Raw genomic sequence first — 50,213 nt, forward strand, 5'->3', positions numbered from 1 at the left:
CCGCCTCTGTCGTCGTGGCGCTCCCATGAAGAACCTGGCCCATAGCGCATCCCTTGATTCGGAGGACAAGGATGCCCATCAAAATCTGGGATCAAACATCTAGTACTACAGTTGCGGATATGCGCGCCGTTTGTAGTGGGAGACGGTGGCGGCAGCCTGATGTCGTCGTCGCCATAGCGACCAGGCGATGATGAAGGGCTTTTGTGTTGGCGGGTAGATGAGGATCCGGGCGAGGAGATAGCGGATCTCGGGGACGCTTGGCACCAGCGCAGCCATCCGGATCAGGCGGCGATTGGCTCCTTTGGACTCGTTTCGTTCGGTTTGCTCCATGCGCTGCGGCGAAGATCAGCCGATAGTTTGGAGAGGAACGCCAGGGCGGCCATGCACAGGCTCATGTGGCGATGCCATCCGTGCCAGGACCGGGCCTCGCAATGGTCAAGTCCGAGATCATCCTTGGCTCGCTCAAAGCACTCCTCGACCGCCCAGCGCAGGCCGGCCACTGCCGCCAATTCGGCCAAGGAGGAACCGGGCGGGGCGAAGACCAGATAGTAGGCCTTTTCTGCGGATGTCGAACGCTTGCGGCGGACCAGAAGCCAATGCTCGAAGCCGCCTTTCGACGTCCAAGGGCGGCGGATGCGCGCCCAGTCGTAGAGCCGAGGCCCTTTGGCGCCTTCCCTTGCCGCATGACAGACCCAGTCCTCGGGCGCGAGTTCGCTGGCCAGTTCCTCGGGCGAGGTTCCCTCAAACCGATGATCCCCTCCACGGCGCATGAAGTGAGCGCCTCGAACCGCCAGGACATAGGGCTGCTCGCGAGCTTCCAGCACCCGACGAAGGCTACTGTCGGCTCCGTAGACAGCGTCGCCCAGAACGTAAGCGCACGGGACGCCGGCATCGAGCGCTGCCTCGACCATGGCGCGCGCCATCTTTGGCTTGGTCGCAAACTCGACCGTCTCCGGGATCGAGGCCTTGGCACATCGCGCCCGATCCTTTGTCCAACTCTCTGGCAGGTAAAGCCGGCGATCGACCAGCGCCTGGCCGTAGCGGCTCGCGTAAGCCAAGAACACACCGATCTGGCCGTTCTCGATCCGCCCCGCCGTTCCCGAGTACTGACGCGCGACACCGGCGGAGCGATCGCCCTTCTTCACAAATCCGGTCTCGTCGACGATCAGGACGCCATCCTCGTCGCCCAACGCCTCCACAACATAATCGCGAACCTCGTCTCGGAGCCGATCAGCGTCCCACTGGCTGCGTCCCAACAGCGACTGCATCCGATAGGGCCGCCCCGCTCCGGAGGTAGGGAGCGGCACTCGATGACGTGCTGCTCCGGCTACTGCCCATCCAAATGGAACGCGATTCCTTTTGTCGCATCAGACCCCCCGACTGGCCAAACCAATGCCTATGAACCGAATTCAGGCTGCCGTTGGCTGTTCCCGAATGCCTGATCGACGGGGCTGTAGCCAAAGCAGTGGCGGCCACGGGGCGAGCACTGCACAATTTCTCAGCTGTCGAACAATTCCTTGTACCCGCTTGTCATAACCCAGTTTGCACGGTCGAGATAACTGCGAACAGCCTTCCTCGCACGCTCCGGTTCTCGTCTCGGATCAATGCCGAGGATCAGATGTGCCATTTCCTCTTCAGTAGCATTGTCGCCGGATGCATCGAGGAGCCTCATATAGGTTGTAAAGTGCTCCTTGTCGTAGGCTGTGATGCCGTCTGACCAGGGCACTTCGTCGGCAATCGCCAAGTCCGATTTAGGCTGTAACATTGCTGATCCTAGCTTCAGATGATCGCCTCCGCGAACCCCTCTCCCGGCAAAATGTGGATTACATATTATAGTTGATAAACTCAAGTCGCCTGATCCGGTGGCTTGCGTGCATGGATATGCGCAAGTTGATCGGACGAAATGTGCAGCGGACCAGGCAAAGGAAGCGTCTGACCCAAGAGCAGCTTGCCGACATTTCCGGCTTCAGCCAGCAGTACATCAGCGGGTTGGAGAAGGGCCGAAGAAATCCGACGATCATCACGATCTATGAACTGGCGTTGGCGCTCGGCGTCAGCCACATGGATCTCGTACGGCCCGACAAACAGGCGTGAAGTGGCCGCTCATGTAATTACTAGGCGCCAGCGCCTGACGGCGCTCACTGGCTCTCACTGGGAGTCCGGTCTTCCCCGGGCCGACCGCCTATTGTCGCCATCCCTTTGCCGATGAGTGTTCGGCGGGGCTCGCGGGCGAGGTAGCTGAGAGAACCAGCGCTACGAGGTTGCAGTCGAGGCTACGACGTTCTGATCAAAGGCGGGCGCAACGCAGCTGATCGCGTACCTTGACAGGGGGCCTTGTGCTGGGCGTTCTTACAGAAGTCGTCATGGGAAACTGAAACTAGCCCGAGGAAGGGCGAACGCTAACGGGCGTCCGAGGGCGCCCGCTAGCTCAAAGCGCGCTCACGAAGCCGCGGTATCAGAATCGGTACGTGACACCTGCGCCGATCAGCCACGGATCAAGCTCGGCTTTCCCGGTCAGCTTCGCGCCGGCCACCGTGACGTCGAAGTCTGGCTTGAGGAATAGCTTCTTCACGTCGAAATTGACGCCCCAGTGTTGGTCCACCATGTAGTCGAACCCGACCTGCAGCGCGGTGCCGAACGTGTTCTTCACCTTGAGAGCGTCGGCGCTGCCGGCGTCCTGGTTATAGAAGACCGTGTAGTTCACGCCCGCGCCGACATAGGGCTTGAAGGCCCCGAAATCGGTAAAATGGTACTGCAATGTCAGCGTCGGCGGCAGCAACCAAACCTTGCCGATATTGCCCAGCCCACCAATCGAACCCTGGCCCGTGATATTGGCATAAGTGGTGCCGAGGATAAGCTCGGCGGCGACGTTGTCCGTGAAGAAGTACGAGATGTCGAGCTCCGGCGTCACGGTGTTCGAATAAGAAAGACCAGAGCCGGGCACCGCATCAACGTAGCCCGAATCCTCAGTGATGACCCCCAAGGCGCGCAGGCGGATCTGCCAAGGGCTAGCCCACTCCGGCACCCAGGCACCCTCGTGGGGGTCGCACGGGACCTCTGGAACGTCAGCCGCAGCCGCCTGCTCTCCGACCAGGATCAGCGTGATGGCCGCTATTAGCCCCCGCGCAATGTTCAATTGCCTTGTTGCCATCGTATTCTCTCCTTGCTCTTCAGAAATGTGGACTGAACGTATGGTCAGGCTGTATTGACCGAGAGCGACAGAGCGATGGCGCATTTTGCGCAAGCAGTGCTCGCATTTGTAGATTTGCCGCAGCCGTGAACCTGCACTCACTCGCTCACTGTAGTTTGCTCTTATTTGGCTCCCCGCCGTTTACGACGCTGTCAGCGTGCCAGCCGATCGCGCTGCGAAGAAAATTGATGCCAAGACTGATGAACGCTGCTCGCTCGCGATTGTCCTTGCCGTAGCCGTGCCCACCGGCGCTGGGCTCGTAAAAGTAAGCGGGATAGCCAAGCGCTTGCAGTTTTGCGGCCATCTTACGCGCATGGCCCGGGTGGACGCGGTCGTCGCGTTTCATACTGGCGAGCAGGATAGGCGGATACGGCTGTCCCGGAGTGGAAGTGTGATAGGCGGAGATTTCCTTCAGGAAAGCCCAATCGTCAGCCTTGTCGGGATCGCCATATTCGTCGATCCAGCTCGCGCCTGCCAGGAGCTTGCTGTACCGTCGCATGTCGATAAAGGGAACTGTGCAGAACAGCGCGCCGAATTGCTCGGGATAGCGGGTTAGCATGTTGGCGATCAGAAGGCCGCCGTTCGAGCCGCCCTGCGCGGCGATGCGCCTCGACAGTGTAATGCCTCTTCGTACCAAGTCGGCGGCAACGGCGGCGAAATCGTCATGGGCGAGACGTCTGCCCTGCCTGCGCCCGGCATCGTGCCAGCGGGTGCCGAACTCGCCGCCCCCGCGGATGTTCGCCACCACACAGGTGCCGCCGCGTTCGAGCCACAGCTTGCCGAGCGAGGAGTTGTAGGAGGGCAGGAGCGATACGCCGAATCCACCATAGGCGGAAAGGTGAACCGGGGCATCACCCTTCGCGTTCCGTGGACCGACCTGCGTGTAGGGGATCATCTCGCCATCGATCGACACTGCCTCATGGCGCGTGACCACCAGTCCGGATGCGTCGAAATTCTCCGGGCTGCGCTTTAGGATTACCTGAGCGCCGAGAGGCGGCGCGGCTTCGAGATCTAATAGGGAAAGCTGGGGCGGAGTGGTCGGGTCCTGGGCCAAAACCAGAAGCTCTCCATTGCTCTCGTGAACTGCGGCATCGAGTGACCAGAGGTGAACAGTCCCTTGCGCTGGCACGGTGTCCAGCACTCGGCGCGTCCATTCCTGCGGGCCTGGGACAAACATCTCAAATTTTCGGGCGAGGTTCGCCAGGTAGGTGATGATGAGCTTTCCATCAGTCCAGAAGAATGATTGCAGGCAGCGCCGCTCGGCCGGTTCAAACAGGGTACGAAAACGTCGCTCGCCGGCGATGAAAGAGGAAAGCGACATGCCGATCAGTGCGTCGGCGCAATAGGTCGTCCCTGCAACCGTCCATGCTTTGCGCGGCTTTACCGCGAGCCAATCGCCAAAGTTAACCCACCTAGCGTCCTTGGGAAGGTCGATCTCAATCTTCGGGCCGCTTCTGTCGCCAATGCGTACCAGCTTCTCGAAGCAGCCCAGTTGCTCGACGAACCATAGGCGCTCGGTCGCGGCGGTGCGGTCCAGATGGCCAGACACACCGAGGTTTTCGTAACCGGTCTTGAAGATTACCGCCGCGGTGAGGGGATCCGCGCCACGCTTCCACAGCCGCACGGTGCGCGCATAGCCGGAGCGAGTTGCTATACCCTGACCAAGCGCACTGGAAAGCAGAAGGGTGTTGGGGTCGAGCCAATGAACGCCGCCCTTGGCTTCGGGAAGATTGAAGCCGTCGGCGACAAAGCTCAGAGAGCTCAGGTCGAATTCACGATGCACAACTGCGTCGCCGCCGCCGCGCGACAGGCGCAAAATGGCTCTTTCCCGTTCCTCCGGCTCGATTGACGCGCCGCCCCAGATCCAGTCCTCTGCGTCGGTAGTAGCGAGGGCGTCAAGGTCGAGGAGCAGCTCCCATCGGGGATCCGCCTCCATGTAGACAGAAAGGGTGGTCCGGCGCCACAGCCCGCGCGGATTTCCGGCATCCTGCCAAAAATTGTACAGGTACTGACCGCGGCGCGTGACCAGGGGCATCCGATCTGGGTGGTCGAAAATCGCTGTCAGCGCCGCCCGGTCGCGCTCAAACTGCCCTCCACTGAAGTGCTTCAGGGTCTTTGCCGACTGGCCCGCCGTCCACGCAAGTGCCCGTTCGCCTTCTACATCTTCAAGCCAAAGGTGGGGGTCATCGTCGGGTGCATTCACAGTTGGTCGGAAATCGAACTCGGTCATGTCCCGATAACCGGGCGAGTGAAAGCGCAATGGTTTCGGTCTGCTCGGGAATGCTCAGTGTTGGCGGGCGCGCCAGCATCTTCGAAAAGCGTGATCATCAGAGGGTTCTTCTCAGTTAAGACGCCAGAGTGCTCTTGCGGACAGGGACTGCATCTGTCGTGCCAACTGTGAAATCGTTCAAAACAATGGGATGACTCTAGTAGCGCTGTGTCACATGGCCGACATAGTCAACAATCCGACAGGGAGCGCACCCGTAGTCGCCGGATCAAGCTCCGCCGGCGAGCCGGCGACATAGTCAGAACTCAGGCACCTCAAAATGACTTGGCTGGGCCGCTGCATCTTCGCGCCGGACCGCTTAAACGCTTCCGGATCCAATTGGCGGACGACACCACGACTCGATGGCCGCCATGAAGGAACGAAGCGTCTGTGGGTCTAGACACCAGAGCGGGAAAAAAATCGAAGTCCGAGGGCCGTTCGGCTGGCTTTGATGGTTTGGTCAAGCCCCTGCCACCGCGCGCATCCCCGACCGCGTGCTCCAGGTGCAAGAAGCTCCCAAAGGCCCGGCGTGAGCACCACCGCAAAGGAATTGCCCACCTCGCCGTTCGTGCTTTGAGGTCCGCTAAACAGTCGGCTTACCTGTACACCTATACAGGCTGCCATAGCCCGGAACTTGTCCTCCAATGGCGGGAGCTTCCCCTAGGAGACCTCCCATGACTACGCTTACAACGCCCGCGCTACCACGACCTGCGCACAATCAACGTACCCACCGCCGCAGCATGGGGTCTTCAAGGAACGTTAGGAACGTGGCGAAGGAGCCGACCACTGGCGTCCAACCAACTCACTTGGCCTGCTCGGGCCATGCTGGCTGCGCTGGTTCGATCAAGTCAACGCTATTTGCCTGCGTGATCTGCCCCGAAGGGTGCCGACCCCACACACTTCGACGAAACACATCCATTGGGGGTTGGTTGCTCGGGCGCCGGTGTTTCGCCAACCGGCATGATGTTTCGACCTGCCCGGGGGCGGGCAGGGGAGCACAATAATGCCTGCAGTTCTCGCGAAAGGCGCGGACGAGGCGGATTGGCGCGATGAAAGATCATACCATTACACTGCTGGTCTGACGCCGCGCGAGTGGGCCTGGGAGTTCTTACGTCGCAATCCAGCATTCCAGCGCGACGTGATCGCTGCAAGCCAGCACGCCAGTACTTTGTCCTTTGGACCCTCTCTCGACGTAGTCTCGTCGACCGGTAACCTGTCACGGTGGGGCGTCCTGTTTCGCCGAGTCTTACGGGCGCAATTCGGTCGTATTCTGGTCTCCGCTATGGTGCGCTCATGTGCTGCCGGTGATTGCAGAACAGCTGTCTGCTTGGTCGGCGACAGGGCCGTTCGAGCTCTCGGCATTGCCATGCCGTGCGACGGTCCTGCTGGCGCCAGACAAGGGCCAGCATGTTCTTCTTCGCAAGGCGGAGCATACGCTTCAGCTCGCCGTCTCTGGCGCGGATATCCTGCACCCCGTTGGCCTCCGTACCGAGGCCATTTGGCCCGCGACCCTTTCGAAGCATCGCCTGAGGGCGCTCAAGTGCCTCAATGCCCTAAACTTGGGTCAGCACTTGCCCGCCCGCTTGTTTCCGCCGGAAAAACGCAGTCCCCGTTTGACCTTCGTTCTTCGCGCGCTCGACGGTTCACTTGCTGGGGCGTCACATCGCGAACTCGCCGAAGCGCTGATTGGTCATCGGCGCGTCCATGCCGACTGGAGGGATCCTCGCGATCATCTGCGCGACCGCATTCGCCGCGCTGTCAATCGTGGCCGCGCCCTCATGTATCGGGGGTACGGGGGTTTCCTTCTTTGAAAGGGACAGTGCGACCTGTACATCAGCCGGCGAACAGGTCGGAGCTAGAACCGGTCACCGCCAGTTCGCCCGGTCGACTTGGCGGGGATGGCCTTGCAGGTGCGCTCTGGTTCAGGCGTCAGTCGATGCGGAGAGGCACGTTCGACATTGTCCGATAGGTGACAATGTCGAGTACGCAACAGAGAAAAGAGCTGTCGCGTCGGATGTTGCAACGCTTTTTGCCTTGGCACGGAACATGCACGCTAGCAAAACGCGCGGACTGAGTGGTTCCCCCCTCCACGAAGGTCGCAGACTTACGCCACCTCCCAAGGCGTACCCGGCCCGGCAGCGAGCTCAGTCTCCTGCCGGGCATGCGGGTTCAGCCGTGCTTGCGTTCAGGACTTTAAAATCAGAGACGCAATGTTTCGCTTCCGGCTATGCGGCTTGGTGCCGAAAGTTGAGGTGGCGGAACTTGGCGCTGCGTCTGACATGATTACGTGAATGAAGCGCAAGGCCTAAATAAATTGTCAGACTTCGAGCGCGGTCGTTGTGGCTCCGTGTTCACGGCAGCGACTATTTTGGCCGTTGCCAACCCGAGATCCGCCTTTGAAGTAGATGCGGAAAGGCTCACTCGCAGCGTAGTCTTGGCACCTCATAGCTGATCCTCGTCAGCACATGCGACGGAGCGTGAGCGCGGCAGGCGAACCTGTGGAGAGACAGGTTTCGCGATCGCATCGGTGTCACACCATGGGCTCGTCAAGGAGCACGTATTTGGAAGGCGCGATGCTTGAACCCAATACCTGCGGCAGGCCGATTGCTCAATTGAAAGTGTCTTGAAGCGCTTCGATGCCGCTCACTACCCGCAGCCGCCGAGCCGCCTATTCCTCGGCAGTCCGTCGGCTGCTGCGCTATTCAGCGGCCGCGCTGTTGCCCGTCCTGTTCACCACAAAATCGAGGCGCAACCACTCCCTAATGAGCAACGCGCCCACGCCTTACGGGCTGTGGAATTTATGCGCCAATGGGTGAGCAGATCGACTTCGACAAACTCGTCTGTCTGAGCGATGCGCATACGACCAACAGCCTGCGTGGCGTCCACGTGTAGGATCGCCTCCGGAGTGACGCGGCGATGAAATCGGTCAAAACTCCAGTGGTTGAACGACACTCGTCGCGCAGTTCAAAGCCATGACAGAAACGGTCCGGCGTGAGTGTCACAGCGAACGCATCTGGGCTCGATCGAACCTGACGCATTCGCTGGACGCAGCCTACTTCGGCGCTCGAGAGTCTTTGGCCGAAGACTCTCGCTTCATAGAGGTCAGGACCGGCATGCATTGGACTACATGGGTGTACTTCGACTAAGTTGTCACGCTTATCACTTTCTTTGCGGCCAGCTGTTCCTCCAAAATTGCCTAGGTTCAACGGCCGACATTCGGAATGTTGCGGGAGCGTTCAGTCTTGGTGTAGGGGTCGTTCTGCTTGTTGAGTGACGATGATCTGGCCCAGATCGGCAAGGCACTCGACCACGTAGTCCGGTCTGAATGGAAACCGCTCTATGTCACCGCGTTTGGTCACCCCCGTAAGCACAAGGGCTGTTTTCAGGCCCGATTCCAGCCCTGCCAGCACGTCGGTGTCCATGCGGTCACCGACCATGATCGCATCGACAGCTCGTACTCCCAGCCGATCGAGCGCGTTGCGCATCATGAACGGGTTCGGCTTGCCAACGAAGTAGGGCTGACGGCCGGTGGCCTTCTCGATTAGTGCCGCGACTGCCCCACACGCCGGATGGGAGCCCCGCTCGGTCGGGCCAGTCGCATCCGGATTGGTGGCGAGAAGACGCGCGCCCTTCGCCACAAGCTCGGCGCCAGTTGCGATCTGCTCATAGTGGTACGAAATTGTGTCCCCGAGGACCACGAATTCGGGGGCAACCTCCGTTATCCGGCAGCCTGCCTGCCGCAGGGCCTCGACGAGACCGTGGTCGCCGATGACATAGGCAGATGATCCCTGCTTTTGCAGTTCCATGAACCGCGCCGTGGCGAGCGCCGAGGTGTAGATGTGCTCTGGCTGCACGGCGAAGCCGACCGCTCTTAGACGCTCGGCATGATCTTCGGGCGTGAAGCGCGAGTTATTGGTGAAGATCTGAAACGGCTCACCCCTGGCGATTAGCCCGGCGACATAGCCGACGGAGCCACCAATCGGTTGGCCGCCCCGGACCAGGACCCCGTCCATGTCGAGCAGATGCGCTGTAATCATTGGATCTCAACCCTCAATGTCTTTCGTGCATGCACGGCCTGGGCACGTCTTGTGTCACTGAATCTTCTCCAGGCGAGAATGCCGGCGACTGTACCGATTGAGAGCGATGCGCGAAGGGCGCTCAGTTGGCGGTGCGGCAATAGGGAGGCTGCGGCGTAAACGTGTCGTTGGCATCCGCGGGGCGTGCGGACGCCATGCACCGTCGGCTGACGACATTCGCTGCGTCAGCGCAGCTGATGGACAATCGCGTTCTATTTTCTGTGAACCACTAGCCTGGCGAGACGTGCCGCGCTTGGATAGGATGAGCAACCTGCAGTCTGCTAGCGGCGCCTTGCCTCCTCGCCGTAGAGGCGGTTCAAGGTAGCTGGGCGTCTAGATCTCACTTAAGGCACGCAGGCCGCGGGTTGCGGTGAACGACCCCGACAGAAGGTTCGCCAAAGCGCTCGATCATGCCTTTGGTTCATTCTGCGCCTGAGGTATCCATCCACATAGAGATCAGATGCCGCCCATGCAGAGGTATTTCATTTCGAGGTAGTCTTCGAGCCCATGGCGGGAACCTTCTCGCCCAATGCCGGATTGCTTGATGCCGCCAAAGGGCGCCGCTTCCGAAGACATTCGCCCCGTGTTGATGCCGACCATGCCGTATTCCAATGCCTCGGCAACGCGCCAGACACGCTTCAGGTTCGAGGCATAGAAATAGGCGGCGAGGCCGTAGATCGTGTCGTTGGCCTCACAAACGACCTGATCCGCATCGTGGAAGCGAATGATCGGGGCCAGCGGCCCGAAAGTCTCCTCTTGCGCAGCCGCCATAATGCCGGTGATTTCAGTGAGGACTGTGGGTTTGAAGAAGGTCCCATCCTTGCCGATGCGTTCGCCACCGCATCGAATTGCGCCACCCTTGGCAACGGCATCTGCGATGTGGGACTCGATCTTGGCCAAAGCATGCACGTCGATGAGCGGTCCGACGTCCACTGCCGGAGCGAAGCCGTCGCCAACCGACAAAGACCGGACTTTCTCCACGAATTTTTCAACGAACTCATCGTGAACGCTCGATTGGACGTAAAGACGGTTCGCTGAAACACAGGTCTGCCCGGCGTTGCGGAACTTCGCCTGGATCGCGCCGTCAACCGCAGCGTCGATATCGGCGTCGTCAAAGACGATGAACGGCGCATTGCCGCCGAGCTCGAGGCTGACCTTCTTGATCTGGTCCGAACACTGGCGCATGAGCAGCCTGCCAACCTCGGTCGAGCCTGTAAAGCTGATCTTTCGGACCTTCGGGTTAGAGCAAAGTTCACGTCCGACGCCATCACCTTCAGACGCATAAATTAGGTTCACCACGCCGTCGGGAAAGCCGGCTTGGTGGGCGAGGGCGAACATTGCACCTGCCACGAGCGGCGTCTGTTCAGCAGGCTTAAGTACGATCGTGCAGCCCGCCGCCAGGGCCGGCGAGATCTTGCGCGCCACCATCGAGGCCGGGAAATTCCATGGCGTAATCGTGCCGACCACACCGATGGGCTGCTTGATCACCAGCATGCGACGGTCTGTCGACGGTGCGGAGATCGTCTCGCCATAGATGCGATTGGCTTCTTCGGCGTACCATTGCAGATACGCGGCCGCGTGCGAAACCTCCGACTTGGCTTCGGCAAACGGCTTGCCCATCTCTGCAGTGAGTATCGCGGCAAGATCATTGGCGTGGTCAATGATCAGCTCATGCCATCGCCACAAAACGTCACTGCGTTCTCGGGCGGTCAGCCCCGCCCATCCAGGCTGTGCTACATAGGCCCTGTCGATCGCAGCGCGCGTCTCCTCCACAGCCATGTCGGGAAGCACCGCCAGGACTTCACCGCTCGACGGATTGAGGACCTCGAATGTCCGCTCGCTAATCGGCGTGCCGAGCGCCGGCAGGCGATCAATGGCGCCAAACAGGTCCGGGGATTTCAAGTGGCGGATCATCGGCAGGCACAGGGGCAATACCGTATTCCTCTCAAAGTGCGGCTGATATTTAGGTCGACACGGCGTCTGTGTGTACTGCGCGCCCTGACGGTCCTGATAGGGCCTCGGACAGAGGGCGGGTAGACCATTGTACTCACCCTAAAGCCAGAATTTTGAACTGTTCTGGTCCATCGATTGCGGTTCTCACCAGGTGCAGCCTCAAGGATGGACATCGGCTTTCCCCACCGCGGCTGGTTCTGCGCATCACGACAGGACTCCTCCGCCAAAGCGACGGTGAGGCTGCATTTGATGATCACTCGACAAAACTGAGGCGGAAGGTTCCTGTCCGAAGAAGTTGCTTTTCTTCCGAGCTTCTTTTGGGGCATCTCTCAGCGCGTTTGAGGCTTTGTGTTGAAAGCCGTGATCGTCTTCGAGCCTAAGTAAAGTCGCTGCTCCTAACGGAAGTTGGCGCCATCACGCTTGCGCGAGGAGAGCACTGCCTGCAGTCGCACATGACCTTGAACCGGTGAGGCAAGCGACATTTCCCAATCAATGACTCCAAAAATGCTCAAAGAAACGAACCTGGTCGCGGAGTATGTCGGATACGCTCGCAGGCTCAACCCAACCGCAAGATCCGCTTCGGCCCCCGCAGCTGAGGATCCCTGTTTGGAAAACAGCTTCCTCGTCGGAGGCCTTGGCTCGTGTCCCGCCTTCTGGGTCTATACTGTCACTCTCGCGGCTGCCGTCTTGACGGATCTTGTCTTTGCAGCCGGGCCCGTGTCTCGGCCCTTTGCCTCGGCACAAGCTGCTCCTTGGGGTACTTATTTTCCTTGCGAGGCGCTCTTCGATCTGCCGACCGGCTTGCACGTAAACAGAGATCCCAACTTCGCTTTTTACGGGAAAGTTGGAATCCCTTGCTTGCCAATTGTTAGGATTCAGCATTTACGCCGTTCCGAAGACGATCGACGCGGACCTTGGCAGAGCGTGAGATTGCCGGTCGTCAAGGAACATCGGCAAGCCCGGGGCCAACACCAAAAATGGCTGGCTCGGTCGAAAGCAGATTCTTCGCCGCCGCCCTGACCTGGTCGAGCGTCACTTGTTGGATGAGGGCCGGGCGGCGCTGAACGTAATCTATGCCAAGTTTGTCAAGCTGCAACGCGAGAAGCGTGGCTGAAATGGATCTCGAGGAACCCAGATTCTGGATAGCGTAGGCGCCGATCAGATACTTCTTGCTCGCCTCCAGCTCCGCCGCTGTTGGCCCTGTGTCCACCAGCTCCTTGATTACGTGTCTTATCAGGTCGAGCGTCTCGGTCGCCCTGTCGGCGCGCGTCGAGGTGGTCACCACAAGCGAGTTGGAATGCTGGTAGGTTTCCAAGCTAGAGGAGACACCGTAGGCAAGGCCACGCTTTTCGCGCACTTCCTGGAACAGTCGTGAGGTAAATGGCGAACCACCCAGTATGTCGTTTATCAGCTGCGCGGCATAGAATTCCGGGTCGCTGCGTCCGATGCCGGGAAAAGCCAGGTGGAGCGAAGTCTGGGGTAAGGCGTAGGCGACCAAGGTCGACCAGCCAAGCTTCGGGGTGACATCAGGTACCTTCGCAAGCGTCTGTTTCGGGGGCAAATCTCCGAACAACTCGTCGAGCCTTACACTCAGGGACTTGGCATCTATGTCGCCCACGACCGCGACGTGCAGCCCGCCGCGGGCGAAAGCGGCCTTGTGGAAGGCGCTTAGATCGGCGGGCGTTGTGCGGGCCAGGCTTTCCTTGGTGCCCTCGGGCGGCCTGGAATACGGATGCGTGCCGTAGATCCTGCGCCGCCATGCATCCACGCCGATCGCGTGAGGTTCGCGCTCGTTGGAGATGATGCCGGAGAGAAGCTGAGCGCGGATTCGGTCAAAGGGTTCCTGATCGAAGCGGGGCCTGTTCAACGCGAGCCTGATAAGATCGAAAGCGGCGTCCCGGCGCAGGGAAAGCATGCGCACCGAGCCATAGATGCCATCACGCCACGCTTGGAAGCTCATCTCAGCGCCGGCATCGTCGAGCCGCACCTGAAAGGAGTCGCCGCCGTAATCGCCTGCGCCTTCGTCGAACAAGCGGGTCATCAGATTGGCAAGCCCCTCCTTACTGGCCGGGTCTTGGCTGGTACCGCCGTCAAACACGAACTGGAGCGTGATGATCGGCAGCGTATGGTCTTCCACCAGCCAGGCGGTGATCCCCTTTTCAGATTTCACCTCCTGGATGTTCAGGGCAGCCCGAGCGGTAGGTGCCGGGAGGACGAGGAACAAAATAGCAAGGCAAAGCACAGCCAGAGAGGAGGCGAGGCGCCGGCCCTGTCCAAAAGGAGAGGGCAATGCTTGTGGAATGGCCCTGCGGTAGAGGTTCGTCATCATATCAATTTTCCTTGGGCAGGAGATAGCCGGTGGTCCAATGGTCGGACACGAGGTAGCGGGCGGCAACGGCCTTAACCTGATCGGCCGTAACCTTGCGGATGCGCTCAGGCCATTCCTCGACGTCTTTTACATTGCCGCCTGTGGCAAGCGTTGCGCCATACATGTCGGCGATCGAACTCTGCTCGTCGCGGGCGAAGATCATCGAGCGGACGTAACGATCCTTGGCCTTCTCCAACTCGCCTGATGTGACCCCGTCCTTGGCGATGCGCGCTATCTCGGCGTCGACGGCGGCCTCGACATCCCCAAGCTTGGCGTCGCCGCGCGGCGAGCCGTGGATGCTGAAGTGGCTGGCATCCAGCATGGTGCCCTCGAAATCAGCGCCGACCTCCGCGGCTATGCCCTGCTTGACAACGAGCTCCTGGTTCAGCCGACTGCGGTTGCCGCCGGCGAGAATCTGTGCCAGCAGGTCCAGCGCCTCGGCTTCGCCGGGCTCGGCGGTGCGATAGGACGGCACCACCCAATGTCTGGAGAAGTTGGGGACCGAAACGCGGTCGTCGCTCAGCGTCAATGTGCGCTTGGTGTTCTGCACCGGCTCAGAGGCGCGCTCACGCGGCGGCAGCTCCGGTCCACGTGGGATCTTGCCATAGATCTTCTCGGCCAGCGCCTCTACGGCCTTGGGCTCGATGTCGCCTGCCACCACCAGCACGGCGTTGCTCGGCCAGTAGTATTTGTAATAAAACGTGACGGCGTCGCTGCGATTCAACTTTTCGATCTCGTGCATCCAGCCGATCACCGGGATCCGGTAAGGTTGGCTCTGCCAGAGCGCCGTGACGACCTCCTCATCGAGAAGCGCCTGCGGATTGTTGTCGACCCTCGAGCGACGCTCTTCGCGGACCACGTCCCGCTCGGTTTTGATGACGTTGTCCGTGAGGGTGAGATTGCGCATGCGATCAGCCTCGTAGCCCATCATCTGCTCAAGTGCCGAAGGCGGCACTATTTCGTAGAAGGCGGTAAAATCGTAAGAGGTGAAGGCGTTGAGAGAGCCCCCGATCTCGGACACCGCGCGGTCCAACTCGCCGGCGCCGTGATTGGCCGTCCCTTTGAACATCAGATGCTCGAGGAAATGTGCGATGCCGGACTTGCCAGGGGGCTCGTCGGCGCTGCCGACCTTGTACCAGATCATGTGGGTGACGATGGGCGCGCGGTGATCCGGAATGACAACCACCTCCATGCCGTTCTCGAGCAGGAACTTCGCTGCCTTGATGTCATTGGCGGCCGCGGCAGGTGCGGTCGTCAGAAATGCCATCGCGGTCGCAAAAAGAGCGCCCCGCAGCCAGGCAGACAGTCGCTTCGGTTGCGGTGACCGGGCGATTGACAAGGCCCGAACCGAAGTGAGTTGTCCTTCATTTTGAAGGTTCTGCGTCCCTGTCGCACCCACCTGGAGCAGGTGGATTGGTGGAGAGCGCCGGTTCAGACGAGCGCTCACAATGCTGCCAGGCCCGGTTCGGATGTCAGTTTTGAGTAGGTCGGCGAAAAGTGGGGCAGCATTTTTCTGTGTGGGGATCATGGGACGACTCTCCTGCGCGTTTCCAATGAACCGCGCACGAGCCGTGCCAAATGAGAAAGCCGTTTCGGCGATGCGATCCACCGGAATCTGTGTTGCGTATCTGACATTGTCCGACGTCAGACAATGCCGACGGGGAGCGCTTGCCGGTAAAGAGGTTGCTAGGTGCAATACCCTTCGCAAAGCGGCGCGAACATGGTGACGTTAGCGCGCCCGTGGTTGCTGGTCGTCCGCGTGCTCTTGCTCACATCGGCCGACCGCAGGTCCCGCAACACGACTCCAAACCAGCGATAGGCGCGGTTCTGGAATTTACCGGAGCGTTGCAGGACTTGTGTTTGCCATTCGGAGCGGGCGCGAGACGCTTCCGCGACACGCGGTCATGATGGAGCTCTCGAGCCGATTTGCGATTTGACCGGGGCTTTTGCTATTTTCGCTTTTGCTGCCCCTAAAATCTCGGATATGAAGCGGACCTGGCTTATGGCCTGTCTACATTGAATGGTTACAAAGGAATACGCTATGGCGACTGGAACGGTGAAGTGGTTCAACAGCACCAAGGGATTCGGTTTTATCCAGCCTGACAACGGAGGTCAGGACGTTTTCGTCCACATCTCCGCTGTCGAACGAGCGGGCCTTTCGACCCTTAATGAGGGCCAGAAGATCAACTACGAGGTCGAACAGGACCGCCGTACAGGCAAGTCCTCAGCAGGCAGTCTCAGCAAAGCTGGCTGATCTTTTTCTGCTTCTGCCCGGCAAGAGCCGGGCAGAAGGGCCACTGACCGCGCCATATGAGCGGACAAGGACACGGATCTCCCGCTGACCGGCGGCGGATTGCGGGAAGCTGCTGAGTTCTACTGAAACAGATGTTTGCAAGTGAAGAGGGCCGGTTTCAGCCCTCTTATTATCTGCAGTAGATCTTGCGTAGCAGATGCCGACGGTGACCGCGCGCATCGGAACGAATCTGGACAATGAGATCAAGCTTCGGACTTCTTGTGGGCCCGGTCGCTTCACACCAGATCAATGCTCTATTTTCGGTCATGAACCCCCTGCGTGTGATTTCATGGAGGAGGGCTCCGAGGCATTCTCGATCGATCGTGCCGGGGAAATGAACGAGCAATTCAGCCAGCCTCCAGCCATCGACACCTCCGGAATCAAGAGGGCAGGGTACATTGGCCCAGTGGGGACCTGGACCCATCAAGCCTCGCTGGACCTGTTTGCTGACTAAGTTGAACTCGTCCCGTTCAGCGACGGATTGTTCGAAGCATATGAGAATGGCTGCGTCGACGTTGCATGCGTCCCAGCTATGATCTCTCTGGTCGGAGCCACTCCCTACCTCGACCAAGTTCTGCGGTTGACGTCTCCCAGGATCATAGCCGAGTACCCGAAGGTCCTGAGCTACAGCCTTATGGCCAGCAAGGATGCAAGTTCTCGATGATCACTAAGGTGGTGGGTCACCCCGTGGCCCTACAGGAGGTGGCCGGGTGGCTCGACGAGAACATGCCCAATGTCGAGCGAGAGAGCCGTGGGGGAGCGACATGTTTCGTGGCTGAGCAAAACTCTCCCGACAGCGGCATTCGGTCCTGCGCTTGGTGCTAAGCTCTACAATCTGCAGATTTTGCGAACAGGAATTGAAGAAGGCCTGCATAACGTTACGCGGTGGTGGGTGCTCGGGCGCAGGACCCCTGCGCCGACAGGATGTGACCGGACAACACTTCACCTCCGCGTTTCAGAGCAAAATCTCAGTGTGTCCTGAACAGGTTCTCGAAGGACGACTTGGCCGTTCTCAATGTCTATCAGCTTCCGACATGCGAGCGGCTGGACACTCATCACTATGTCATTGATGTCAGCACGTTTTGACACGCCCGGCTTTGGCCGCGGTGGTGGAGATTGATGGCCTGAGAATTCTCGGATCGTACCCACGTCACTATTAACTATGGCCAACTAGTTTTCGTCCAAAACCCAAGACTGTTGATCTGACGAACAGGGGACCGCCGCATCGAAACTTGATGCGATGTACACGACCGTGCCTCGGGACGTGAATGAGATCATTGCGTCGACGATCTTTCGTGCCTGCGAAACGGTGTTATTCAGAGGCACAGATGTCGACCGGCCAAGCATATTGCAAAACCAGCCATCGTTGTATGACTGTGATGCGTATAGGCGGTACGTTTGCCCATTCGGGAAATCAAACACTTCAAATCCGCGCAGTGGCGCCGTGACCGGTCTTCGGCGCGTTTCGAGCAGGCCGTTTAGCACGAGCTATCGCTTTGGGCCCCTTACGATGCTTGGCTGTGCTATGGGACAGTCCGGTCGACAAAAGCATCGAAAGCGGCAGCAACAGCGCGAACCACAAAGCGATGCTCATGCCGCACCCGGATGAAACCGGTTTCGATGTCCACGATCCCATCCTCGGCCAGCTTAACCAGGCGATCAGCAGCCGGATCGAGAAGGCGAGTTGGATCGAATCCATACGCCGCACAGATTGCCGGCACATCGGCCTGCAAATCGCACATCAGCCGCTCGATGATGGCGGCTCGCACGCGGTCTTCGTCTGTCAGCCGGTAGCCTTTTAAAGTCGCCAGACGGCCAGCTGCTATGTGCCGGCTGTAGGACTCACGTGTCACCTCGTTCTGGACGTAACCCTCGCCGACCCGCCCGATAGAGGACGCGCCGAAACCGATCAGGGTTTTGCAGGTGTCGGCTGAGTAACCCAGCGAGTTACGCCGTAGGCGACCGCTGGCCTGCGCCAGCGAAAGTTCGTCGTCCGGCAAGGCGAAATGGTCCAGGCCGATCTCACGGTAGCCGGCCGCAACCAGCGTCTCTGCCACGGCGGCAGCCTGTTCGGCGCGGGCGACGCTGTCAGGCAGCGCAGTCTTGTCGATCAGACGCTGATTCTTTCTCACCGAGGGAATGTGGGAGTAGGCGAACACCGCAAGCCGGTTGGGACGCATGGCGACAGTCGCCACCGCAGTCTCGACGCAGGACTCTACCGTCTGGTTCGGGAGACCGAAAATGAGATCGAAGTTTACGCTTACGCCATGCCGGCGCAGCTCTTCGACGGCAGCGGCCGTCTGCGCCTCGCTCTGGACCCGGTTGATCGCTTTTTGGACGATCGGGTCGAAGCTCTGCACCCCGAGACTCGCGCGGCTCACCTTCGCTGCTCCCAACGCTTCGACGATCTCGGCGGTGAAGGTGCGCGGATCAATTTCCACGGCAATCGTAGCGGGTTCACCGAACGCGAAGCGGCGGCGCAGGAGTTCTATGGTGGCCAGGAACTCGGCTGCCCCGATCAGGGTCGGGGTTCCACCGCCGAAATGCAGGTCGTTCACGACGAGCCCCTGCTGCACTTTTTCCGAGACCAAACGGATCTCGTTACGCACAACGTCCAGATAGTTGAGGATTGGCCCCTGATTGCGGGCAATCGTGGTCGGGAAGCCGCAAAACCAGCAAATCGATTGGCAGAACGGAATGTGGAGATAGAGCGACACCGAATCGTCAACCGGCAGACCTCTTAGCCATTCCTCATAGCTTTCGGCCCCGACGCTGGCAGTGAATTCCGGCACAGTCGGATAGATGGTGTACCAAGGCAGGAGAGCCTCGCGATATTCTTTCGTGATAGAGGTCCGCAACGGTTTCCGTCCAAGCTGAAAAGTTGGTCCTTTTACCGCTGCGGTCTCCTGTGTCTCTGCGCTATGTCAGTTCCATTGCGCTTTGCGGCGTGTAATCACACCGTGCAAGGAAAAGGCGGGATTTTGATCCCGCCTTTTCGAGTGTTTCGCTCACATCTTGCTGATCGAGCCGCCAGCCCCACAACGGGTCTGGATGGAGGAAGTCACGCTGATACCTTCTTTCTAGACCGCTTCTCGGGCGTCGAGACCTCAGGCTCTTTCGGTTTGCGGCCCAGTCCCATTGTCTTGGCCAACGCAGAGCGCGCAGCCGCGTAGTTCGGCGCGACCATGGGATAGTCTGAAGGCAGACCCCATTTGGCGCGATATTCGTTGGGGGTCAGCCCGTAATGGGTCGCCAGATGACGCTTTAACGATTTGAATTTCTTGCCGTCCTCAAGGGAGACAATGTAATCCGGCGTCACCGATTTTCTGATCGGGACGGCCGGCGTCAACGCCGTCGGCTCTTGTGCCGAGACGCGACCGGCGGCCGTGCGTTTCAAAGCTTCGTGCACCTGGCCGATCAGGGTAGACAGTTCGCCCACCGGAACCGGATTGTTGGAAACATAGGCTGAGACAACATCCGCGGTAAGATCGATGAGGTTGTTGGCTTTTTCAAAGTCTTCTTCTGGCATGAAACTCTCCGGTGGATTGGTTTGCGGAGCGGTCGCTTCTAGGGGTGATTTCCGTTGAAAGCAACAAATCTCGCGACAGCATTGTTCGTTGCTCGTCCAGGATTGAGGTTTATAGCGCCACTCCACGCTGTCGTGACACTAATCTGCGCGGCAATCGCTGTCATAACTGCGACGGTATCCGCGTTCAGCCCCGATCTCGTCGGTCTGAAGTGCAAAAGAAAGACGCAGAAGGCTCGTGAAGCACCAAGAGCCGTGAATGCGCCGGGCGCAGCTTGCGCGTATGGATTGGCCTTGCGGCAGTGGCGACAGACCACGAAACCGACCAAACCCTCAGGCGAACAAACAGCGATTGCGCGCGCCCACCATTGGAATGCGCCGTCAGGCGATGAATCGCAGTCACTGTTCCGCCGCTCGATCGGCTTGGTCGGAGGCACGATTCCCTGGATCCGCTGATCTAGCGCAGGGCGTTCCCGGGCCGCATGTGGACAATGGTTCCCGTGCACATCCTAAGGACTCCACTTATGAAAATTCTATTCCCTGCGGGGGCTGTTGCGTTGGCGGCAGCCACAGCTTTTGCTGCGCGGTCCATTCCGCCAGACCTCAGAGAAACGGCACTGGCCATCTTCAAGCCCTTGCCGTCCATACCGGCGGTTACCACCAACCCGAGCACGCCGGAGAAGATTGCCCTCGGCAAAGCCCTGTTCTTCGATCCGCGCCTCTCGGCCTCAGGCGTTTTCTCCTGCAACTCGTGCCACAACCTGGCCACCGGCGGCGACGACAATCGTGAAACTTCGATTGGCCATGGTTGGCAGAAGGGGCAGCGCAACGCGCCGACGGTGTTTAACTCTGCCTTTAACAAATCACAGTTCTGGGACGGTCGCGCCGAAGACCTGAAAGCTCAGGCCAAAGGGCCGATACAGGCCGGTGCCGAGATGGCCAACACATCGCACCAAGTGGTCGAGACGTTCAAATCGATGCCGCAATATGTGGAGTGGTTCCACTCAGCTTTCCCGGGGGAGGCCGACCCCATCACCTTCGATAACCTAGCCACCGCACTCGCAGATTATGAGGCGACGCTGGTCACGCCGGCCCCCTTCGACGCCTACCTCAATGGCGATGACACCGCCGTCGGCCCCGAAGCGAAACAGGGCCTGGCCCTTTTCATCGAAAAGGGCTGCTCATCCTGCCATTCCGGTGTCAATCTTGGTGGGGACGGTTATTATCCATTCGGCCTCGTTGAGAAGCCTAGCGCCGACATTCTCCCCGAGAATGACAAGGGACGATTTGCCGTCACCAATTTACCAGAGGATTCCTATGTCTTCCGTGTGCCGTCGCTGCGCAATGTAGCAATCACCGCGCCATACTTTCATTCGGGCAAGGTCTGGGACCTGGGCAAGGCGGTCGCGATCATGGGCACCACCCAGCTTGGCGAAGAGCTAACCCAAATCGAAATCGATCGGATCGTTGCCTACCTTCATTCGCTGACCGGAAAGCGACCGGAGATCACATATCCCATCTTACCGCCTGAAACGCCCACAACACCTCGGCCTCGATCCTAGCATTGGAAAGCAGACGATGGGGCCTGTGAGCATTCCTTGACCGATCTGGGCGAATTGCTACGAGCCTCGTCCGATTGGGCCGCCTACGTCGCCGACCATTCGGCTCAGGTTGGAGGGGAGCCATTGCACCAGCCAGCTCCCAGGCGAGGAGATCGCCGACACTCAGGCGGTGTCCCGTCACCACCTTCGCAAAGTGACGCCGGCCATCGCCCTACCAGTCCATCACCACCTTGCCGGAACTACCGCTGCGCATCGCATCGAAGCCGGCCTGAAAATCGTCGATGCCGATGCGGTGGGTGATCAGGCCGGAGACATCCAGCGGGCCCTGCACAAGCGCGATCATCTTGTACCAGGTTTCGAACATCTCGCGGCCGTAGATGCCCTTGAGATGCAGCATCTTGAAGATGACCTTGTTCCAGTCGATCTCGAAGCCGGTTGGAGCGATGCCCAGAATGGCGATCTTGCCGCCATTGTTCATGGTGTCGATCATGTCGCGGAAAGCGGGGGCGGCGCCCGACATTTCGAGGCCGACGTCGAACCCCTCGGTCATGCCAAGCGCCGGCATGACGTCGCGCAGCTTTTCCTTGGATGCATCGACGACATGCTGAACGCCGAGCTTTTTCGCCAGCGCCAGCCGCACCGGGTTGATGTCGGTGATGACGACTTTCCGGGCACCGACGCATTGCGCGACGAGCGCGCCCATGATGCCGATCGGCCCGGCGCCGGTGACCAGCACGTCTTCGCCGACCAGATCGAAGGACAATGCCGTGTGGACGGCATTGCCCAAGGGATCGAAGATAGCGGCGATCTCGTCGGGCACATCATCGGGGATAGGCACGACATTGTGCTGCGGGATCGCCAGATATTCGCCGAAGGCGCCGGGGCGGTTGACGCCGACGCCGAGCGTGTTGCGACAGAGATGCCCCCTGCCCGCACGGCAGTTGCGGCAATGGCCGCAAACGATATGGCCTTCGCCCGACACGCGCTGGCCGACCTTGTATTCGGTGACCGCTGCGCCGAAATCGGCAACGGTGCCGACGAATTCATGGCCGGTCACCATCGGCACCGGCACGGTCTTCTGCGCCCACTGGTCCCAATTGTAGATGTGAACATCGGTGCCGCAGATCGCCGCCTTCTTGATCTTGATCAGCACGTCGTTAGGGCCGATCTCCGGCACCGGCACCTCTTCCATCCAGATGCCCGGTTCGGCCTTGGCCTTCACCAGCGCCTTCATCATATTCGACATCAGATGCTCCTTACACCTTGGTTGGTTCCACTCCTCGCCACTCCTCGGCAGCTACACAACGGAAAGGTAGGCTCGGAGAGCACACCTGAGATCTTTGGGCCGATCGGAATGCCGACGGGGGGCCTTTGTGTCAAAGCAACACTCCACGGCGAGCCGTGCGCGTGAAAAGCTCTGTTCCAGCGAACCTCAGCAAAAGCGGAGCACACGCCGTGCCAGATGCAGCCAGCTTCAATTCAAGCGATGAGGAATGGTCGCAGCTTGCGGCTGGGCGGTATGGCTATTTGTCGATGCCCGCCAAATGCAACGCATATCCTTTGATTAGACACTCTGGATGGTCAACCTCGCCGCCGATTTGTCGATGGTGCCGGTGCACAGGCGGCATCTGCAAGCGTTGATCCCTCGCGTCTGTCGGCCGCTGGCCCTGTGAGGCAGAAGCTCACGGACAAAACCGCCTTCCTTCGTGGTCGAAATCACCCGTCCGGGGACTAAGCGGCTTCCCAGATCCTGCCCCGGCGCTGAGCCGTCGTGCCGACCTTCGGCTGGACGACAAGGGTGGGGACTCGCACGCGTCGACCGATGTCTTCGCGGCTTTCGATGCCGTCCTTTCTGCCTCAAATTATGCGCGAGGCCCGCGGGCCAAATGTTTGGTCACAGTGGCTCGGCGGCCCGCGCCTGCGCTTTCTCCCGTAGCGCGCATGCTGCGGCGACCATGTTGATGAGGGCAGGGCGGACCTCTTCCCAATTCCTTGTTTTGAGGCCGCAGTCCGGATTCACCCACAGTTGGCCGTCCGACAGTCGCTCGCGAGCAAGTTGGGCGAGATGCAAAATCTCGCCGATCTCGGGGACACGTGGCGAGTGAATGTCGTAGACGCCGGGACCGATTTCGTTCGGATATTTCGACTTGGTGAAGGCGTCCAGCAGTTCCATTTTGGAGCGCGACGTCTCGATTGAAATCACGTCCGCGTCCAGTTCAGCGATCGAGTCGATGATCTCATTGAACTCCGAATAGCACATGTGGGTGTGAATTTGGGTCGCGTCCTCTACACCCGTCGAGGCGAGCCGGAAGCATTCGACAGCCCAGCCGAGATAATGTTTCCAATGGGACTTCCGCAGGGGCAAGCCTTCGCGAAACGCGGCCTCATCGATCTGGATCACCCTTGCGCCAGCTTTTTCAAGGTCGGCCACTTCATCGCGGATGGCGAGTGCGATCTGGCGGCAGACCTCGGCGCGGGGTACGTCGTCGCGCACAAAAGACCAGTTAAGAATCGTCACTGGGCCAGTGAGCATGCCCTTCACCGGCTTTTTCGTCAGCGACTGGGCAAATTGCCACCAGATGACCGTCATCGGATTGGGCCGCGATACGTCGCCGAAGATGATGGGAGGGCGCACGAGTCGGGAGCCATAACTTTGCACCCAGCCATGCTGGGTGAAGGCGAGGCCGGACAGCTGCTCGCCGAAATGCTGCACCATGTCGTTGCGTTCGAACTCGCCATGTACCAGCACGTCCAGCCCGATCTCCTCCTGCCAGCGGACCGCCGCCTCGGTCTCCTTCTTCAGAAAGGCCTGGTAGTCGATATAGCTCAGCCGGCCCTTCGCATGAGCGGAGCGCGCCCTGCGCACCTCGGGCGTTTGCGGGAAGGACCCGATGGTCGTCGTCGGGAACAGCGGCAGGGCGAGCGTGTCAGCCTGGACTCTCGAGCGCTTGGCAAATGCGCTCTTTCGTTGCTTCATGGCGCCGTCAATGCTGCTGACGCGCCCGCGGACGAGCGGATCGTGGGCCTTTGTCGACATTGCGCGCGCGGCGGCCGCCTCATCAGAAGCCTTTAGCCCGCCTGTTACGGCCTCCCTGCCTTCGGACAAGGCTTGGGCCAGCACGAGCAGCTCTTCAGTCTTCTGGGCGGCGAATGCCAGCCACGAACGGACGTCTACATCGGGCGCGGTCTCCATCCGCAGGTCCATCGGCACGTGAAGCATCGAGCAGGAAGGCGCAATTTCGACGCGGTCCAGCGGCCAACCGACGATGACCGGCTTGATGCTGTCGAGAATGGCGGTCAGGTTCGCGCGCCAGACATTGCGGCCGTCGATCAGGCCAAGTGAGAGCACCAGATCCTTCGGTGCGAGCCGACCAACCGTCTCCAACTGCTCGGGAGCGCGCACGAGGTCGAGATGCAGCCCCGCCAGGCGCAGCGAAAGCGCGGTCTCGAGATTGTTTCCCAGCGGCCCGAAATAGGTAGCCAGCATAATTTTCACCTTGGGCGCGGCTTTCGACAGCTGCCCGTAGGTGAATTCGAAGGCAGCTCGTTCGTTCGGGTTGAGATCGAGCACAAGCGCCGGCTCGTCAATCTGCACCCAGTCGGCCCCCGAGAGCTCCAGCCTCTGCAGGAGTTGCTCGTAGACCGGCAGCAGGCGCGGTAGCAGCGCTATGGGATTGAAGCCCTGGTCGGGAGACTTCGCCAGCTTGAGGAAGGTCACCGGTCCAAGGATGACCGGGCGTGTATGGATGCCGAGCTCTTTTGCCTCCAGAAAGTGATCGACTGGTTTCGTCGACGAGAGGGCGAAGGTCTGATCGTCCCCAAGCTCCGGCACGAGGTAGTGGTAGTTGGTGTCGAACCATTTGGTCATTTCCATCGCGGTCACGCGCTGCCCCTGAACTGCATGCCCGTGACTGGCGTGTCCGCACCCCGCGCTATCGCCCTGCGTCCCGCGCGCCATCGCGAAGTAGATGTCAAGCGGGATCTCGCCGCCCGTCCAGCCGTAACGAGCTGGGACGGCGCCGACCATTGCTGCGGTGTCGAGCACATGGTCATACAGTGAGAAATCGTTCGACGGGATTTTCGACACGCCGCGGGCGTGCTGCTCGCTCCAGCTGGCGGCACGCAGTGCCTTCGCCGTCGCCAGAAGGTTGGCAGCAGACGATTTTCCGGACCAGTAGCTTTCGAGCGCGAATTTCAGTTCTCGCCGGCGACCGATACGCGGCACGCCAAGCGTTGCTATGGGAACTTGCTGGGAGACATTCATTCCATACCCCGATGGTTGGGGCCGGGACAAGAAGGCGCTAGCAGGCCGGCATCAACGCCGAGCTGCCGCGACCACCAGACACCCCGCCCGCGGACGTTGTTCGTCGTGGCAGGTCTCCTGACTCGCGGGTCACAGCCTCTGCCACGTCTTCCGGGGGAGTTCGCCCCAGTGACATTGGTGGGTTTGGCTCGCCGCTTACAGTTGCGGGGGCAGCGTAGGCATTGCACCGGCTTCCCTCTTAGCTCCGCTACGGCAAAGCCTTGCGGAGGAACCACGACATGCCGGACAATCGCAGTAGCCCACTTTCTTGTCAATGTCGTATAAACAAATGTATATGTGTTTATGTGAATTGTTAGCCTGCGGCGTGTTTCCAAATTCCATGTCGCCGTCGGCTGAGCCTTCTGCGCGACTCTCCGGTGTGTGCAGACTGTGGCTCGCCCTCGGGCAATCTGCCTTTGTACGGTCCCGTCTCAAAACTTCGCCAAAAAGTGCGTATTGGCCAGTCATGAGGGGCGGCAGTACTGACCCGAGGTGGGACAACATTCCTGAGCCTCAACAATCAGAAGTTTGGAGAAAAACCGGCATCCTTCTCGGACTGGTACGTTCGATTTACACGCGCCTGTCTGGACAGCGTGCACAACGGAAGGTGGGCAATACGTGGCCGAAAAGCCGCCTTACAGCAACCCAGTCTGCTCAGCCTCGCGGCGCAGATTCTGCCGTGGCCTGGGGCCGATCTGCTGGATCACCAATCCGGCCGCCAGTGAGCCAAGGTCGCCGCAAGTCTGCAGGTCGCGGCCTTGCGTGTAGCCATGCAGGAAGCCGGCGGCATAGAGATCGCCGGCGCCCGTCGTGTCGACCAGTTCCTTGATGGCGGTCGCCTTGATGACCACGGTCTCGTCGCCGCGCACGATCACCGAGCCTTTTTCCGAGCGGGTCACGGCGGCGATCCGGCAATCCTTGCGGATCTGGGCCAGCGCCTCGTCGAACGACGATGTCTGGTAGAGCGACTTGATCTCGTGGCTGTTGGCAAAGACGATGTCGACCGTGCCCGAACGCATCAGCTCAAGGAATTCGTCGCGGTAGCGGTCGACGCAGAACGAATCCGACAGTGTCATCGACACTTCTCGGCCTGCTGCGTGCGCCAGCTTCGCCGTCTGGCGGATTGCCTCCTTGGCGCGCGGCGGGTCCCACAGATAGCCTTCGAAATAGGTGACCTTGGCGCCAGACGCCTTGTCGGCTTCGACATCCTCAGGGCCAAGCTCGACGCAGGCGCCGAGATAGGTGTTCATCGAGCGCTCGCCGTCGGGCGTGACGAAGATCATCGAGCGCGCCGTCGGCGGCTCACCCTTGAGCGGTATGGTGTCGAAGGCGACGCCCTGCGCATGGATGTCGTGCGCGTAGATTTCGCCAAGCGCATCGTTGGAGACCTTGCCGAAGAAGGCGGCGCGGCCGCCGAAGCTGGCGACGCCGGCCGCCGTGTTGCCGGCGCTGCCGCCGGAGGCTTCAATCGCCGGCCCCATGCGGCTGTAGAGCAGCTCGGCGCGCTGTGTGTCGATGAGGTTCATCGCGCCCTTGATGATGCCGTTGGTCTCGAGGAATTCCTCGTCGCACTGGGCGATGATGTCGACAATGGCATTGCCGATGCAAAGCACGTCATAATCCGGCATCAAAATCTCCGCCAAAACCCGAGCCGGCTTTTTGCCACGCCGGGGCCGGCCTGTTTTGGCCAGTTTGGAATGGGTCGCCCTATGCCGACGCATCCAATACCGGTGCATCACGCAGCTGCCGGTCCTGCCTCTCGCAAAAGGTCGTCAGCTCTGTCCGTCTTTTCCCAGGTGAACTCCGGCTCTTCGCGGCCGAAGTGTCCGTATGTAGCGGTCTTGCGGTAAATCGGCCGTAAGAGATCAAGCGCCTTGATGATGCCTTTCGGCCGGAGATCGAAAAGCTCAAGGACGGCGTGCTCGATCCTCTTTTCATCAATCTTCGCGGTTCCGAATGTATTGACGAGGACTGACACCGGTGCGGCCACACCGATCGCATAAGCAAGCTGAACCTCGCAGACCTCCGCAAGTCCGCTGGCAACGACGTTTTTTGCGACGTACCGCGCCGCATAGGCGGCCGATCGATCGACCTTCGACGGGTCCTTGCCCGAAAAGGCACCGCCGCCGTGACGCCCCATACCGCCGTAGGAATCGACGATGATCTTGCGGCCCGTAAGCCCGCAATCGCCGCGCGGCCCACCGACCACGAACCGGCCTGTTGGATTCACCAGGAACCTTATCCCCTTCGTATCCAGTTCGTCGTGAGGCAAGACCGGCCTTATGATCTCCTCAATGACGCCTTCGCGCACCGTGGCTTGTGAGACCTCCTCGTCATGCTGCGTCGACAGGACTATGGTATCAAGCGCTACCGGGCGCAAACCCTCATAACGGACGGACACTTGAGATTTAACGTCTGGGCGAAGCCAGCCAAGGCGTCCGGTTTGGCGCACCTCTGCCTGTTTTTTTGTCAAATCGTGAGCGAGTTGGATTGGCAACGGCATCAATGTTTCGGTCTCATTGCACGCGTACCCGAACATGAGGCCCTGATCCCCCGCTCCCTGCTCGAGATCCTGCCCTCGTCCCTCGTCGACCCCCTGGCTGATGTCAGGCGACTGCTCGGTCAAGGCCAAGATCACGGCGCAACGCCGGCCGTCAAAGCCGATCGCATCGTCGTCATATCCAATGTCCAAAATGACATTGCGGGCAACTTGGCTGTAGTCGATCTGCGCGTGGCTGGTGATCTCGCCAGCCAGAACGACCATCCCTGACTTCACCAACACTTCACAAGCAACTCGGGCCGTAGGATCCCTGCAAAGGATCGCATCAAGCACGCCATCTGAGATATTGTCGGCCATCTTGTCGGGATGCCCCGCGCCGACGGATTCGGAAGAGAACACGAATTGTCTGGTCATGGAATGTCCTCGCTTCAAACGGTGGAATTGGATGTGACAGTTGATCCGGCCGCCTTACCTGTCGGAGATGCCAGGCACGTCGAACGCAGCGCAGAAGTCGGCAACGTCTCTGCGCACGCGGGCATGGACGTCCGAATCATCGGGCTGGCGGCAAACCAGGTCGATGAAGGCTGCAATCTGCACCATCTCCGCCTCGCGCATCCCCACCGACGTCACTGCTGGCGTGCCTAGCCGAATGCCGCTGGTGAGCGCGGGATGGCGCCGGTCGCCCGGCACCATGTTGAAATTCGTAATGATACCTGCTTGCGACAAGCGCTCGGCATAGGCTTTCCCCGACAGCGGCCGGTCCCTAAGATCAAGGATCAGCATGTGATTGTCAGTGCCCCCCGTGACGAGTTCATAACCTCGCTCCAGAAGGGCCTGGGCCAGAGCCTTGGCGTTGTGGACGATCTGCTGACCGTACACACGGAAGGATGCATTCCCTGCTTCGTGCAGAGCGACAGCTAGCGCGGCAATCGTATTCATGTGAGGTCCGCCCTGGAGGAGAGGGAACACGGCACGGTCTATGCGTTTGGCCAGATTGTGTTTGCTCTGGGAATGGTAGAGCGCCTGATAGCGGTCTTCATTCTTTGACAAGATGAAACCACCGCGGGGGCCCCGGATCGATTTGTGAGAGGTGCTGGTGACAACATCGCAATGGCCAACGGGATTCGGATGCACTCCTGCGACAATGAGGCCGCTGATGTGGGCGATGTCGGCTACCAGATAGGAGTTCACCTCCGAAGCAATGTCGGCCATGGCCTCATAGTCAAAGATGCGCGGATAAGCAGTTCCGCCGACCCAAATGAGCTTCGGTCGTTCCCGTTTGGCTATCTCGCGCAAGCGGTCAAGGTCAATCTGCTGTGTCTTTTCGTGGAGCCCGTACGGAGCTCGCTGATAGTCAGTGCCGGAGAAGTTTACGGCCCAACCGTGCGTCAGATGCCCCCCGCCCGGAAGGGTCAATCCCATCATCTTGTCTCCCGGACACAACAGCGCTCGACAGACAGCCTGATTGGCCGGCGAGCCGGAATAAGGCTGCACGTTGGCGTGTTCACAGCCGAACAGCGCCTTCAATCGCTCGATGGCGAGGTTCTCAAGCTCATCGACTATCTCGTTTCCGGCGTAGTAGCGCGCGCCGGGATATCCCTCGGCATACTTGTTGGTGAAAATCGACCCGGTCGCTTCCAGCACCGCCGAGGACGCGAAGTTCTCGGAGGCGATAAGTTTGAGGGTCGTCCGCTCCTGGCGCTCCTGTCTTAAAAGCAGCTCGTGAACGCGAGAATCTGCTACAGCCAGGTGAGGCCACTCGCAAGTGTCAAGCTCCGCGATGGCGCCGCCAGTCGAATTGTCCATATCAGCTTCGCGCTCCATTGGGACTAAGTTTCAGGACAAGCAGGCGGTCACCTTGGACCGCCCGCCCTGTATCGCCTCCAGGCGCTGTAGGTCTTGTCTGTGATGGCCATCGCCGTGGGGCAGGAGATCAACCAACAATTGAACCAAGCCGCCTTCCGAGCCTCCTGCTTCGAGGTGGTACGAAGGCCAGGGGCGCTGTTCGTTGCCGAGAAGAAAGCCGGCTCTGGCGAGCTGGCGAACGTGTGCAACCACGTGCTCGCGAGACAGGCTCAGAACTTCTGCTAGCTCGCAGACGGTTAGGTCCGCATGCGCACAAAGTCCTAGGATTCGAAGTCGATCAAGATGAGCCGCGGCCTTTAGGCGCCTGACCAGTGTCATCATCCGGCCGGCACTCCTTGTATTGACTTCCTCCATTTGGCGTTCTCCCACGCTTTCAGAGGCAATCTTGCCGTCCCGACGAGGTGAATACGCCCGACCGCATCGCAGATTGCTTCCGATACATCTCCTCGACCAAGGCAAATGCTCCCTCCGGCTCTGCTTTGGTCGGGCCACGGCGCCACGGTCTCGACCCGCGGCCCAAGTGATTGGCTCAAGGTACATATTCTCAGCGGTTTAGAGTGCAAAAAGTCCGCGATTTTCTTTGAAGAATCTGTTGCGTCGCGTGCATTCCGGCGTTGAAAAGGCCTCAGGAGATCTTCACCGAGGTTCTTGCGCAGGCGGCGAGGCGACTCGCTTACTGCTGGACCCGCTTGTGTTGGATCTCGCCGCTATGGGGTGCGACAGCCACCCGAACTGCCGCCCCTAGGATATCACGGCATGTTGATGTCGCGTTCATTTCGAGAGCGGGCTTAGTGATACAAATCTGCGGATAACTATGTCAAACTCCGAGGTGTTGTACCTAGCCTGAAACCCCACCCGGCCGCCATATTGCCCCCCCATCAGCCGGAATCTGGGTCTGTTTGGCTCGAGGCGGCCGCCATTTTGTCCTAAAGGCGCGGCCTTCCCCGGCATATCGAAATCGGTTCCCGGAAGATGAAGGGCGTACCCGCGCCGGTTGGCGTCAACAGCGCGTCCAGGATTGGACTACGCGCCATATGCAGCCCCTGGCGTCTGCAACACTTCGCGAATCCCAGCGTCCTCGATCTCCGAGACGTCGAGGTCGACGGTCGCGCCCGTGACGGGCTGAATGCTGGCGGATCGAAATTGTGCAGGAAGGTCCTCGTCATAGCGCCAGCGCCCGCTTGAGATCGTCATGCTCGAAAGCGCTGGCCATGCGGCTGATCTCCACCGATCGAGCGCCGACCGCCTTGGCTGTATCGCGCCAGGTCGCGGTCACGCTCGCGACCTCTTTGATAATCGCGCGGGCCTGCGGCAGGGTGAGCGCGAAAAACTCGGACGCCGCCTCCAGCAGATCGAGCGAACAGGTGCCCTCGTCGAGATCGATGTTCGTGGTCAGCACCCGCGCCTTGAGATCAGTCGGAATGGGATTTAGGTCGTATGCCGGCGAGAGAGACCACCCCGCCTTTCCCAGCCATAGGAAACCGTGATTGCGGAGGTGGTCGTCGACATTGGAAATCAGCACATTGAAGACGACCCGCCGATAGAGGGCGTGCGCGTCCGCCTTTCCCTGAGCGCCGTGTTGAGCAAGGGCATCGACGATCTCCGGATAGCTGCCGCGCTCGCCGTCCTTGGCGCCCGTCATCGACATCGCCGACAGGAACGGGATGCGGATCGCACCGTTACGATCGAAGCGTCGCGACAACATGACGGGCTTGCCGGCGACCTCGATCAGCTCGTGTTGAGGCGTGGCAATACCTGCCTGGCCGGCTAGCCGCAGCGCGCTCTCTTCCCAGGTCTCCATACTGTAATCATCGGTCTCCCTCGGGAATTTCGCTATGGAGAGGTGACCATGTTGGTCGATGACCGACGCCTTCGGTCGGGCACCGCCAAGGGAGGAGCCTGGGGCAAAGATGAGCTGCAAGTCTTCATCCGTTTCCTCGTCCCGGAGGATACGTTCGGTGATCTGGAGCAACCGGCCAAGTTCGATTAAAGCAGGAATGCCCGTGCGGATCGGCGCTTGGAAAATCTCTTCGCCGACCCAGCGGAAGCGGAGCGCGCCAAGCCGCGTCTCGTCGGCGACGCTGAGCAGGTAGTCGCTTTCTACAAGCGTGCGAACCGCGCGGCCTTCTCGGTCGGCGAGGCGGCGTTCGGCGCGCTGCATGAGGCGACGGCCCCAGGTATCCGGCGCTGAGTCGCCGATGGAGCCGAAAGTCGCAAGACCGGCAGGAGGGGCGAAGGCTCCTCGGGTCAGAGCAAGAGCTGGCTCGAGCGAGAAGCGGTCCGGATCCTCAAGCCATGCGCCGTCATACTCGAAGAGGACGGTCTCGGTGCCCCGGACGCGATTGCTCCTCGACAGTCCTATCGGTCGTGTGCGGCCGCCCAAATCGATATGGACCTCGAAGTCAGCCACCGTGGGACGATCCGGTTGGCCGCTTGAGGTGCACATGCTTGGGCAGGTCCGCACTGGCGAGCGCCTGACCGACGCTGTCGTTGCTGATGTCGGCGACCTGGCTCAGGCCGTCGAGGAGGCCGAGCGCCTGCAGAACGCCCGCGTAAATGCCGACGCTGACGTTGGTGTCGCCGGCTTCGACCCTTTGCAGCGTCGAGCGAGACGTGAAGGCGCGCTCGGCTACGACCGCCATCGGCAGCCGTCGGCGTCGACGGGCATCATGGATGTCCTCCCCAAGCTTGCGCAGCGCGCGCCGCACCGCAGCAGGAGGGTTGTGTGGAGTGGGCATTGTGTCACCTTCGCGCTACAGATTGGCTCATTGTGTAGCACGAAGTTCACAATTTATATAGCCCCTTGAGGGCCTCTTCTCAATAGACAACGAAGGTTCTGTATTACCGCCGTCGTGACGGCATTGACTGGAACCTTCGGACGTCAGCGATCGCGGCGACCGTGGTTTTCACGTCAGCGGAACTCGCTGGGCCGACCGTCGACGTGAGTGAAAGGGCTTGTCCTCCGTCAGTATCCGATCGATGGGCAAGTCGCAGACGAGAGAGCGGCCACGATCCGAACGGTCATCTCGGCCTGACAGAGAAATAGCAGCCGAGCGTTGCCGCACGTCGAGCCTCGATTATGCTTCCGGTGAACCAGTGAAGCACAACTGTTCAGAAAAGTATGGCGAGCGCCCAGACCCCCGTATCACGATTCACCAAGGCTCACGTGTTCAACTCCGCGCTTCCGACGATTAGGCTCTGAAGCCGCACCTCCAAGACAATAGGCTTTCCCTTTGCCGCATGGAGGCGGTCAGAAACCCAACGCTTTGGCCAGCATCGGTTCAAGAACCAGATGCGGCCGACCTCCTTTTTCGCGAAGCTCCATTGCCCTGATGATCTTCGTGCCTTCGTGGCTGTGCTTCCAGTCCCGAGACGCTTCGGCCGCGACGATGAGGTAGTCGGTCTGGCCGCAGACGGTGTCCTTCCAATCACCGCCGCGTTCGCAAATCATCGCAGCGATTGCCTTTCGCGGGCCGATGGCGAACTTTCCCGTGAGGACGAACATCCGGCTCGGAATCACGAACTGGCTTGCATCCTCCAAGGCGCCGTCAATGACACCCACATTGCCGAAGGTAGGCAGCCCCGTGTCTATCGCGCTGTCGCCGACGAGACGGGCAATCCACCCGCATATGTCTTCTGCCTCGTCGGCGGTTATGCGACCGTCAGCAAAAGACCTTCTAGCAGTTTCTCCGAGAGATGCCACGCGGCTGTCTCTGCGCAGGACCACACTCGAGTCCAACCTGGACAGCAGTTTTTCGACCTCTGCTGGCGTGATGGAGTTGTCGCAGGCGATGCCGGCACAGAATCCGTAGAACTCGTTGACTTCGTCCTTGTCGGCAGCGGCGACAAACTCCCGTGAGCGTATGCCGATTATTGTTTCAAGGACGGCGTAGATCTCTTCGGGCGCGTTACCCCAAATATCCAGATCGCGGATGAGCTCGGCAGCATCATCGTCGCGAAGAAGGGACAGGAACTGCTCAGCTTCGACCCTGAGTGGCCGCATCTCCGCCCGCTCGACCCGCTCGCTGGCCATCACGCCCTTCAAGAACCCGAGCCAATACCCCAACGCCTTGCGGTGATTTGCCTGCGCATGCTCTACCGAGCGCGGCCCCTTCGTGTTCGAGTTTACCGCTCCTTCCGCGGAACACTTCAACCATTGTCGCCCCCCTCGACTCTACTTTTCGATTGTAGCAGACATCACAACACTCATCTATCCGCCGACCAGACAACGGGTAGCGAATCCCTTAGCTTCTTGCTTTCGAAATGGCAGGGCCAGGCTGTCGACCCCAGGAACGGCGTTTCGCCCGATCGGCCGACCAAAGAAGACGCTGGACTCACCAAGGATCAGGCCGCCTGAACCCGGTCCGCCTCCGACGCGCTCTGTCCCTCGCGCAGCCGTGCTCGTCCTCAAGGGAACGCTCCGCTCAAGCCCTTGCGGAGTGCGCGCGCCTGCGCTTGACGGGACGCGCGACGGCGGCTCCGGGGATCAGGCTTGGTTCCAGACCGCTTCGTGCGGGAACTAAGCTCGCAGACCGCCTTTCGCCCACTATGCTGTTCTGTCCCTGGCGCTGCCGTGCTTGTCACCTTTGATTGCATCTGCCGAATTCTCGCGTATCCTGCGGCTGCGCATGTGAGCACAAGGTGGCGCCTGGCGCTTTGACGAGCCACCCCAGCAAGAACCAGCGTCGGCATGGGCGACCGAAAATGCTGAGGCAAGAGACCGCCACTCCAGAAGGACACGTTCGTCATGGATTCCCATCCCGTTATTGCGTCCCTGCCAGTCGCCGGGGCCGACCGTACCGTGCTTATCGAGGCCGCCAACGCCGCGTTCGAAAGAGTCATTGACCGGATTGAGCCGGCCAACGAGAAGCTGACTCGCACCCTTTGGGACGCCGAGTCCTATGTCGATAATGAAATCACGGCAGACATGTTGCCTATTTGCCGGGACGAGGCTGCGTACCTCGTCGACGTGTTCCTGGTGCATCATGTCACCGGACTAGCTGTCGCAGCAGACGAGGAGGCCGCTGAATCCCGGCCGTGAACCTCCCAGGAGGCAGCTGGATCTCCTGCTGCAATCTCGCGGGCCGCGCGATCAATGCAGTGACCTGCGCCGCTACCTCTTCAAGGGTGGCGGTGAGCCGGTTTATCTGCGAGGCGGTGGCGGCCACTTCCGGGCCGTAGCGGTGACGAGATATTCCGGTTCTGGCTAAGGGAGTGAGATGCTTGGCCGTCTTCCCGCGAAGGCGCAGGCCCGCCTCCAGGGCGTGCTCCGTGCGTCTCGACAGGTCGTGCTGCAGTTTGCGGATCTGATTGGGATATGCCCACGATGGTGCAAAGCGCTGTCGGGTTGGAGTTCATTGGCATGCCGAGTAGCCGCGCGATGGAGTGGCCGTTCCGACGGCCTCTCCCCAAGACTTAGACTACTAGGGAGACGGCGCCGCCACTTCGTCCTCCATGTCGAGCGATTTTTCGACTGCCTCCGGATTCCGGGCGATGGTCCAAAGCAGAGTATTCGCCGCTGAATCCGGTTCCGAGCGACCTTGCTCCCAGTTTCGAAGCGTTGCCAGATCGAGGCCATACCTCACGGAGAACGCCTCCTGGGACAGCTTGGTGCTATCCCGAACTTCGCGAACGCTTATCGGCCGCGGCGCATGAACCTTCGCGATCACTCCTGCGGACGAGAGTTCGTCCTTCAGTGCCCGCAGGTCGTCGACGCAAGGAACGGTCACGAACGCCTTGCCCTGATCGACCATCTCCGTGAGAACCGCATGGGCCGTCCTCAGCGGCAGCTGTCTCCTGACGAGAACCCTGGCAGCCTCAGGAGTATTCGCGCCGTGTAGAAAGCTGAGGCTCAGCCGGACGGGAGAGCCTGACGACACCTGGACGACGTCCCGGGTTCGCACCCGTTGTCCGAACCGCTCCATGAACTTCGATGTAGTCGACATTGAGCTTCTCCGCGATCACTCGACCGAGCTTGCGCAATTTGGACCAACCCCATTGGACCTGGGCATCGCCCCCAATATGGAGGTCACGGACAACAAGATGGTTGCTGCCCATCTCCACGTCCCCCAATAGCTGAAGCACGCCATCGGGCGTGACGACATCAAAGAGGAGGCATGGGTCCTCCGAAATTTCAGCGTCCACAATGAGTTCGATATCATCGGGCTGCACACGCGTTCCCTACGCAAATTGCTTATAGAAAGTATGTCAGGTGCTGGCGAGGGTCAAGGCCGCACCGGTCTTCGAATTGGCGCGGTGCTAGCAGTCCCGAATCGCGCCAACTTGGCGCTGCCGGGCGCTCGGAGGAGGTGAAAAACTCACCGCTGCGAGCTTGGCCCGCGAGCGCGTGCGCTCCCTCCTTTTGGAGAGCTTCAGCAAAGCAACCTCCGGGGCTGACAACAGCCGCCTTCTATTTGGGGTCTTTGAAAAAACACCTTGCCTGCTATGTTGTTTAAAATCGTTTTTGTTAAACGGAATTTGCGGAAACCCCGATGACGAAGACGGCTGTACGTATGCGTCGCGGCCAAGGATCCAAGGGCAAGCGGACGAGAACCCTTTCCAAACTCGCCGAGAAATTGCAGATGCGCCGCTTGGCCAGGATTAACGCCGTTCTGCAGAGGGCGGAAGAATCCGGCCTGCGCGCTGAGAAGGACGGCAGGATTGCGGGACGGGTGAGTGCTGATCTCATTAAGATGGCCGAAGCTCGAACTGGATTGACATCTGATGCCGAGCTCGTCGAATTTGCGTTGGCCAATGTGGCTCTGGAAGACGACTTCGGCGAGCCCTTCAGGAAAACACGTGGAACTGTGGATCCGACGCTGAAGCTCGGATTCTGAATTGGCCGATTTCGACTTTGGTGCGGCCGTAAGATGGTCGCGATTTGATTCCCAAAAACCTTTGAGCCGCGGCCCCGACATGGAGCTGCCGATCATCGGCAACCTCGTCGGGCCTGAAGTTGCGGGCGAAGGCGGTAATGACTCGACCAACTTCCACAGCCGCCTTACCCGGGATGCCTCATTCATCCGTGCAGGAAGGCTCGAAGACCTGCGGCAGCCTGATCCCGTTCCAAAAGCTCAATGCCAGACGGCGGGTAGGGACAGGCAGGCCGCGCCATAGCCCATCTTGAACTGTTTCTTTGCAATCAAAATGATAAGAGCCAATTCGGTCAGAAACTCGAATCTTCTCTCTGACAGGAGCTAATGCCATGGAAGAGGTCACGCGAGCGGTTCAAATGCGTACGAAAAGAGCCAAGGAAGGTGCTTTGCTCACTTCGAAGGAATTCGTTGGCTCTGGAAACCGTGCGGCAGCCGATCAAGCTCTGAGCAGACTTGCGAAAAAGGGCGAACTGGCGCGCGTCTACAGGGGAATGTACACGCCCTCTAGAAAAACGCCCTATGGATATGTGCTGCCGGAAGCGGAAGCCGTCGTGAAGTCGTACGCCTCGTTGTCAGGTGAGAAGGTCGTCAATTCCGGTGCTACGGCGGCGAACCAGCTGGACCTGACGACACAAGTTCCGGTTCAAAAAGTCTTTCTCACGACCGGAAAGTCGAAGAACCTGAAACTTGGCCGCCGCACAATACGCCTCAAGCACGCGCCCGCTTGGATCACGAGTCTGCCAAAGAACAGGTCGGGCGAGGCCATCCGGGCAATCGCGCACCTTGGCCGAGCTAACGGTGTCCACTACGCGAAATTGCTCAAGAACAGACTGACCCCCGAGGAATGGACTCGCGTAGTCGCTCTCAAGGCGAAAGTGCCCGCTTGGGTCCATGCGGCGATCTCGAAAGCAGAAAATGAGCGGTGAATCCTTCTTCGATTTGAAACGTAGCCAGCAAAGAGACGCTCTTCTGGCCGCTTCGGAAACATTGGGACGCGAGCCGCATATCCTTGAAAAGGACGTCATGGTCGTCGCGACGCTTGACGCTATCTACACATCCGCAGTCAAGGACCTCCTGTATTTCAAAGGGGGAACATCGCTTTCCAAAGTCTATCGGCTGATCGACAGATTCTCTGAAGACTTGGATCTGACCTATGACATGACAAAGTTCCTTGATGGTGGGAACTTTGACGAGGACGGCATTCCTCCGAGCGGATCGCAGGCGAGCAAGCTAACTGAGATGGTCAGGAAGCGCTTGCCGGGGTGGATCAAAGACGAATTCGCTCCGATGATGGCGCGAGCCATGGCCGACAAAGGCATCAAGGTGACCTTGGCCTATAATTCCTCGGAAACGCTCAATGTCGACTTTGAGAGTCGTTTCGATGGTCACTCTTACGTTCGCTCATCGGTTCTTTTGGAGTTCGGCGCTCGGTCCACGGGGCGGCCCGCCGAAGAACACGCAATAGCTTGCGATGCGGCTCAGGCGAACACGGGTCTCGTGGTCCGACGGCGTCAGTCCACGCGATGGCGGTGGAGCGCACCTTCTGGGAGAAGGCGACAGCGGCTCACGTTTATTGTCTTCAGCAGAACCTCAAGAAAGACCGCTTCTCGAGGCACTGGCACGATCTCCATTACATCTACAAGTCGAAACATTGGGCATCTGCGCTCGAAGACGCGGAGCTCGCGAGGAAGGTCGCGCGCCACAAGTCTTTTTTCTTCAAGGAGAAGGACAAGGACGGCCAGATCGTGGACTACGGCAAGGCGGTCTCCGGCGAGATCGTTATGGTACCTTCTGGCACCGCCTTGAAAGAACTGGAGAAGGACTACCGGATCATGCAGGAAAGCGGCATCACAGCCGCAGACGCGCCGGATTTCAGGGCGGTCGTGCAGAGCTGCAAGGAGATGGAAGTTGCCATCAACAGTGTCTTGGGTTCGGCGGGGAAGAAGGCTTAAACTGTGCAGTGTTGGCTGCTGTCCTTTTGTATGGACGCGCCGGTCACTGTGGCATTGCCGGGAGAAGCATCTAGCCCACGCAACTGCAAACGCTGGTCGGCAGTCCTGAAGCGCGGTTTCATCGCGATGATCTGCTGTCGCTCGACGCGCGCGCTATCTCAACAGCTTGGTGTCAGCTGCAAGAACGGGAATAGATCCTTTGATTTGAAGCTGCGCATGCCCTCCAACAAGAGATGTTGAGCCCGCCAAGCTTCCCAACGCTGCCGTCGGAAGGCATTTTTGGGACCGCGCGTAACACTGATCGATGTCAGCATTTTTCTATGGCCCAGTCGGCCAGTAAACAAGACTTGACCAGGCACACCGAAAGCAAACGTAATGAACCGCGATGCGAGGCGTGCCGTGCAAGCGCAGGCACAAACGAGAACCAATTGACCGTATTGCGGCAATCAAGGGGACAGGCCTGCGTCCCGGAAACAGACCGCCCGTATTGGCTGCACGTCGACATGATGCGCGCCGACAGGCCAAATATCCAGGAACGCCTGATTGCCCGACCTCAGCCCTGTACTAGGCCGGGCGTGGTCATGATCACGTGACGGACCGCCTCATAATAACGGACATAACCGGTGCAACGACAAATGTGCGGCTCAAGCGCCTGCTCGATCGTGCGTTCGACATCTGCCCTGCGGACCCGCTTCTCTTTGAGATGCTCAACCCAGCAGGGTCGCACCGTTGACAAAACCCAGCGTGCAATAGCCGCACTGGAACGAAAAACGTTCGACGAAGGCCTGCTGAATCGCCGAGAGCCGGACGATGTCGCCATTTGCGTCGCGTTCGGCATGGTCTTCGATGGTGCGGACGGACTCGCCCTCGAAGAAATGCGCTCCGGTGATGCAGCTCCGCATCTCGCGGGAGCTTCCTTCCGGCCCATCGAGAACGATCGCGCAGGCGTGGCAGATGCCTTGGCCGCAGCCAAGCCGCGAGCCCGTGAGGCTGAGATATTCGTGCAGGAAGTCGAGCATCATCAGATCGTCAGGTACGTCGACAGGACCGACCTTGCGAGTGTTGACCCGTCATCGAAAGTGGTCGCGTGGCAACGGTCACGGCAGGGCCTGCAAAATCTCCTCTGGCGTGATCAGCGTCTTGCCGATGGCGTGGTTGACGGCATTGACGACTTCGGCCATTCCCTTTGGTGGTCGATTTCGGAAAGCGGCGCCAACACCTCCGATGTCTGTGTCCAGACCGCGACATCGCTGGCATTCGGCAGGCGACACCGGTTCCAGTTCCACGTCCCCTCACCGGGACCGTCCTCATAGAGCGGCAATTCCTGGAGCAGGGCGTGGCCGACGCCCATAGCCAAGCCGCCTTGGAACTGACCCGAGACGAGTTCCGGCACGATTTGAGTGCCGCATTCGAGGATGGAATGATGTGCAAGGAGCTTCACGTCGCCTGAGACGGTGTTCACTGCGATTTCGGCGATCGTCGCCACGCCCGTGTAACAGGTGCCGGCGGCGTTCTGGCGCTGTACCGGCGGATAGAAGACCTGACGCCGGTCGAGAAATGGAAGCCGCCGCAGGTCATCAGCGCCTTCAAACCAGCCGGCGCGCTTTGCCCCTAGCAGACGGAAAGCGCGTCGACCGGCAAGCGGATGGCGCTGACATTCGGCACATTAAACACCGCCTCGGGCCATTGCCAGCGGTTGAACACATGGACGCTGACTCCCGTTACCAGGCCGAGCCTGTGCGCCGCCGCCGCGAGTTGTTCCATGCGAGCGGCGCCATCCCTCCAACCGTCAATTTGCCATCTGCGATCCGCACGTCCGCCAGTCGACAGCGAGCGGCCCGCCCGCCCGCCGCCCGGTCAACTCGACCAGAGCGCGACCGCAGCCGGCCAGAGCGACAGGCGCAGCAGCGCCCGCGCCGCCGCCGCGCGGCCGACGAAATAGGCGCTGTTTGAGGCGCTCATCGGTGAAATAAACGAGGGGCGTCCAGCGCGGATTCCGTGCCAGCGCGTCCTCCCTGTCCCGCGGCGTCGTATAGGGCTCCTCGGGCGGAGAGGAGAGGCATCTCGGGCCAGTCGACGATCCCGAAGGCATAGTCGTGCGGCACTCGGCCGATGATGTCGGCGACCATCACCGCCTGCGAGGTGGCAAGGCCCGTGCCGATATCATTGCCGTTCTGCGCATGGTGAGCCGGCCGGACGGATCGAATGACAGCGCGGTCACCGCTGCCTCGGCTCCGGTGCCGTAATCCTTCTGCACCTGCGCGAAACCGATGCCGTAGCGCTTACCCGGATTGGCGGTATCGAACGCCGCTTTGTTCGCATCGCGATCCCTCCACAACGGAAGGGCACGGACCCGCTCCAGGATCTCCTCGGTCCTAGCGCCTCGCCGGCAATGGCGCCCTGCGAGTTCTTCATGCCGGCCTTGAACGCGGTCTTGAGGCGAAGCTCGATTGGATCGATGCCGAGCAGTTCGGCCGCTTCATCGACCATCATCTCGGTCGCCGGCCATGGTCTGCAGCGTTCCGTACCCGCGCGTCGAGCCAGCATCGACAGCGCGCGAAGCGCGGACCTCGACCGCCCCGCAGAAACAACATTGCGAGTTTTTCCCGTCCTGAATCCGACGTCTGATCGAGGGGCTATTTTCACGGCCAAGCTAGCGGCCCACGGGCGGAGCTCCCGACAACTCAGCAGCGCTGCGCGGTTTCTTAGACGTCCAGTCACGTTTGCAATGCGCGTGTTGGAATCGGTGAATCCACGACACATTACCCTCACGTTTTGGCCACGAAGTTGCCGCAATATCCCACGACATACCCGGGCGTTGCCTGAGACGGTTCGGTCCGGCACCGGCTCACCCCAGCCCCCCGCCCAAGGGCCTGTGCCGGATCGAACCACTCTCTTCTTGAGGGACACGGGTCCGAACCCCGAAATGCGCTCAGCAGAAGCAAGCTGATCCGATTCATTGACGCGTGGTCTCCCAAATTGCACAGCGCGGCAAAGACCCTGCCAGGCAACAATCGTTTGAGGCGCGCCTCGGCATCAGGCGAGAGGCAACTCCGGCCGGCTCTACGATGCCTTCGATGTGAGAGGCTCCTTCAAATAGCAACCTGATGCTGGTCGCTAAAAGCCGCGCGGCAATTGCACTGGTCACGGTGGCGCTGAAGTATGCCGTCCGTCTCGAGTGGCTGCGCCAGGCGGCTCCCGTTGAGATCCCGGCACAAAGGCATTGAAGATGTCGCGATCGCCCAGCCGACGGTTGGCTCGCCAGAGGCTGGTGCTGACGACCGCGGCGCATCGACGACAGGCGGCCGCGTCGCCGAACGGAGCGGCATTGCGCGATGCCGTGCTGCCCGCCCGCGCGTTTTCGCCGTCGGACCTTTGCTCTTCGCCTGGCGCCGGTTGGGCCGAGGGATTGCCACTTGTGGCCTGCGGCAGGAATGCCTTGGCGACGGCATGGTACAGCGATGCTATTGGCGCGGCGCTGCGCAAATTGCCGGTCAGGTCGCGACTGATTTCCTTGCCGAGGGAGCACGACAGCTCAGCCGCGGCTGATCAGCCGGAGTGGGCGATGGTCCTCATCGAAACCCTCGAGCATGCAAGCCTGCGCCCAAAGGAGAACCTACCGCGGGGATATCATGCCGGGCTCTTGCAAGGACCGGAAAGGGCGGCGAAGAGTCGGCGACGGCGTGCCATTCATGTCCTCTGGCAGACCCCACTCATCGCATTTGATGCCAGCCTTATCATATTTTCTTGGCTCGGGCGGGCTCTTGGCAGACCCACAGAGCTGGGAACCCTCTGCCAGACTACAACTGTAACATCATATCGGTTCAGCAGGTCAAGCTTAGGTGGTAACCTCTTGGGTAGAATAACGACTTTGGAGGCCGAGCAATGGATCGCGACAGCAAACGTGCAGCTGGAAGTTCATCCCGCGAGGGGAGGAGGGCCGAGCAACGGCGTAACCACGAGGGCCTTCCAGTCGGGCCACTGACCAATGTTGCAGAACGGCTAGTAACCGCTAACCCGCGCGAGACAGCACGCGATCTTGGGAGCTTCAAATCCGCCGAGAGGCAAATGCGACGCGCCGTTCAGGACATGGCCCCCGGGCAAGAGTCTGACCTCAGCAGATTTGATAGGCGCAACAACCAGCTCGGAGGATCAGCCAACGCTCTGGCCGACAGATTGACGGACGGATTGGGGTTCAACTCGGCCGATGTAGCATTGTTCCAAGTCCATGCGGCTAGTAATGTAGCCCATTTTCTGGGACCCCAGAAGCAGACTGCTCTTATCAATCGCATTGGCGACATGGATCCAATGGAGAAAGCTCTAGGGGTCATGTTTGTGGCGCAAAACTTCAGTAAATTTAATGATGAACATAAATCTCGTATTTTTGACCAGGCGATGGAATTGGCTGCTGATCCTAATCAGCACCAAATGGTCAAGGCGACCGCCCAAAATGCTGTTGTCGCCGTGTATCATCAGTTAGACCCAAATCAACAAGCGCAAGCTAACTCACTTCCCCACCTGCATGGCCTGTTGCAGAACATGCCTCCGCCGCAACATGCAGCGGAGGAACGGAATGCGAATTTGGACGGCCACATAGCAGATATTGCGGCTTCAGTCCGTGATACAGTAGGCCCGCAAACCTCCCATCAGCAGCTGCAGCGGGGTGGTCAAGTCGGGCAGTCCATAAGCCGCGCCTATAATCACGCCCGCGAGGATCTGATGGCTGCCTCCAGAAGCAGAGATCGCTCCGGCCGTTGAGGTCTCGTCAGGTGCAGTGACGCTTTCTCCGTTCGCGGCCTTGCCATTTCCAATTCGCTGGCCGCTGACGTACCTGCCTTGGGGTAATTTCAAAAGTACCACGTCTACCGTGGTGCTATGCAAGCATCGCACCACCGGCTCCGGCATCGATCTGTGGAGCGGCGACAGCGCGCGACGTCGCTGCGGTGTCTGAGAAAAGCGCAGCATTACCTATTGCTAGTCCGGCACTGGAACAAATGCCTTCAACAAAAACGACGCCACCCAACATTGCCGTTAGCATCGCCTGCTCACTCGCCTTGGGCTTCTGCGCGGCAAGTCTGTACGCAACGTTCCGCCATGGGGGTAGCGGCGAGGCTTTGATGACGTTTGACGTCCGTGCCTTTTGGTTCGAGACGCCCTTCTATCTGGGTTTCGTAACCCTCGTGTTCTATCAGGGCGTAGCTATCGTGCTCGCCACGTCGGCGGTCGTCTTACTGATTCAGCAGATCGTATTGCGGCGCAAACTCGAACATCACGGGACGGCACGCTGGGCGCGAGTGGATGAAATGCGACGCACCGGATATCTGCGACGATACCGTAGCGTGGCAGGGCCGGTATTTGGGAAGACAAGTAGCCCTTTCTGGCCTGGGTACTACCTGACCAATGGCGAGCAGCCTCACAGCCTCATCGTTGCACCGACCCGCGCCGGCAAGGGCGTCGGCATAGTCATTCCAACGCTACTTACATTCAAAGGTTCGGTGATAGCTCTCGACGTCAAGGGGGAGCTCTTTGAGCTTACCTCGAGGGCGCGCAAAGCCGCAGGCGACAACGTGTTCAAATTCGCGCCGCTGGATTCGGAGCGGCGCACCAACTGCTACAATCCGCTGTTGGATCTTATAGCGCTGCCTCCACAGCTGCAATTCACCGAAGCCCGCCGCTTGGCCGCAAACCTGATCACGGCCAAGGGGGAGGGCGCGGAAGGTTTCGTCAGCGGCGCGCGAGATATCTTTGTCGCGGGGATTCTTGCCTGTATCGAGCGGGGCACGCCAACAATCGGCGCCGTCTATGACCTCTTCGCCCAGCCGGGGGAGAAGTTCAAGCTCTTCGCGCAACTTGCCATGGAGACCCGGAACAAAGAGGCACAACGCATCTTCGACGACATGGCGGGGAACGATACAAAAATCCTGACCTCCTACACGTCCGTCCTCGGCGATGGCGGGCTCAATCTGTGGGCGGATCCGGCTGTAAAGGCAGCTACAAGTCGCTCGGACTTTTCGGTCTATGATCTTCGCCGTCGCAGAACGTGCATCTATCTGTGCGTGGGTCCGAACGACCTTGAGGTGATCGCGCCTTTGGTACGCCTGTTCTTTCAGCAAATCGTTTCAATCCTACAGCGGTCGCTGCCCCGCCAAGATGAAAAGAACGAGGTTCTCTTTCTGCTCGACGAGTTCAAGCACTTGGGTAAGCTGGAGGCGATCGAGACCGCAATTACGACCATCGCGGGCTACAAGGGTCGTTTCATGCTCATCATCCAAAGCCTTTCGGCACTGACGGGGGCTTATGGAGAGGCTGGCAAGCAGAATTTTCTCAGCAATACCGGCCTGCAAGTGTTCATGGCCACTGCCGATGACGAAACTCCAACCTACATTTCCAAAGCCATCGGTGAATACACGTTTGAAGCCAAGTCGATTTCCTACAGCCAGGCGCGAACGTTCGATTGGAACATTCAGAATTCGCATCAAGGTGCACCGCTGTTGCGTCCCGAACAGGTTCGGCTGCTCGACGAAGACTACGAGATTGTTCTCATCAAAGGCCTGCCACCATTGCAATTGAGGAAGGTGCGATATTTTTCGGACCGCATCCTTAAACGCATCTTCGAAAGCCAGACAGGCGCCCTCCCGGAGCCGGCACCCTTGATGGAAGCTCATCCAGATGACACTGACGGTTAATCGCCCGTTCGCGTATCCCGTCCTCGGCGATCAGAAACTCCACAACAGGTGAACGGCTATGGGAATTTGCATCTCCAAATCCTCCGGATCGACTCGACATGCCACACATGACACGGAAGAGTCCCCGCGAGAATCCACGGCAGCGCTGAGGGTCTCCCTGGGCACGCCTGCCGACAGGTTGCGACGGGGCGGAGATGCGCCTCTGGAGCCACATCAGATCCAGCAGGCCGCCTACCATATGGGAGCGTGTGTCGTCGGTGACGAGGTCACCAGCCCGATAAGACTCGCGGCAGCGGGGCAAACAGTTCACGACGTTCGCGTGCTACTCAAGCATGGCCGGGGAAACGTTAAGGTGGACGACATTCCCTCTCACGGCCACAACAGCATCGGATCGGCGGTTGCAATGGTGGGAGCAGACGCCCACATTAAGGTTGCATTGGCCGTAGTCATGGGAGCGGCGTGCTGCAACCAGACCGCTCCCCTTTCCGCTATCGTCCACGCCCCACACATGGCGGCCGACGAGCGGAGCATGACCTCTAGTGCTTCCGTGTCAATGAAAGAGATAACCGGCGAAGGTAACGAGATCCCAGTCAAGACGGGTCACATTTGGAACGAACTGCGGCGCGGAAGCCGCGACCCGAGGTCGACCGTGGTGATGGATGCCTGGGCCAACGGTCCCGCTGTTCGGTTGAAAGACAGCGCATGGAGCGGAGTGCCGGCCGAGGAAGGTCATTGGTCGATGGACAAAAGCACCGCCGAATTCCTGAAAAACCGTGTTGAGGGGTTGATTCCGTTCGTGCATCCGGACACAAATGAACAGACTGCCCACGATTTGCGCCGGAAGCAAAACGCACCCGTATCATGGGAAAAATATGCAGAAGTACAAGTGATCTCACCCGAGTTCGCTGATAGTGTACGCAACGCATTGTCCCGTATTCCTGGAGACCATCAAAAGGAAATCGCATCACTGATGATTCAGGAAGCGTACGGAATGGATCCTTCCTCGCGCACGCACCAAGACGCAGTGGAATCAGTTCTGGTGGCCGTCAACCAACTGGACTCGCTGCCCCGGCCTCCTGTCGAGCCGCCGCAATTGGCGGCGTATCACCAGTTCGACGCAAATCAACAGGCCCAAGCTTACGCAGTTCCCGGCATGCAAGATATCTTGCCGCACATGCCTCCGCCGCAGCATGCAGCAGAGGAACGGAATGCGAATCTGGACGGCCACATAGCAGGTATTGCGGCGTCAGTCCGTGATACAGTAGGCCCGCAAACCTCCCGTCAACAGCTGCGGCGGGGTGGTGAAATCGGGCAGTCCATAAGCCGCGCCTATAATCACGCCCGCGAGGATCTGATGGCTGCCTCCAGAAGCAGAGATCGCTCCGGCCGTTGAGGTCTCGTCAGGTGCAGTGACGCCGTCTCCCCGAATTCCGTTCACGGCCTTGCCCTTTCCAATGCGCTGCCCGTGGATGTACCTGCCTTAGGGTAACTTTCAGAATCACGTCTGCGGGCGGTGCAACGCAAGCATCGCACCATCCGCTCCGGCATCGATCTTTGGAGCGGCGACATCGCGCGACGTCGCTCCTGTGTCTGAAGCAAGCGCAGCATTAGCTATGGCTAATCCGGCAATGGAACAATGCCTTCAACAAAAACGACGCCCCCCAACATTGCCGTTAGCATCGCCTGCTCACTCGCCTTGGGCTTCTGCGCGGCAAGTCTGTACGCAACGTTTCGCCATGGGGGTAGCGGCGAGGCTTTGATGACGTTTGACGTCCGTGCCTTTTGGTTCGAGACGCCCCTCTATCTGGGTTTCGCAACTCCCGTCTTCTATCGGGGCCCTCTTCGCCCAGCCGGGGGAGAAGTTCAAACTCCTCGCGCAACTCGCCATGCGGACGCATCTCGAAAGCCAGACAGGCGCCCTACCGGAGCCGGCACCCTTGATGGAAGCAGACGAGGGGCTCTTGGCAGAATCTCAACCGATGAGCAGCTGCGCGGATTGGCACAGAACTTTGACGATACAGTTTGATGTGAGGCTAGTATGAACCCGCGAAATAGTAACCCATCCCGTGTAACAGCTTTGTCGCAGGTGCAGGGCGCCGGCTTGGGAGAGGGGCAGGCGGACCAGGCCCGGCAAGTGGGCTATAACCAGCACCTTGCCGAGGCCCGCAGGCTGTTGGATCAAGCTGACGAGTCGCCAACGAATCCAGAAGAGGTTCTGCGACTTGAACAGGGGTTCCGCGAAGTGCTTCAGCGACGGCAGGATGATCAAGCCGCCTCGTCTCTTTTCAGCGACCCAGGAATGCCCGCTCGACCGGGTGACCTCAACAGCATCGTTGCCGACGCTTTCGCAGCCACCGGCTCTGGGCACGCCGAAGTTGAGGCCGCCGCCCCGCCGCCGTTAGCTGCCAGCCAACAGCAGATTCGGCCCTGGCCGGAAGCGCTTGACCAGGGCAACCACCTGCGACCCGAGTGGGTGATCATCAACGACGAACATTACACAGCGCTGGTGCGGCCAGCCGAGAGGCAGAGGGTCCTGAATACGCCGCAAGCCGCCGCCATTCAGCCGCCGCTGAGCGAAATCGGCAATTCAGGCGGCCGCGTGCCGATGCAGCCCCTCGTGCAGCAATTGGGTGAATTGCCATTGGAAGGGGTACCCGTTCAAGGGATAGGGTCCGAACACACCCGAAGGCTGCATGCAGAGGCCGCGCCGTCCGCATGGTCTGAGAAGCACCTCGCTGCGATCGAGAACTCCATAAACGTCTCATTTGTGGTCCCCAAAGGCTTCTCCCATGGGACTCAACGCGTCCCAGACGCGATGCTCCCTTTCGTGGGCCGCCACGACCCCTTGCCTGATGCGGGCCAGGCCCGGCAAGCGGGCTTTGAGCCGCACGTGGCCGAGCCGCGCCGAGCCGATCCTGTCGCGAGTGGCGCCCGTGCCGCCGGCTATCCCCATTTGTCCTACGAACACCGGGACCTTATCGATAAGGCGATCGCCCACGCTGCGGCTCAGAAAACATATGACGAGAGCACGGTTCGAAAATACACGTCTGCACTTCGCCTATTGGCAAATGATCTCGGCGCTCGTGGCCAAGCGATTGACCTAAAAAATCACCAATCCCTGGTCGATCACGCCAATGCTTTCTTTCCGAAAAAGGAGGAAATAAAGAGGGCGTTGAACGTCCTGCGTGCCTATCATGAGCCGGGCTATTCAGCGGCTGTTGGTGCCTCTGCCACCCGCTATCCCCATCTGTCCGACGAACACCGGGACGTGATTGATAAGGCGATCGCCCATGCTGAGGCTCAGCAACACCATAGCGCGCAGACGCTCGGAATATACACGTCTGCACTTCGCCGATTGGCGAATGATCTCGGCGCTCGTGGCCAAGCGACTGATCTAAGAAATCACCAATCCCTGGTCGATCACCTCGAGACTTTCTTTCCGAAAAACAGGGACATAAAGCCGGCGTTGAACCTCCTGCGTGCGTATCATGAGCCGGGCTATTCAGCGACTGGCCGGTGGCCAGTGACGGCGCCCCCAAAGGCAGACGCGCATGTCCTGGAACAAGTGGCCAGTGACAGCAGCTTGGCCTTAACCACCCGTCTTATCTATGGTCGTAATCTTCGCAATTTTTCTATGGCGCTTGAGAGTCAGGGCCAGACGATCTCTGGGCTGGATCATGATTCGCGGATCAAACTCGCCGAGGGGTTGTTTCCAGGCAATCGTTATCTCCGCTTGGCGTTGGGACGGGTTCGCGATGCGAAGCCCGCGTCAGACAGGATCGTGGCCGACGCTTTCGCAGCCACCGGCTCTGGGCACGCCGGAGTTGAGGCCGCCGCCCCGCCAGCGTTAGCTGCCAGCCAACAGCAGATCCGGCCCACGCCGGATGCGCTTGACCAGGGCAACCTCCTGCCACCCGAGCGGTTCATCATCAACAATGAACATTCGACGGCGCCGTTGCGGCCGACGGAGAGGCAGTGGGCCCTGAATCCGCCGCAAGCCGCCGCCGTTCAGCAGCCGCCGAGCGAAATCGACAATTCAGGCGGCCGCTTGCCGATACAGCCCCCCGTGCAGCACTTGGGCGAATTGCCATTGGCAGGGGTACCCGTTCAAGGCACAGGGTCCGAACACATTGGAAGCCTGCATGCGGAGGCCGCGCCCTTTGCAAGATCTGAGGCGACCCCCGCTGCGGTCGAGGACTTCATAAACATCTCATTCGCCGTCCCTGAAGGCTTCTCCCATGGGACTCAACGCGTCCCAGACGCGATGCTCCCTTCCTTGTACCATTATGGCCTCTTGCCGGACGCGGACCAGCCGGAATGGAACTACGAGATTAAAGGTCACGGCTACACCGCCCGGAGGCCAGAGGGAGGCAACGACGTTTGGCTTGTCGATCGCGGTGCGATGAGGGAAGCTGCAGTGGCAGCACTACCGGCAAGGGTTCCAGAACCCGCCTCGCCAGCGACCGCCAGGCTGTCAGACACCTATCGCGGTGTTCCGTTGGTCGATCTGACCACCTCTTCCCATGCACGGATCGGAGCTTTTCCGTCAGGCTCCAACCTCCCCGAGGGGGCGGTGCTCGGCGCCGACCTGCTGGGCGACGCCCATATCCACAGGGATTACCAGTTGCTGGAGCAGAACCTGCAGGCGGCCCACCCAGCGCTCGCCGCCCGAACGCGACTGGTGGATCCCTTGGTCTCCCAGCAACTGCGCCGTCACGATCGGGACCCGCAACCTACATTGCTGTCCATCTATCATCAAAACGACGTCGCAGCCGACTTCGTGTTCCTGCCGGTGAA

Annotated in this window: 36 protein-coding genes, 5 pseudogenes and 1 riboswitch; of the genes and pseudogenes, 18 read left to right on the top strand and 23 right to left on the bottom strand. The window is 59.9% G+C overall.

All coding sequences use genetic code 11. The features are described from left to right. Positions 1-281: 281 nt before the first annotated feature. Together AC0L26_RS30310 and AC0L26_RS30315 are read right to left on the bottom strand one after the other, a co-directional pair. Positions 282-1,292, bottom strand: a pseudogene (locus tag AC0L26_RS30310) (IS701 family transposase); the annotation flags it as partial. A gap of 206 nt (positions 1,293-1,498) precedes the next feature. Then, positions 1,499-1,765 carry a DNA -binding domain-containing protein gene (locus AC0L26_RS30315; protein ID WP_473635863.1) on the bottom strand — a complete coding sequence of 89 codons (267 nt, stop codon included), beginning with the start codon at positions 1,763-1,765 and terminating at the stop codon, positions 1,499-1,501. Between the two features lie 110 nt (positions 1,766-1,875). Between AC0L26_RS30315 and AC0L26_RS30320 the strand changes: the two genes are divergently transcribed. After that, the gene (locus tag AC0L26_RS30320) at positions 1,876-2,094 is read left to right on the top strand and encodes a helix-turn-helix transcriptional regulator (RefSeq protein WP_473635864.1); all 219 of its coding nucleotides are present in this window, start codon (positions 1,876-1,878) and stop codon (positions 2,092-2,094) included. 361 nt (positions 2,095-2,455) lie between these two features. On the opposite strand, the gene AC0L26_RS30325 is transcribed toward AC0L26_RS30320, so the two are convergent. Both AC0L26_RS30325 and AC0L26_RS30330 read right to left on the bottom strand, forming a co-directional pair. Beyond that, complete coding sequence (locus AC0L26_RS30325) at positions 2,456-3,151, bottom strand: OmpW/AlkL family protein (RefSeq protein WP_473635865.1); 696 nt, start codon at positions 3,149-3,151, stop codon at positions 2,456-2,458. Between the two features lie 145 nt (positions 3,152-3,296). Continuing rightward, a complete protein-coding gene (locus AC0L26_RS30330) occupies positions 3,297-5,420 on the bottom strand; it encodes a prolyl oligopeptidase family serine peptidase (protein ID WP_473635866.1) in 2,124 nt (707 codons plus the stop codon). Positions 5,421-6,459: 1,039 nt separating this feature from the next. Here AC0L26_RS30330 and AC0L26_RS30335 point away from each other — a divergent pair. Next, positions 6,460-6,636: pseudogene (locus AC0L26_RS30335) on the top strand (transcriptional regulator domain-containing protein); the annotation flags it as partial. A gap of 115 nt (positions 6,637-6,751) precedes the next feature. Next, positions 6,752-7,267, top strand: a complete 516-nt coding sequence (locus AC0L26_RS30340; protein ID WP_473635867.1) for a DUF2285 domain-containing protein — start codon at positions 6,752-6,754, stop codon at positions 7,265-7,267. Between the two features lie 1,425 nt (positions 7,268-8,692). Here AC0L26_RS30340 and AC0L26_RS30345 read toward each other — a convergent pair. The 4 genes from AC0L26_RS30345 to AC0L26_RS30360 form a co-directional block, all read right to left on the bottom strand. Then, positions 8,693-9,493: an HAD-IIA family hydrolase gene (locus AC0L26_RS30345; RefSeq protein WP_473635868.1), complete on the bottom strand. Its 801-nt coding sequence runs from the start codon at positions 9,491-9,493 to the stop codon at positions 8,693-8,695. 495 nt (positions 9,494-9,988) lie between these two features. Then, entirely contained in the window at positions 9,989-11,464 is a 1,476-nt protein-coding gene (locus AC0L26_RS30350) for an NAD-dependent succinate-semialdehyde dehydrogenase (RefSeq protein ID WP_473635869.1), read from the bottom strand. 961 nt (positions 11,465-12,425) lie between these two features. Then, a complete protein-coding gene (locus AC0L26_RS30355) occupies positions 12,426-13,814 on the bottom strand; it encodes a M16 family metallopeptidase (protein WP_473635870.1) in 1,389 nt (462 codons plus the stop codon). A gap of 1 nt (position 13,815) precedes the next feature. Continuing rightward, the gene (locus AC0L26_RS30360; RefSeq protein ID WP_473635871.1) at positions 13,816-15,120 is read right to left on the bottom strand and encodes a M16 family metallopeptidase; all 1,305 of its coding nucleotides are present in this window, start codon (positions 15,118-15,120) and stop codon (positions 13,816-13,818) included. A gap of 774 nt (positions 15,121-15,894) precedes the next feature. Between AC0L26_RS30360 and AC0L26_RS30365 the strand changes: the two genes are divergently transcribed. Both AC0L26_RS30365 and AC0L26_RS30370 read left to right on the top strand, forming a co-directional pair. After that, complete coding sequence (locus tag AC0L26_RS30365; protein WP_008874821.1) at positions 15,895-16,107, top strand: cold-shock protein; 213 nt, start codon at positions 15,895-15,897, stop codon at positions 16,105-16,107. A 772-nt stretch (positions 16,108-16,879) separates the two neighbouring features. After that, the gene (locus AC0L26_RS30370; protein ID WP_473635872.1) at positions 16,880-17,128 is read left to right on the top strand and encodes a prephenate dehydratase domain-containing protein; all 249 of its coding nucleotides are present in this window, start codon (positions 16,880-16,882) and stop codon (positions 17,126-17,128) included. Between the two features lie 541 nt (positions 17,129-17,669). Here the strand turns inward: AC0L26_RS30370 and hemN are convergent. Both hemN and AC0L26_RS30380 read right to left on the bottom strand, forming a co-directional pair. Continuing rightward, positions 17,670-19,004, bottom strand: a complete 1,335-nt coding sequence (gene hemN / locus AC0L26_RS30375; protein ID WP_473635873.1) for an oxygen-independent coproporphyrinogen III oxidase — start codon at positions 19,002-19,004, stop codon at positions 17,670-17,672. Between the two features lie 203 nt (positions 19,005-19,207). Next, a complete protein-coding gene (locus tag AC0L26_RS30380) occupies positions 19,208-19,675 on the bottom strand; it encodes a Ros/MucR family transcriptional regulator (protein ID WP_473635874.1) in 468 nt (155 codons plus the stop codon). Positions 19,676-20,196: 521 nt separating this feature from the next. Between AC0L26_RS30380 and AC0L26_RS30385 the strand changes: the two genes are divergently transcribed. Then, complete coding sequence (locus AC0L26_RS30385) at positions 20,197-21,234, top strand: cytochrome-c peroxidase (protein WP_473635875.1); 1,038 nt, start codon at positions 20,197-20,199, stop codon at positions 21,232-21,234. Positions 21,235-21,445: 211 nt separating this feature from the next. Here AC0L26_RS30385 and tdh read toward each other — a convergent pair whose 3' ends face one another. The 5 genes from tdh to AC0L26_RS30410 form a co-directional block, all read right to left on the bottom strand. Then, positions 21,446-22,480, bottom strand: coding sequence for an L-threonine 3-dehydrogenase (gene tdh, locus AC0L26_RS30390; protein ID WP_473635876.1), 1,035 nt, complete (start codon positions 22,478-22,480; stop codon positions 21,446-21,448). 648 nt (positions 22,481-23,128) lie between these two features. After that, entirely contained in the window at positions 23,129-25,474 is a 2,346-nt protein-coding gene (gene metE, locus AC0L26_RS30395) for a 5-methyltetrahydropteroyltriglutamate--homocysteine S-methyltransferase (RefSeq protein WP_473635890.1), read from the bottom strand. Positions 25,475-25,588: 114 nt separating this feature from the next. After that, a riboswitch (cobalamin riboswitch) is annotated at positions 25,589-25,789 on the bottom strand. A 383-nt stretch (positions 25,790-26,172) separates the two neighbouring features. Then, positions 26,173-27,165: an adenosine kinase gene (locus AC0L26_RS30400; protein WP_473635877.1), complete on the bottom strand. Its 993-nt coding sequence runs from the start codon at positions 27,163-27,165 to the stop codon at positions 26,173-26,175. 107 nt (positions 27,166-27,272) lie between these two features. Next, a complete protein-coding gene (gene metK / locus AC0L26_RS30405) occupies positions 27,273-28,451 on the bottom strand; it encodes a methionine adenosyltransferase (RefSeq protein WP_473635878.1) in 1,179 nt (392 codons plus the stop codon). Between the two features lie 54 nt (positions 28,452-28,505). Further along, on the bottom strand, positions 28,506-29,843 hold the full coding sequence (locus AC0L26_RS30410) for a serine hydroxymethyltransferase (protein ID WP_473635891.1): 1,338 nt from the start codon (positions 29,841-29,843) through the stop codon (positions 28,506-28,508). A 102-nt stretch (positions 29,844-29,945) separates the two neighbouring features. Here AC0L26_RS30410 and AC0L26_RS30415 point away from each other — a divergent pair, with 102 nt between their 5' ends. Then, on the top strand, positions 29,946-30,128 hold the full coding sequence (locus AC0L26_RS30415; protein WP_473606707.1) for a hypothetical protein: 183 nt from the start codon (positions 29,946-29,948) through the stop codon (positions 30,126-30,128). A 937-nt stretch (positions 30,129-31,065) separates the two neighbouring features. On the opposite strand, the gene AC0L26_RS30420 is transcribed toward AC0L26_RS30415, so the two are convergent. The 3 genes from AC0L26_RS30420 to AC0L26_RS30430 all read right to left on the bottom strand — a co-directional run bounded on the left by AC0L26_RS30420 (position 31,066) and on the right by AC0L26_RS30430 (position 33,948). After that, positions 31,066-32,313: a type II toxin-antitoxin system HipA family toxin gene (locus tag AC0L26_RS30420; RefSeq protein ID WP_473635879.1), complete on the bottom strand. Its 1,248-nt coding sequence runs from the start codon at positions 32,311-32,313 to the stop codon at positions 31,066-31,068. Next, positions 32,306-32,641 (bottom strand): helix-turn-helix domain-containing protein, encoded by a 336-nt coding sequence (locus AC0L26_RS30425; protein ID WP_473458595.1) that lies wholly within the window; start codon positions 32,639-32,641, stop codon positions 32,306-32,308. The genes AC0L26_RS30420 and AC0L26_RS30425 overlap by 8 nt, the downstream gene beginning before the upstream one ends. Before the next feature lie 512 nt (positions 32,642-33,153). Further along, entirely contained in the window at positions 33,154-33,948 is a 795-nt protein-coding gene (locus tag AC0L26_RS30430; RefSeq protein WP_473635880.1) for a BRCT domain-containing protein, read from the bottom strand. A 702-nt stretch (positions 33,949-34,650) separates the two neighbouring features. Between AC0L26_RS30430 and AC0L26_RS30435 the strand changes: the two genes are divergently transcribed. After that, a complete protein-coding gene (locus AC0L26_RS30435) occupies positions 34,651-34,944 on the top strand; it encodes a hypothetical protein (RefSeq protein WP_473635881.1) in 294 nt (97 codons plus the stop codon). Positions 34,945-35,326: 382 nt separating this feature from the next. Here the strand turns inward: AC0L26_RS30435 and AC0L26_RS30440 are convergent, their stop codons facing one another. Then, positions 35,327-35,656, bottom strand: a complete 330-nt coding sequence (locus AC0L26_RS30440; RefSeq protein WP_473458587.1) for a helix-turn-helix domain-containing protein — start codon at positions 35,654-35,656, stop codon at positions 35,327-35,329. 64 nt (positions 35,657-35,720) lie between these two features. After that, positions 35,721-36,074, bottom strand: a complete 354-nt coding sequence (locus AC0L26_RS30445; RefSeq protein WP_473603593.1) for a hypothetical protein — start codon at positions 36,072-36,074, stop codon at positions 35,721-35,723. A gap of 320 nt (positions 36,075-36,394) precedes the next feature. On the opposite strand from AC0L26_RS30445, the gene AC0L26_RS30450 reads away from it, so the two are divergent. The 4 genes and pseudogenes from AC0L26_RS30450 to AC0L26_RS30465 all read left to right on the top strand — a co-directional run bounded on the left by AC0L26_RS30450 (position 36,395) and on the right by AC0L26_RS30465 (position 38,730). Then, positions 36,395-36,739: a hypothetical protein gene (locus AC0L26_RS30450; protein ID WP_473635882.1), complete on the top strand. Its 345-nt coding sequence runs from the start codon at positions 36,395-36,397 to the stop codon at positions 36,737-36,739. A 1-nt stretch (position 36,740) separates the two neighbouring features. Further along, positions 36,741-37,019, top strand: coding sequence for a hypothetical protein (locus AC0L26_RS30455; RefSeq protein ID WP_473635883.1), 279 nt, complete (start codon positions 36,741-36,743; stop codon positions 37,017-37,019). 88 nt (positions 37,020-37,107) lie between these two features. Next, entirely contained in the window at positions 37,108-37,704 is a 597-nt protein-coding gene (locus AC0L26_RS30460) for a DUF6088 family protein (protein WP_473635884.1), read from the top strand. A gap of 97 nt (positions 37,705-37,801) precedes the next feature. Beyond that, a pseudogene (locus AC0L26_RS30465) lies at positions 37,802-38,730 on the top strand (nucleotidyl transferase AbiEii/AbiGii toxin family protein). A 707-nt stretch (positions 38,731-39,437) separates the two neighbouring features. Here the strand turns inward: AC0L26_RS30465 and AC0L26_RS30470 are convergent. The 3 genes from AC0L26_RS30470 to AC0L26_RS30480 form a co-directional block, all read right to left on the bottom strand. Further along, complete coding sequence (locus AC0L26_RS30470; protein ID WP_473635885.1) at positions 39,438-39,752, bottom strand: (2Fe-2S)-binding protein; 315 nt, start codon at positions 39,750-39,752, stop codon at positions 39,438-39,440. A gap of 110 nt (positions 39,753-39,862) precedes the next feature. After that, on the bottom strand, positions 39,863-40,216 hold the full coding sequence (locus AC0L26_RS30475) for a molybdopterin cofactor-binding domain-containing protein (protein ID WP_473458578.1): 354 nt from the start codon (positions 40,214-40,216) through the stop codon (positions 39,863-39,865). Between the two features lie 125 nt (positions 40,217-40,341). Next, the gene (locus tag AC0L26_RS30480; protein ID WP_473635886.1) at positions 40,342-40,494 is read right to left on the bottom strand and encodes a hypothetical protein; all 153 of its coding nucleotides are present in this window, start codon (positions 40,492-40,494) and stop codon (positions 40,342-40,344) included. A 332-nt stretch (positions 40,495-40,826) separates the two neighbouring features. Between AC0L26_RS30480 and AC0L26_RS30485 the strand changes: the two genes are divergently transcribed. From AC0L26_RS30485 to AC0L26_RS30510, 6 genes and pseudogenes are all read left to right on the top strand, one after another. Next, positions 40,827-40,976, top strand: a complete 150-nt coding sequence (locus AC0L26_RS30485) for a hypothetical protein (RefSeq protein WP_473635887.1) — start codon at positions 40,827-40,829, stop codon at positions 40,974-40,976. Between the two features lie 1,639 nt (positions 40,977-42,615). After that, entirely contained in the window at positions 42,616-43,488 is an 873-nt protein-coding gene (locus AC0L26_RS30490) for a hypothetical protein (RefSeq protein WP_473635888.1), read from the top strand. 236 nt (positions 43,489-43,724) lie between these two features. Beyond that, positions 43,725-45,416, top strand: coding sequence for a type IV secretion system ATPase VirD4 (gene virD4 / locus AC0L26_RS30495; protein ID WP_473458644.1), 1,692 nt, complete (start codon positions 43,725-43,727; stop codon positions 45,414-45,416). 352 nt (positions 45,417-45,768) lie between these two features. After that, the gene (locus AC0L26_RS30500) at positions 45,769-46,809 is read left to right on the top strand and encodes a type III secretion protein (protein ID WP_473635889.1); all 1,041 of its coding nucleotides are present in this window, start codon (positions 45,769-45,771) and stop codon (positions 46,807-46,809) included. A gap of 243 nt (positions 46,810-47,052) precedes the next feature. Continuing rightward, a pseudogene (locus AC0L26_RS30505) lies at positions 47,053-47,253 on the top strand (type IV secretion system ATPase VirD4); the annotation flags it as partial. 201 nt (positions 47,254-47,454) lie between these two features. Beyond that, positions 47,455-50,213: pseudogene (locus tag AC0L26_RS30510) on the top strand (Ulp1 family isopeptidase); the annotation flags it as partial.

The organism is Mesorhizobium sp. WSM4823 (genome assembly GCF_055811195.1).

What these genes read in the sequence shown, in the direction of transcription:
- AC0L26_RS30440 (WP_473458587.1), bottom strand. Translation starts at nt 35,656, where the DNA reads ATGGTCGATCAGGGCAAGGCGTTCGTGACCGTTCCTTGCGTCGACGAC.
- AC0L26_RS30470 (WP_473635885.1), bottom strand. Translation starts at nt 39,752, where the DNA reads ATGATGCTCGACTTCCTGCACGAATATCTCAGCCTCACGGGCTCGCGG.
- AC0L26_RS30365 (WP_008874821.1), top strand. Translation starts at nt 15,895, where the DNA reads ATGGCGACTGGAACGGTGAAGTGGTTCAACAGCACCAAGGGATTCGGT.
- AC0L26_RS30400 (WP_473635877.1), bottom strand. Translation starts at nt 27,165, where the DNA reads ATGCCGGATTATGACGTGCTTTGCATCGGCAATGCCATTGTCGACATC.
- AC0L26_RS30330 (WP_473635866.1), bottom strand. Translation starts at nt 5,420, where the DNA reads ATGACCGAGTTCGATTTCCGACCAACTGTGAATGCACCCGACGATGAC.
- AC0L26_RS30410 (WP_473635891.1), bottom strand. Translation starts at nt 29,843, where the DNA reads ATGGACAATTCGACTGGCGGCGCCATCGCGGAGCTTGACACTTGCGAG.
- AC0L26_RS30460 (WP_473635884.1), top strand. Translation starts at nt 37,108, where the DNA reads ATGGAAGAGGTCACGCGAGCGGTTCAAATGCGTACGAAAAGAGCCAAG.
- AC0L26_RS30490 (WP_473635888.1), top strand. Translation starts at nt 42,616, where the DNA reads ATGGATCGCGACAGCAAACGTGCAGCTGGAAGTTCATCCCGCGAGGGG.
- AC0L26_RS30370 (WP_473635872.1), top strand. Translation starts at nt 16,880, where the DNA reads ATGTCGAGCGAGAGAGCCGTGGGGGAGCGACATGTTTCGTGGCTGAGC.
- AC0L26_RS30385 (WP_473635875.1), top strand. Translation starts at nt 20,197, where the DNA reads ATGAAAATTCTATTCCCTGCGGGGGCTGTTGCGTTGGCGGCAGCCACA.
- virD4 (WP_473458644.1), top strand. Translation starts at nt 43,725, where the DNA reads ATGCCTTCAACAAAAACGACGCCACCCAACATTGCCGTTAGCATCGCC.
- AC0L26_RS30425 (WP_473458595.1), bottom strand. Translation starts at nt 32,641, where the DNA reads ATGCCCACTCCACACAACCCTCCTGCTGCGGTGCGGCGCGCGCTGCGC.
- AC0L26_RS30480 (WP_473635886.1), bottom strand. Translation starts at nt 40,494, where the DNA reads ATGGAACAACTCGCGGCGGCGGCGCACAGGCTCGGCCTGGTAACGGGA.
- AC0L26_RS30360 (WP_473635871.1), bottom strand. Translation starts at nt 15,120, where the DNA reads ATGGCATTTCTGACGACCGCACCTGCCGCGGCCGCCAATGACATCAAG.
- AC0L26_RS30325 (WP_473635865.1), bottom strand. Translation starts at nt 3,151, where the DNA reads ATGGCAACAAGGCAATTGAACATTGCGCGGGGGCTAATAGCGGCCATC.
- tdh (WP_473635876.1), bottom strand. Translation starts at nt 22,480, where the DNA reads ATGTCGAATATGATGAAGGCGCTGGTGAAGGCCAAGGCCGAACCGGGC.
- AC0L26_RS30450 (WP_473635882.1), top strand. Translation starts at nt 36,395, where the DNA reads ATGACGAAGACGGCTGTACGTATGCGTCGCGGCCAAGGATCCAAGGGC.
- AC0L26_RS30345 (WP_473635868.1), bottom strand. Translation starts at nt 9,493, where the DNA reads ATGATTACAGCGCATCTGCTCGACATGGACGGGGTCCTGGTCCGGGGC.
- AC0L26_RS30355 (WP_473635870.1), bottom strand. Translation starts at nt 13,814, where the DNA reads ATGATGACGAACCTCTACCGCAGGGCCATTCCACAAGCATTGCCCTCT.
- AC0L26_RS30380 (WP_473635874.1), bottom strand. Translation starts at nt 19,675, where the DNA reads ATGCCAGAAGAAGACTTTGAAAAAGCCAACAACCTCATCGATCTTACC.
- AC0L26_RS30320 (WP_473635864.1), top strand. Translation starts at nt 1,876, where the DNA reads ATGGATATGCGCAAGTTGATCGGACGAAATGTGCAGCGGACCAGGCAA.
- metK (WP_473635878.1), bottom strand. Translation starts at nt 28,451, where the DNA reads ATGACCAGACAATTCGTGTTCTCTTCCGAATCCGTCGGCGCGGGGCAT.
- AC0L26_RS30435 (WP_473635881.1), top strand. Translation starts at nt 34,651, where the DNA reads ATGGATTCCCATCCCGTTATTGCGTCCCTGCCAGTCGCCGGGGCCGAC.
- AC0L26_RS30415 (WP_473606707.1), top strand. Translation starts at nt 29,946, where the DNA reads ATGGCCATCGCCGTGGGGCAGGAGATCAACCAACAATTGAACCAAGCC.
- AC0L26_RS30315 (WP_473635863.1), bottom strand. Translation starts at nt 1,765, where the DNA reads ATGTTACAGCCTAAATCGGACTTGGCGATTGCCGACGAAGTGCCCTGG.